Annotated in this window: 56 protein-coding genes, 1 tRNA gene and 2 riboswitches (2 of these 59 cut by a window edge); of the genes, 27 read left to right on the top strand and 30 right to left on the bottom strand. The window is 66.8% G+C overall.

Features of this window, described 5'->3' with window-relative positions; all coding sequences use genetic code 11:
* The 4 genes from OSH10_RS06275 to OSH10_RS06260 all read left to right on the top strand — a co-directional run.
* Nucleotides 1-1375: the 3' portion of a ligase-associated DNA damage response DEXH box helicase gene (locus OSH10_RS06275; protein ID WP_407660680.1), read on the top strand. 1169 nt of this gene lie to the left of the window's left edge; 1375 of the gene's 2544 nt are visible here — the last part of the coding sequence; the start codon falls outside the window, past its left edge; the stop codon is at nt 1373-1375.
* A gap of 173 nt (nt 1376-1548) precedes the next feature.
* Entirely contained in the window at nt 1549-2265 is a 717-nt protein-coding gene (gene pdeM / locus OSH10_RS06270) for a ligase-associated DNA damage response endonuclease PdeM (protein ID WP_266330775.1), read from the top strand.
* A 155-nt stretch (nt 2266-2420) separates the two neighbouring features.
* Entirely contained in the window at nt 2421-2810 is a 390-nt protein-coding gene (locus OSH10_RS06265; protein WP_266330774.1) for a DUF930 domain-containing protein, read from the top strand.
* A 66-nt stretch (nt 2811-2876) separates the two neighbouring features.
* Nucleotides 2877-3554: a spermidine synthase gene (locus OSH10_RS06260; RefSeq protein ID WP_266330773.1), complete on the top strand. Its 678-nt coding sequence runs from the start codon at nt 2877-2879 to the stop codon at nt 3552-3554.
* Here OSH10_RS06260 and OSH10_RS06255 read toward each other — a convergent pair whose 3' ends face one another.
* Nucleotides 3555-5396: a glycosyltransferase family 2 protein gene (locus tag OSH10_RS06255; protein ID WP_266330772.1), complete on the bottom strand. Its 1842-nt coding sequence runs from the start codon at nt 5394-5396 to the stop codon at nt 3555-3557. It abuts the gene before it with no gap.
* 142 nt (nt 5397-5538) lie between these two features.
* Here OSH10_RS06255 and OSH10_RS06250 point away from each other — a divergent pair, with 142 nt between their 5' ends.
* A complete protein-coding gene (locus tag OSH10_RS06250) occupies nt 5539-6417 on the top strand; it encodes a transporter substrate-binding domain-containing protein (protein WP_266330771.1) in 879 nt (292 codons plus the stop codon).
* Nucleotides 6418-6566: 149 nt separating this feature from the next.
* Here OSH10_RS06250 and OSH10_RS06245 read toward each other — a convergent pair whose 3' ends face one another.
* Entirely contained in the window at nt 6567-6992 is a 426-nt protein-coding gene (locus OSH10_RS06245; RefSeq protein ID WP_266330769.1) for a tellurite resistance TerB family protein, read from the bottom strand.
* Between the two features lie 202 nt (nt 6993-7194).
* Between OSH10_RS06245 and OSH10_RS06240 the strand changes: the two genes are divergently transcribed.
* Complete coding sequence (locus tag OSH10_RS06240) at nt 7195-8859, top strand: lysine--tRNA ligase (protein ID WP_266330768.1); 1665 nt, start codon at nt 7195-7197, stop codon at nt 8857-8859.
* 115 nt (nt 8860-8974) lie between these two features.
* On the top strand, nt 8975-9484 hold the full coding sequence (locus OSH10_RS06235; RefSeq protein WP_266330767.1) for a hypothetical protein: 510 nt from the start codon (nt 8975-8977) through the stop codon (nt 9482-9484).
* A gap of 94 nt (nt 9485-9578) precedes the next feature.
* Here the strand turns inward: OSH10_RS06235 and OSH10_RS06230 are convergent, their stop codons facing one another.
* Nucleotides 9579-10481 carry a histone deacetylase family protein gene (locus OSH10_RS06230; RefSeq protein ID WP_266330765.1) on the bottom strand — a complete coding sequence of 301 codons (903 nt, stop codon included), beginning with the start codon at nt 10479-10481 and terminating at the stop codon, nt 9579-9581.
* A 94-nt stretch (nt 10482-10575) separates the two neighbouring features.
* Here OSH10_RS06230 and OSH10_RS06225 point away from each other — a divergent pair, with 94 nt between their 5' ends.
* Nucleotides 10576-11904 (top strand): MATE family efflux transporter, encoded by a 1329-nt coding sequence (locus OSH10_RS06225; protein ID WP_266330763.1) that lies wholly within the window; start codon nt 10576-10578, stop codon nt 11902-11904.
* On the opposite strand, the gene OSH10_RS06220 is transcribed toward OSH10_RS06225, so the two are convergent.
* Both OSH10_RS06220 and OSH10_RS06215 read right to left on the bottom strand, forming a co-directional pair.
* Nucleotides 11899-12615: an anti-sigma factor gene (locus OSH10_RS06220; RefSeq protein WP_266330762.1), complete on the bottom strand. Its 717-nt coding sequence runs from the start codon at nt 12613-12615 to the stop codon at nt 11899-11901. The two genes, OSH10_RS06225 and OSH10_RS06220, sit on opposite strands and share 6 nt — an antisense overlap.
* Nucleotides 12612-13181 carry a sigma-70 family RNA polymerase sigma factor gene (locus OSH10_RS06215; RefSeq protein WP_266330761.1) on the bottom strand — a complete coding sequence of 190 codons (570 nt, stop codon included), beginning with the start codon at nt 13179-13181 and terminating at the stop codon, nt 12612-12614. The genes OSH10_RS06220 and OSH10_RS06215 overlap by 4 nt, the downstream gene beginning before the upstream one ends.
* 133 nt (nt 13182-13314) lie before the next feature.
* Here OSH10_RS06215 and OSH10_RS06210 point away from each other — a divergent pair, with 133 nt between their 5' ends.
* Nucleotides 13315-14118: a DUF4394 domain-containing protein gene (locus tag OSH10_RS06210; protein ID WP_407660679.1), complete on the top strand. Its 804-nt coding sequence runs from the start codon at nt 13315-13317 to the stop codon at nt 14116-14118.
* Nucleotides 14119-14176: 58 nt separating this feature from the next.
* Here the strand turns inward: OSH10_RS06210 and OSH10_RS06205 are convergent, their stop codons facing one another.
* The gene (locus OSH10_RS06205) at nt 14177-15253 is read right to left on the bottom strand and encodes a quinone-dependent dihydroorotate dehydrogenase (RefSeq protein WP_266330760.1); all 1077 of its coding nucleotides are present in this window, start codon (nt 15251-15253) and stop codon (nt 14177-14179) included.
* On the bottom strand, nt 15250-15594 hold the full coding sequence (locus tag OSH10_RS06200; RefSeq protein ID WP_266330759.1) for a DUF952 domain-containing protein: 345 nt from the start codon (nt 15592-15594) through the stop codon (nt 15250-15252). Before OSH10_RS06200 ends, OSH10_RS06205 begins: the two co-directional genes overlap by 4 nt.
* Nucleotides 15595-15803: 209 nt before the next feature.
* On the opposite strand from OSH10_RS06200, the gene OSH10_RS06195 reads away from it, so the two are divergent.
* Both OSH10_RS06195 and OSH10_RS06190 read left to right on the top strand, forming a co-directional pair.
* Complete coding sequence (locus OSH10_RS06195) at nt 15804-16454, top strand: S24 family peptidase (protein ID WP_266330758.1); 651 nt, start codon at nt 15804-15806, stop codon at nt 16452-16454.
* On the top strand, nt 16421-17275 hold the full coding sequence (locus OSH10_RS06190) for a hypothetical protein (protein WP_266330757.1): 855 nt from the start codon (nt 16421-16423) through the stop codon (nt 17273-17275). Before OSH10_RS06195 ends, OSH10_RS06190 begins: the two co-directional genes overlap by 34 nt.
* Before the next feature lie 117 nt (nt 17276-17392).
* Here OSH10_RS06190 and OSH10_RS06185 read toward each other — a convergent pair whose 3' ends face one another.
* Nucleotides 17393-17653: a hypothetical protein gene (locus OSH10_RS06185; protein WP_266330756.1), complete on the bottom strand. Its 261-nt coding sequence runs from the start codon at nt 17651-17653 to the stop codon at nt 17393-17395.
* A 324-nt stretch (nt 17654-17977) separates the two neighbouring features.
* Between OSH10_RS06185 and OSH10_RS06180 the strand changes: the two genes are divergently transcribed.
* The 7 genes from OSH10_RS06180 to OSH10_RS06150 all read left to right on the top strand — a co-directional run bounded on the left by OSH10_RS06180 (nt 17978) and on the right by OSH10_RS06150 (nt 21864).
* Nucleotides 17978-18655: a transaldolase family protein gene (locus tag OSH10_RS06180; RefSeq protein WP_266330755.1), complete on the top strand. Its 678-nt coding sequence runs from the start codon at nt 17978-17980 to the stop codon at nt 18653-18655.
* A 64-nt stretch (nt 18656-18719) separates the two neighbouring features.
* Complete coding sequence (locus tag OSH10_RS06175) at nt 18720-19217, top strand: cytochrome b (RefSeq protein ID WP_266330754.1); 498 nt, start codon at nt 18720-18722, stop codon at nt 19215-19217.
* A 272-nt stretch (nt 19218-19489) separates the two neighbouring features.
* On the top strand, nt 19490-20185 hold the full coding sequence (locus OSH10_RS06170) for an outer membrane protein (RefSeq protein WP_266330753.1): 696 nt from the start codon (nt 19490-19492) through the stop codon (nt 20183-20185).
* Between the two features lie 202 nt (nt 20186-20387).
* Complete coding sequence (locus OSH10_RS06165; RefSeq protein ID WP_266330752.1) at nt 20388-20585, top strand: hypothetical protein; 198 nt, start codon at nt 20388-20390, stop codon at nt 20583-20585.
* An 11-nt stretch (nt 20586-20596) separates the two neighbouring features.
* Entirely contained in the window at nt 20597-21205 is a 609-nt protein-coding gene (locus OSH10_RS06160) for a hypothetical protein (RefSeq protein WP_266330751.1), read from the top strand.
* Between the two features lie 174 nt (nt 21206-21379).
* Nucleotides 21380-21583 (top strand): hypothetical protein, encoded by a 204-nt coding sequence (locus OSH10_RS06155; RefSeq protein ID WP_266330749.1) that lies wholly within the window; start codon nt 21380-21382, stop codon nt 21581-21583.
* Between the two features lie 206 nt (nt 21584-21789).
* A tRNA-Gly gene (locus tag OSH10_RS06150) sits at nt 21790-21864 on the top strand.
* 78 nt (nt 21865-21942) lie between these two features.
* Here the strand turns inward: OSH10_RS06150 and OSH10_RS06145 are convergent.
* On the bottom strand, nt 21943-23481 hold the full coding sequence (locus OSH10_RS06145) for a glycosyltransferase family 39 protein (RefSeq protein ID WP_266330747.1): 1539 nt from the start codon (nt 23479-23481) through the stop codon (nt 21943-21945).
* A 338-nt stretch (nt 23482-23819) separates the two neighbouring features.
* On the opposite strand from OSH10_RS06145, the gene OSH10_RS06140 reads away from it, so the two are divergent.
* Complete coding sequence (locus OSH10_RS06140) at nt 23820-24368, top strand: BA14K family protein (protein ID WP_407660690.1); 549 nt, start codon at nt 23820-23822, stop codon at nt 24366-24368.
* Nucleotides 24369-24448: 80 nt separating this feature from the next.
* On the opposite strand, the gene OSH10_RS06135 is transcribed toward OSH10_RS06140, so the two are convergent.
* The 3 genes from OSH10_RS06135 to OSH10_RS06125 are packed head-to-tail and all read right to left on the bottom strand — an operon-like array spanning nt 24449 to nt 29439.
* Nucleotides 24449-25381, bottom strand: a complete 933-nt coding sequence (locus OSH10_RS06135; RefSeq protein WP_266330745.1) for a lytic transglycosylase domain-containing protein — start codon at nt 25379-25381, stop codon at nt 24449-24451.
* 21 nt (nt 25382-25402) lie between these two features.
* On the bottom strand, nt 25403-27568 hold the full coding sequence (scpA, locus tag OSH10_RS06130; RefSeq protein ID WP_266330744.1) for a methylmalonyl-CoA mutase: 2166 nt from the start codon (nt 27566-27568) through the stop codon (nt 25403-25405).
* Nucleotides 27565-29439, bottom strand: a complete 1875-nt coding sequence (locus tag OSH10_RS06125) for a methylmalonyl-CoA mutase subunit beta (protein WP_266330743.1) — start codon at nt 29437-29439, stop codon at nt 27565-27567. Before OSH10_RS06125 ends, scpA begins: the two co-directional genes overlap by 4 nt.
* A 187-nt stretch (nt 29440-29626) precedes the next feature.
* Here OSH10_RS06125 and OSH10_RS06120 point away from each other — a divergent pair, with 187 nt between their 5' ends.
* On the top strand, nt 29627-30103 hold the full coding sequence (locus OSH10_RS06120) for a BA14K family protein (protein ID WP_266330742.1): 477 nt from the start codon (nt 29627-29629) through the stop codon (nt 30101-30103).
* 73 nt (nt 30104-30176) lie between these two features.
* Here OSH10_RS06120 and dps read toward each other — a convergent pair whose 3' ends face one another.
* A complete protein-coding gene (dps, locus tag OSH10_RS06115) occupies nt 30177-30806 on the bottom strand; it encodes a DNA starvation/stationary phase protection protein Dps (RefSeq protein ID WP_407660678.1) in 630 nt (209 codons plus the stop codon).
* A gap of 67 nt (nt 30807-30873) precedes the next feature.
* Between dps and OSH10_RS06110 the strand changes: the two genes are divergently transcribed.
* Nucleotides 30874-31884, top strand: a complete 1011-nt coding sequence (locus OSH10_RS06110) for a zinc-binding alcohol dehydrogenase family protein (RefSeq protein ID WP_266330741.1) — start codon at nt 30874-30876, stop codon at nt 31882-31884.
* Nucleotides 31885-31989: 105 nt separating this feature from the next.
* Nucleotides 31990-33051, top strand: a complete 1062-nt coding sequence (locus OSH10_RS06105) for an aldo/keto reductase (protein WP_266330740.1) — start codon at nt 31990-31992, stop codon at nt 33049-33051.
* A gap of 283 nt (nt 33052-33334) precedes the next feature.
* Here OSH10_RS06105 and OSH10_RS06100 read toward each other — a convergent pair whose 3' ends face one another.
* The 3 genes from OSH10_RS06100 to OSH10_RS06090 form a co-directional block, all read right to left on the bottom strand.
* Nucleotides 33335-33970, bottom strand: coding sequence for an outer membrane protein (locus OSH10_RS06100; RefSeq protein WP_266330739.1), 636 nt, complete (start codon nt 33968-33970; stop codon nt 33335-33337).
* A 221-nt stretch (nt 33971-34191) separates the two neighbouring features.
* Nucleotides 34192-35457, bottom strand: coding sequence for a glycerate kinase type-2 family protein (locus OSH10_RS06095; protein ID WP_266330738.1), 1266 nt, complete (start codon nt 35455-35457; stop codon nt 34192-34194).
* Nucleotides 35458-35474: 17 nt separating this feature from the next.
* Nucleotides 35475-36260 carry an SDR family oxidoreductase gene (locus OSH10_RS06090; protein ID WP_266330737.1) on the bottom strand — a complete coding sequence of 262 codons (786 nt, stop codon included), beginning with the start codon at nt 36258-36260 and terminating at the stop codon, nt 35475-35477.
* 199 nt (nt 36261-36459) lie between these two features.
* On the opposite strand from OSH10_RS06090, the gene OSH10_RS06085 reads away from it, so the two are divergent.
* Nucleotides 36460-37266, top strand: coding sequence for a 2-keto-4-pentenoate hydratase (locus OSH10_RS06085; RefSeq protein ID WP_266330736.1), 807 nt, complete (start codon nt 36460-36462; stop codon nt 37264-37266).
* Nucleotides 37267-37420: 154 nt separating this feature from the next.
* On the opposite strand, the gene OSH10_RS06080 is transcribed toward OSH10_RS06085, so the two are convergent.
* Nucleotides 37421-38506, bottom strand: coding sequence for a 2'-deoxycytidine 5'-triphosphate deaminase (locus OSH10_RS06080; protein WP_266330734.1), 1086 nt, complete (start codon nt 38504-38506; stop codon nt 37421-37423).
* A gap of 103 nt (nt 38507-38609) precedes the next feature.
* A riboswitch (SAM riboswitch) is annotated at nt 38610-38690 on the top strand.
* Nucleotides 38691-38749: 59 nt separating this feature from the next.
* Here OSH10_RS06080 and OSH10_RS06075 point away from each other — a divergent pair.
* The gene (locus tag OSH10_RS06075) at nt 38750-39946 is read left to right on the top strand and encodes an O-succinylhomoserine sulfhydrylase (protein WP_266330733.1); all 1197 of its coding nucleotides are present in this window, start codon (nt 38750-38752) and stop codon (nt 39944-39946) included.
* Between the two features lie 240 nt (nt 39947-40186).
* The gene (gene hemA / locus OSH10_RS06070) at nt 40187-41476 is read left to right on the top strand and encodes a 5-aminolevulinate synthase (protein ID WP_266330732.1); all 1290 of its coding nucleotides are present in this window, start codon (nt 40187-40189) and stop codon (nt 41474-41476) included.
* A gap of 101 nt (nt 41477-41577) precedes the next feature.
* Here hemA and OSH10_RS06065 read toward each other — a convergent pair whose 3' ends face one another.
* The 4 genes from OSH10_RS06065 to mscL form a co-directional block, all read right to left on the bottom strand.
* On the bottom strand, nt 41578-42336 hold the full coding sequence (locus OSH10_RS06065) for an SDR family oxidoreductase (RefSeq protein ID WP_266330731.1): 759 nt from the start codon (nt 42334-42336) through the stop codon (nt 41578-41580).
* A gap of 223 nt (nt 42337-42559) precedes the next feature.
* Nucleotides 42560-43507: a homoserine O-succinyltransferase gene (locus OSH10_RS06060; protein WP_266330730.1), complete on the bottom strand. Its 948-nt coding sequence runs from the start codon at nt 43505-43507 to the stop codon at nt 42560-42562.
* A gap of 39 nt (nt 43508-43546) precedes the next feature.
* Nucleotides 43547-43654, bottom strand: a riboswitch (SAM-I-IV-variant riboswitch).
* Nucleotides 43655-43832: 178 nt separating this feature from the next.
* A complete protein-coding gene (locus OSH10_RS06055) occupies nt 43833-44981 on the bottom strand; it encodes a pyridoxal phosphate-dependent aminotransferase (RefSeq protein ID WP_266331129.1) in 1149 nt (382 codons plus the stop codon).
* Nucleotides 44982-45155: 174 nt separating this feature from the next.
* Nucleotides 45156-45569: a large conductance mechanosensitive channel protein MscL gene (mscL, locus tag OSH10_RS06050; protein ID WP_266330729.1), complete on the bottom strand. Its 414-nt coding sequence runs from the start codon at nt 45567-45569 to the stop codon at nt 45156-45158.
* A 223-nt stretch (nt 45570-45792) separates the two neighbouring features.
* Between mscL and apaG the strand changes: the two genes are divergently transcribed.
* Complete coding sequence (apaG, locus tag OSH10_RS06045) at nt 45793-46185, top strand: Co2+/Mg2+ efflux protein ApaG (RefSeq protein WP_266330728.1); 393 nt, start codon at nt 45793-45795, stop codon at nt 46183-46185.
* Between the two features lie 244 nt (nt 46186-46429).
* Here the strand turns inward: apaG and OSH10_RS06040 are convergent, their stop codons facing one another.
* The 3 genes from OSH10_RS06040 to OSH10_RS06030 form a co-directional block, all read right to left on the bottom strand.
* The gene (locus OSH10_RS06040) at nt 46430-47413 is read right to left on the bottom strand and encodes an Hsp33 family molecular chaperone (protein WP_266330727.1); all 984 of its coding nucleotides are present in this window, start codon (nt 47411-47413) and stop codon (nt 46430-46432) included.
* On the bottom strand, nt 47413-48279 hold the full coding sequence (argF, locus tag OSH10_RS06035; RefSeq protein WP_407660689.1) for an ornithine carbamoyltransferase: 867 nt from the start codon (nt 48277-48279) through the stop codon (nt 47413-47415). The genes OSH10_RS06040 and argF overlap by 1 nt, the downstream gene beginning before the upstream one ends.
* A gap of 74 nt (nt 48280-48353) precedes the next feature.
* Nucleotides 48354-49586, bottom strand: a complete 1233-nt coding sequence (locus OSH10_RS06030; RefSeq protein WP_266330725.1) for an aspartate aminotransferase family protein — start codon at nt 49584-49586, stop codon at nt 48354-48356.
* 408 nt (nt 49587-49994) lie between these two features.
* Between OSH10_RS06030 and OSH10_RS06025 the strand changes: the two genes are divergently transcribed.
* Nucleotides 49995-50528: a GcrA family cell cycle regulator gene (locus tag OSH10_RS06025; protein WP_266330724.1), complete on the top strand. Its 534-nt coding sequence runs from the start codon at nt 49995-49997 to the stop codon at nt 50526-50528.
* Between the two features lie 213 nt (nt 50529-50741).
* Here OSH10_RS06025 and phoB read toward each other — a convergent pair whose 3' ends face one another.
* The 6 genes from phoB to pstS all read right to left on the bottom strand — a co-directional run.
* Nucleotides 50742-51440, bottom strand: coding sequence for a phosphate regulon transcriptional regulator PhoB (phoB, locus tag OSH10_RS06020; protein ID WP_266330722.1), 699 nt, complete (start codon nt 51438-51440; stop codon nt 50742-50744).
* Between the two features lie 32 nt (nt 51441-51472).
* Entirely contained in the window at nt 51473-52189 is a 717-nt protein-coding gene (gene phoU / locus OSH10_RS06015; RefSeq protein WP_266330721.1) for a phosphate signaling complex protein PhoU, read from the bottom strand.
* Between the two features lie 25 nt (nt 52190-52214).
* Nucleotides 52215-53000 (bottom strand): phosphate ABC transporter ATP-binding protein PstB, encoded by a 786-nt coding sequence (gene pstB / locus OSH10_RS06010; RefSeq protein WP_266330720.1) that lies wholly within the window; start codon nt 52998-53000, stop codon nt 52215-52217.
* Entirely contained in the window at nt 52997-53899 is a 903-nt protein-coding gene (pstA, locus tag OSH10_RS06005; RefSeq protein WP_266330719.1) for a phosphate ABC transporter permease PstA, read from the bottom strand. Before pstA ends, pstB begins: the two co-directional genes overlap by 4 nt.
* Before the next feature lie 11 nt (nt 53900-53910).
* Nucleotides 53911-54903, bottom strand: a complete 993-nt coding sequence (gene pstC / locus OSH10_RS06000) for a phosphate ABC transporter permease subunit PstC (RefSeq protein ID WP_407660677.1) — start codon at nt 54901-54903, stop codon at nt 53911-53913.
* Nucleotides 54904-54987: 84 nt separating this feature from the next.
* Nucleotides 54988-55430, bottom strand: partial view of a phosphate ABC transporter substrate-binding protein PstS gene (gene pstS / locus OSH10_RS05995; RefSeq protein WP_266330718.1) — the 3' portion only. It continues 607 nt past the right edge of the window; 443 of the gene's 1050 nt are visible here — the last part of the coding sequence; its start codon lies off the right edge, out of view; it ends in the stop codon at nt 54988-54990.

Below are 55430 nucleotides of genomic sequence, written 5' to 3'. Positions count from 1 at the left end.
GAGCACGTCCGGGGCGCAGGATACGCCCCGACTGAAGGCGGGTTCGCTGGACGTACTGGCGCAGCATGTGTTGGGCATGGCCTGCGCGGCGCCGTTTTCGGTCGAGGCGCTGCATGACGAGGTCACCTCGGCTGCGCCTTATACCGAACTGCCGCGCGAGATCTTCGAGCAGGTGATCGATTTCGTCGCCACGGGCGGCTATGCGCTGCGCAATTATGAGCGCTTCGCCAAGATCCGGCGCGGTCCGGACGACCTCTGGCGGATTTCAAACCCCGCGGTCGCCCAGCAATACCGGCTGAATGTCGGCACCATCGTTGAATCCCCCATGCTGAAGGTTCGCCTGGCCTCGCGCCGGCGGGGCGGCCCGCTCGGCATGGGCGGCCGGGTGCTCGGAGAGGTCGAGGAGTATTTCGCCGAGGCCCTTTCGCCGGGCGATACCTTCCTGTTCTCCGGCCTGGTGCTGCGCCTGGAAGGCATCCGCGACAATGAGGCGATCGTCAGCCGCACGGTGAACGAGGCGCCCAAGGTGCCATCCTACCAGGGCGGCAAATTTCCGCTCTCCACCTATCTCGCCGATGGCGTGCGCGGCCTGCTCGCCGACGAATCCGCCTGGGGCCGGCTGCCGCACCAGGTTTCGGACTGGCTCGCTTTGCAGCAATGGGCGTCGGTCCTGCCGAAACGGGACGAGCTGCTGGTCGAGACGTTTCCTCGCGGAAATCGCTTCTACATGGTCGCCTATCCGTTCGAGGGGCGGCTGGCGCACCAGACGCTCGGCATGCTGCTGACGCGACGGCTGGAGCGGGCGAAGCTGAAGCCCATGGGCTTCGTCGCCTCGGATTACGCGCTCGCGGTCTGGGGGCTCGGCGACATGGGCGCGGCCTTCGCCAGGCAGAAGCCTTCGGTCGGCGACCTGTTCGACCAGGACATGCTGGGCGACGATCTCGACGCCTGGCTGGCGGAAAGCCATCTGCTCAAGCGCACCTTTCGCAACTGCGCGCTGATCTCCGGGCTGATCGAGCGCCGCCACCCCGGCAAGGAGAAGTCCGGCCGCCAGGTGACGATCTCGACCGACCTGATCTACGACGTGCTGCGCTCGCACGAGCCCGACCACATCCTGCTGCAGGCGACCTGGGCCGATGCCGCCACCGGCCTGCTCGACGTGCGCCGCCTTTCCGACATGCTGGCGCGGGTGAAGGACCATATCCGCCACCAGCCGCTCGACCGCGTCTCGCCGCTCGCGGTGCCGGTCATGCTGGACATCGGCCGGGAGCCCGTCGCCGGCCAGGCCAATGAGGAGATCCTGCGCGAGAATGCGGACGATCTGGTGCGCGAGGCTATGGGCGAGATGACCGAGGCGCCGGCCGAAGTGGAGTGAGGTCTTCGCCTGCCCCTGCCGACAGCGCGCTCGGCGTCATCCCGTGCCTTTGCCATCTCGATCCGCTGCGGCGATCGGAATCAGGGCTTCAGGGTGTTCCCCGCGTGTTCGAATGATAAACTCGACGTTGAATCGGATGCGTCGGGCGAGATTCCCCGGAGGCGAAGGCTGGAATGCAGAGCGAGGCAGTGGCGCGAAACGAGACGGAAACGGCGCAGCCGGGCCTTTCGGTCGCCTCCGTGTCGCTCATCCCGCTCGTCGAGGGCGCTCTCTGGTGGCCGGAGGAGCGGACGCTCGTCGTCGCCGACCTGCATCTCGAAAAAGGTTCGTCCTTCGCCCGTCGCGGCCAGATGCTGCCGCCCTATGACACGATGGCAACGCTGCAGCGGCTGGCCACGATCCTCGCCCGCCTGGCGCCTTCCCGTGTCATCGCGCTTGGCGACAGCTTTCATGACCGGAACGCCGGCGACCGGCTGAACGCGGCAGACCGCGCCTCGCTGCGCGCCATGACCGCCTCGGCCGAATGGATCTGGATCGCCGGCAACCACGACCCCGATCCGCCGCGCGACCTCGGCGGCTGGGCGACGAGCGAACTTTCGATCGGCCCCCTCACCTTCCGCCACGAACCCCGTCCGGGCGCGCAGACGGGCGAGATTGCCGGCCACCTGCACCCCTCCGCCCGGCTTGTCGGTCGCGGCCGTTCGATCCGCCGCCGCTGCTTCGCGGCCGATGGCCGCCGCCTGATCCTGCCGGCCTTTGGCGCGCTGGCCGGCGGCCTCAACGTCCTCGACGCGGCGTTCCGGCCGCTCTTCGATGGCCGCGCCTTCCATGCCTGGATGCTGGGCGACGCCGTGCACGCCATCGCCGGCCATCGCCTGGTCGACGGCTAGCCTTCCCGATCTGCTCCCGAGAGAAAGTCTCACGCCGATACCTTCACGGGGCCGCGCCCTCCACGTTCCTTCCGCGACGGCCCTAGCGCCAGGCGATCCACCGGCATCCCTTGCCGTCCCTGACGCCCCTGAAATACCCCTGAAAGGAAACCGCGATGCGCCGCCTGGCCCTGATCCTGCCTGTCCTGATGGCCGTCCTGCCAGGTTCCGCGCTCGCGGCGGATTCCGGCCTTGCCGCCAGCCTGAAGGAACTCGACGACACGACGCGCCTGATCCAGGTCTGCGACATCGCCGTGATGGACAAGACCTCGAGCCGCAAGGACGGGGCCACGGACCGCGCGTTCATCGACATGCTGCACCGCCCCGAGATCGAGGGCGATGTCGCGGCGGGCGATGGCGGCGCCTTTCGCCGCAAGGGCGAATGGTATGAATTCTCCTATCGCTGCGCCGTCACGCCGGACCATATGAAGGTGACGAAACTGAGCGTGAAGGGCATCCGGCACGTGCCGCATTCCGAATGGGAAGCGAAGAACTTCTATCCCTGACCGGCCAATCCCGCCTGGTCCGTGTATGGTGCCGGCGATTGTCCCCGCAACAATGGAAACGCGCGCTTGATACCCTGGGTCCGGCTCGACACGGCAACCATCCCCGGCGCCAGCGGCGAATTGCGCCTGATGCAGCGCGGCGCCGAGTTCTCGATCATGATCGGCTCGAACGAGCTGATGAACAGCCGGCTGAGCGGCTCGGAAGAGGCGCTCGCCTCCCTGTCGGCCGCGAAGATCGCGGGCCGGCCCGGGGCAAGCGTGCTGATCGGCGGTCTTGGCATGGGCTTCACGCTGCGCGCCGCGCTGGCCGAATTCGCCCCCGATGCGGCGATCACCGTGGCGGAGCTTGTGCCGGCGGTCGTTGCCTGGGCGCGCGGCCCGATGCAGTCCGTGTTCGGCAATTGCCTCGACGATCCCCGCGTCACCATCCACGAAGGCGATGTCGGCCCGCTGATCCTCGCCGGTCGCAAGGGTTTCGACGCGATCCTGCTCGATGTCGACAACGGCCCGGAAGGGCTGACGCGGGAATCGAATGACGGGCTCTACACCATGCGCGGCCTCGGCGCCGCCTTCGCGGCGCTGCGTCCCGGCGGCGTGCTCGCCGTCTGGTCGTCCGGTCCGAACGCCGCCTTCACCCAGCGCCTCGGCAAGGCCGGCTTTACCGTCGAAGAGGTGAAGGTCCGCGCCAATCGCGGTCGCAGCGGCGCCAAGCACGTCATCTGGATCGCTGTCCGGCCGGAATGATCAGGCTTGCCGCAGCCGGGATCGCGGCGCGGCGAGCAGCCTCGGCGGCCGGGGCGGCGGCGCCTGCGGAATTCTGGCGGCGATCGCCTGCCGGCCGGGACGCTCCCGACCGTGATGCCGGGTCTTCTCCCAGCGATGCGGCGCGACGATCAGCTGGAAGAAGGCGCGATAGCAGGCGAGCGACAGCAACAGCCAATAGCCGGGCAGGAAAGGCAGCACGCCCGGCTGCCGCTTCTTGCGCCGGAGCCGCAGCGTGGCGCGTGACAGCAGCCCGAAGACGACATAGCCGGCGACGAAATTGAACACGTTGAGGAAGATCATCGCCGCGTCGAGCGGACTGTCGGCCCGCCAGATGATCGTCGGGTCGATCACCATGGCGAAGGCGGTGACGATATAGACCGGGTGGATCGCCGCCGCGACGAGGGTGCCGAAGCCGGTCAACAGGAAGCCGAGCGTCCGCCGCGAGCCGATGGCCCGCCACAGCTGGACCGGATGGCGCGTATGCACCAGGAAGGTCTGCATCCATCCCTTCAGCCAGCGCGTCCGCTGCTTGAGCCAGAGCCGCATCGTGCGCGGCGCTTCCTCATAGGTCGGCCTCGTGATGGTGCCGGAACGATAGCCGCAGCGGACGAGCCGTATGCCCAGATCGGCGTCTTCCGTCACGTTGTACGGATCCCACCCACCGACGGCGCGCAGCGCCTCGATGCGGAAATGGTTCGACGTGCCGCCCAGCGGCAAGGGCATGTCGAGCGCCGCCAGGGTGGGCAGCACGCCGTCGAACTGCATCGAATATTCCATGGCGAAGAAGGCGGTCAGGCCATTGACGTCGTCATTGTCGATCAGCAGCGGCGCCTGGATGCAGGCAAGCCGCTCGTCGCCGGCCTTGAAGGCGAGGTAGGCCTCCAGCAACTGGCCGCGATCGGGCCGGTCCTCGGCGTCATAGACGGTGACGAAGCGTCCGCGCGCCAGCGGCAGGGCGAAATCGAGCGCCTTCGGCTTGGTGCGCGGGGCGCAGTCCGGCACCACCAGGATCTCGACATGCGGGCCGAGATCGAGCCGGTCGAGCGCGCGCTTCGTCGAGCGGTCGCGCGCCTCGACAATGAACTTGATGTCGAGCCGGTCCTTCGGCCAATCGAGCCGGTCGAGCGCCCGGGCCAGGTCGGCCACCATATGCGCCTCGTCATAGAGCGGCACGAGGACGCTGTAGACCGGCAGGCGCGACCGGTCCACCTCGATCGAGGGCGGCGGGCGGAAGGTGCGCTCGAGCGCGACGCTGATGGAGAGCAGGCGCAGCATGACCAGCGCCAGGAACAGCAGGCCCGCGGCGATGTTGAAGATCTGCACGACCAGCCAGCCCGTCTGCCACAGTGCCAGCGCCACCAGAGCCAGGAACACCAGTCCCGCCAGCGACTGGGCCGGCGTCAGCAGGCGCCGGGCCGACCAGTCCGGATGGCTTCGAGTCAGTCCCGACACCGCCTCCTCGACCAGTTGCGGCGCAGCCGCCTCTGTGAGGCAGCGCCGGATCGCCGCGGGCGTGGTGACCGTCAGCCGCCCCGCCAGTTCGGGCTTGCGGGCGAGCGCCTCCGCCAGCCTGTCCGCATCCTGCGGACGGGGCGCGATCACTAGGCGGCGCGACCCGCCATCGTCGAGCATGGCGACACGGCCGGCGCGAATGCCCGCCGCGAGGCGTTGCACGTCGCCCGCGCCGTCATGCGGCACCACGGCTTCAAAGGTCTTTCTTGGCGCGAGATCAAACGGAAGCCCAAGGCGCGCGGCCAGAACCGCATAGCGAAGCGGCTCGTCCGGCGGCTCCCCGCCCGGCGGATTCCACCCATAGCCCATTGGCTCCCCCGCCGCTGGCCCGGGCAACGCGATTGCCCGGCTTCGTGCCCATCGACAATTCGTCTATAGTCCCGCACGCGCCATTCTCATGGCTTACGTAACGGCAACCAGAACGCAGAGTGATACAGGCATGCGGCGGCATTTGGCAAGCATCGCAATCTGGGCGAGCATCGCGATGCTGACGGGCATGATGGCGACCGTCGGCGCGGCGAAGGCCCAGGATGTGGCGGCGACGCCAGCAGCCAGCGCCGCGCCTGCCGTCACCATACCCAACCTGTGGGACCCCAACCGCCGTCTCGACCGGCCCGCCACGACGGCACTGACCGGGATCCGCTTCACCACGACCGACGATTTCCCGCCCTTCAACTTCACGGGACCGGACGGCAAGCTGACGGGGTTCAATGTCGATCTCGCCCGCGCCATCTGCCGCGAACTGAGCGTGCCCTGCACGATCCAGGCGCGGCCCTGGGACGGGCTGGTCGAGACGATTGCCGCCGGACGTGTCGACGCCGCGCTGGCCGGGATCGCGATCACGCCGGAAAACCGGGCGAAGCTGGATTTTTCCGACGTCTATCTCCGTCCCGTCGCCCGCTTCGCCGGCCGCAAGGGCGAAACCGCCGCGCGGCTCAACGCCGAGGGGCTGGCCGGCCGCAAGATCGCCGTCACCAAGGGCAGTTCGCACGAAGCCTATCTCGCCGCCTTCTTCCCGGCCAGCACGCGGGTCGCGGTCGACACGCCGGGCGCGGCCGAGGAAGCGCTGAAGGCGGGAAGCGTCGACCTCGTCTTCGGCGACGGCGTGCAACTGGCCTTCTGGCTGCAGTCGGAACCGGCTGCGGGCTGCTGCGATTTTGTCGGCGGCGCCTATGTCGAGCCGCATTTCTTCGGCCAGGGCCTGGCGATCGCGTTGCCGCCCAACCGCAACGACCTGCGCCTGGCGGTCAACTGGGCGCTCGACAGCCTCTACGACAAGGGCGTCTTCGCCGAGCTCTATCTGCGCTATTTCCCGGTCGGATATTTTTGAGGGCGGGCGACCGGGGGGCGCCTAGCAAGCAAGTCCCTCACCCACCCCTCTCCCGCGAGCGGGTTGGGGTGAGGGCCTTCTCCGGTGAGGGCGTAAACCCTCACCCGGACCTACGCTCCGACCTCTCCCTCAGGGAGAGGTGAAGAATGTCAGAGCGTGCGATGGCGGGCGCGGGCGCCGCGTTCAATGGCGGCGGCGGTCAGCGAATCCACGTCGAGCACGTCGCGCAGCAGTTCGAGGAAGCGCAGTTCCTCCTGCTCGACATGCAGGTCGGCCGCCGCGACCTCGACGGCGAGCGCATAGGCCGTCTCATGCAGCTTCTTGGGCAGCGAGGTGGCGATCGTCGCCAGCACCGCATGCAGGCCGTCCTCTTCCTGGGTGATCGCGGCGCAGTCCTCGGCGATCTTGATCAGCCGGTCGGTATCGAAGCCCCCGAAGATCGGCAGCGTGTTGACGACATCGCCGATCTTGCGCAGTTCGCGATCGGTCATCTGCTTGTCGACGGCCGAGAGCGTCACCATCGCATAGATCAGAGCCTCCTGCGGGGAGACCGTGCTGCCGGTGGGCTTGTCCATGTCGAAACGCTCCTAAGGCGGACGGTTGCCGTCCAGAATTGACGGTCCTTAGGGTAGGATCTCTTGCGCCGCCATTCAACAGGCTGGCCTGCCCCCTTCGTGCCCGATTGCGCGGGCGGACCATTGACGCGGCGCGGGCCGCTGCCTAGGGTCCGCGCCCACGCGCGCCGTCTCGCGCGCGTTTCCCCAGAAGAGGTTTTCGATGTCGACCGGTACGCTCCCTGTTCTCGATCTTGCGCCCGAACTCGTTCAGGCCGCGCAGGTTTCGAAAGCGTGGCCGTTCGAGGAAGCGCGCCGGATCGTCGAGCGGCTGAAGCGGCAGGGCCGCCCGGACGGCCCGGTGCTATTCGAGACCGGATACGGCCCCTCGGGCCTGCCGCATATCGGCACGTTCGGCGAGGTCGCCCGCACCACCATGGTGCGCAACGCCTTCCGCCTCCTGACCGAAGACAAGATCCCGACCCGGCTGCTCTGCTTCTCGGACGATCTGGACGGCCTGCGCAAGGTGCCGACCAACGTGCCGAACCAGGAGATGATGCAGGCCCATATCGGCAAGCCGCTGACCCGCGTGCCGGACCCGTTCTCGAACGAATACCCGTCCTTCGGCGCGGCCAACAATGCGCGCCTGCGCGCTTTCCTGGATGGCTTCGGCTTCGCCTACGAGTTCGCCAGCGCGACCGACTATTACACCTCCGGCCGCTTCGACAAGGCGCTGCTGCGCATGCTCGAAGTGTACGATCAGGTGATGGAAATCATCCTGCCGACGCTCGGCCCGGATCGTCGCGCCACCTATTCGCCCTTCCTGCCGATCTCGCCCACCACCGGCGTCGTGCTGCAGGTGCCGATGGTCGATCGCAACGTCGAGAAGGGCACGATCACTTATGTCGACCCCGACACGAACGAGCGCGTCGAGGTGCCGGTCACCGGCGGCGCGGTGAAGTGCCAGTGGAAGGCCGACTGGGCGATGCGCTGGTTCGCGCTCGGCGTCGACTATGAAATGAGCGGCAAGGACCTGATCGACAGCGTCAAGCTCTCGACCCGGATCTGCCGCGCGCTGGGCGGCGAGCCGCCGGAAAGCTTCACCTACGAGCATTTCCTGGCCGAGAACGGCGAGAAGATCTCGAAGTCGAAGGGCAACGGCCTGACGATCGAGCAGTGGCTGACCTACGCCGACAATGACAGCCTGGCGCTCTACATGTATTCGAAGCCGAAGACGGCGAAGCGCCTCTCCTTCGAGGTGATCCCGCGCACGGTCGACGAATATTTCGGCTTCGTCGACGCCTATCCGCGCCAGCCGGTCGAGCAGCAACTGGGCAATCCCGCCTGGCATATTCATTCCGGCCACCCGCCGGCGGAAGCCTCGCCGATCCCCTTCGCCATGCTGCTGAACCTCGTCAGCGTCTCGGACGCCACCGACAAGGGCGTGCTGTGGGCCTATATCTCGCGCTACATGCCGCATCTGACCGCGGCGACGCATGAGAAGCTCGACCGCCTCGCCGGCTATGCGATCCGCTACTTCAACGACGTGCTGAAGTCCGGCAAGCACTATGTCGTACCGGAAGGCGCCATCCGCGAGGCGCTCATCGCGCTCGACGCGGCGCTGGCCGAACTGCCGGCGGGCTCCACCGCCGACGAGATCCAGACCATCGTCTTCGACATCGGCCGACAGTATTTCCCCGATCCGAACAAGAAGGGTCCGGACGGCAACCCGCCCGGCGTTTCGCTCGACTGGTTCCGCGGTCTCTACCAGGTGCTGCTTGGCCAGGACCAGGGCCCGCGCTTCGGCTCGTTCGTGGCGATCTACGGCATTCCCGAGACGCGCGACCGCATCGCCAGGGCGCTCAAGGGCGAGCTGGCGGCTAGCTGAAACATGGAGATCGCCGATCGCGATCCGGTTCTTTTGAACAGATCGTGATCGGTTGTGCGTCGCCACCGACGCAACGGTTGCCATAGTCAGCCGTTGCCGTTCGGGAGCGACTGCCATGACCTACTTGAGAAGCCTCTTCCTCGCGGTCCTGTTCAGCCCGACGGGCCTCGCCTTCGCGGACGAACAGGGCTTTCTGAACCGCTTCACCGGCGACTGGTCGGGTAGCGGCGCGGTTCGGCGCAATGCGGAATCGCCCGTCTTCAACGCCCGGTGCACCGTCGCCGGCGACCATGCCGCCAACCGCATGTCGATCGGCGGGGTCTGCCGGGGCGCTATCATCGTCTCGCGCGATATCAGCGCCAATGTCCGCTACAACGCCGCCACGGGCCGCTATACGGGGACCTATGTCGGCGCGCGCGCCGGGCCGGCGGCGATTTCGGGCAAGCGCAATGGCGACCGCGTCAACTTCACCATGGTATGGCCGAAGCCGGTCAATGGCAGCACCAGGGCGCGGATGACGATCGTCAATGACGGCAAGGGCCTGCTGCGCATCCGGGTCGTCAGCCAGCCCGATCCGAAAGGGCCTACCACCACTTTGTCGGACCTGACGTTTCGAAAGAATTGATCAGGCGGAAGCTTTGGCTTTGAATCCGCAGACCTTATTTTCACCTCTCCCTGAGGGAGAGGTGAGAAGCAGCGCAGATGTCTCCACCCTTCCCCTACCCCGCAAAGGACGCCGCCGCGCGATGCAGCAGTGCGTGGCGGCGCGCGATCGGCTCGACGTCGGCGCCATAGCCGCCGCCGATCACGCCGGCCAGCGGAATGCCCCGGCTGCGCACCGCCTCGATCACCCGCCGGTCGCGCGCCGCCAACCCCGCATCGGACAGCGACAGGCGGCCGAGCCTGTCCGCCTCATGCGGGTCGACGCCGGCATTGTAGAAGACGATGTCCGGGTGGGTGCGGTCCAGCAGCGGCGCCAGAATGCCGTCGAGCGCGGCGAGATAAGCGCGGTCGTCGGTCCCGTCGGCAAGGCCGATGTCGATCGTCGACTGGCGCTTGCGGACCGGATAGTTCTTCTCGCCATGCAGCGACAGCGTCGTCACGGTGGCGTCGGCGGCGAAGATCTCGGCGGTGCCGTCGCCCTGGTGCACGTCGCAATCCACCACCAGCGCCGTGCCAATCATCCCCTCCGCCATCAGCACGCGGATCGCCACGGCGACGTCGTTGAAGGTGCAAAAGCCGGCGCCCTGGTCGCTGCGGGCATGATGGCTGCCGCCGGCCGTGTTGCAGGCGAGCCCGTGCGCCAGAGCGAGCCTCGCCGCCAGGATGGTGCCGCCCGTGGCGGCGGCGGCGCGTCGTACCACCGTCTCGTTCATCGGCAGGCCGATCTCGCGCTCGACCGCCGGCGGCAGGGCAAGCGCCAGCACCGCGTCGACATAAGACCGGTCATGCGCCAGCGACAATTGCGCCGCCGTCGCCGGCTCCGGCACGACGAAGCCCGCCGGCGCGAGCCCGTCGGCGGCCACGATCTCCGCCAGGCGGCGGTATTTCTGCATGGGAAAGCGATGATCGGCCGGGATCTCGGCGGTGTAGGCGGGATGGTGGACGATGGGCGGCAGCATGCGCCGAACATAGGGCCTCGCAACGAGCGCGTCGACGCCGGACGGGGAAGCCGCTATCGCTCTTGGGGCACCACCACAACCGCACCCCGAGTCCATGATTCCCATCCGCCCCTTCGAAGTCACGCATCGCGGCATCCTGTCGATCGCCGTGCCGATGACGCTCGCCTATCTCTCGACGCCGCTGCTTGGCCTTGTCGGCATGGGCGTGATCGGCCGGCTGGGCGACGCCGCGCTGCTCGGCGCCGTGGCGCTGGGCGCGGTCATCTTCGACTTCGTCTTCGCCACGTTCAATTTCCTGCGCAGCGGCACGACGGGACTGGTCGCCCAGGCGCTGGGCGCCGATGACCGCACCGAGATCCAGGCGACCTTCTTCCGTGCGCTGATCGTCGCCTTCGGCATCGGCCTGGTCGTGATTGTCCTGTCCGGGCCGATCCTGGCGGTCGCGCTGGCCGCGCTCGGCGGCAGTCCGGCTGTGCAGGCCGCGACGTCGGAATACTACTCCATCCGCGTGTTCTCGACGCCCTTCGCCCTGGCCAACTACGTCATGCTGGGCTGGCTGATCGGCCTCGGCCGCTCGACCCTCGGCCTGTTCCTGCAGACCTTCCTGAACGGCCTCAACATCGTGCTCAACATCGCCTTCGTGCTGGGCCTTGGCTGGGGCATCGCCGGCTCCGCCTGGGGCACGACGCTGGGCGAGGCGGTGACCGCCATTCTGGGCCTCGCCATCGTGATGCGACGGCTCGACCGCGCGCACCGGCCTTCGATGGCGCGGATCCTCGACCGGACGCAGATCCTGCGCATGGTCGCGGTCAATCGCGACATCATGATCCGCTCCTTCGCGCTGCTGTTCGCCTTCGGCTTCTTCGCCTCGCGCGGCGCCAAGATGGGCGACGTCGTCCTCGCCGCGAACGCGATCCTGATGAACTTCTTCCTGGTCGGCGGCTATTTCCTCGACGGCTTCGCGGCAGCGGCCGAGCAATATGCCGGCCGGGCCATCGGCGCGCGCTACAAGCCCGCCTTCCTGCGCTCGATGAAGCTGACGCTCGGCTGGGGCTATGTGCTGGCGACGATCGCCGCGCTCTGCTTCTGGTTCGGCGGCCCGTATCTGATCGACGCCATGACGGTGAACCCCGAGGTGCGCGAAACGGCGCGGCACTACCTGTTCTGGACGGCGCTGACGCCGCTTGCCGGCGTGCTCGCCTTCGAGATGGACGGCGTGTTCATCGGCGCCACCTGGTCGGACGACATGCGCAACATGATGCTGCTGTCGCTCCTGCTCTATCTCGCCGTGTGGGCCGTGGCGGAGCCGCTCTGGGGCGCGCATGGCCTGTGGCTGGCCATGCTCGTCTTCCTGTCGGCGCGTGGCTTCACCCTGCTCTGGCGATGCCGGGTCCGCACGCGGGTCGCCTTTGCCGGATCATGACGGCGAGAAGCGGGCATAGCCCTTGACGAGGATCGGTCCGGTCGGCTTGCCCGTCGGCGAGCCGGGGCTCGGCTCCAGCGTGATCTCGTAGAGCTGTCCCTCATGCGGCAGCGGCAGGTCCGGCCCCTGCAGGCGCGTCGTCGCCTGCCGCGGCAGCGTGCCGAGCGAGACAGGCCCCGTCTCGCGGTCGGGCAGCGTCCAGACCTGCAGGATCTTGCCTTCCGGCACGGCGAAGGCCCGCAGCGGCCGCAGCGTGACGCTGTCATCGGCATAGGCCTGCACGATCGCGCCGGGCATGGAATCCGTCTCGTTGAGCAGCACCGCGACGGCGACCGGCTCGCGCGGTGCGCCGAGGCGCGTGCCCGCAAGGTACCCCACGCCTAAAGCCAGGACGAGGCTGGCGGCAAGAGCCGCCGGCAGCCAGCGCCGCCGCGCCCGCGCCGCTTCCAGGCTGACGACCGTCCCGGCGCGGACCGGGCCAAGCTGCGCCATGCCGGCGGTGCGCGCCTCGATCGCCTTCCACATGCCGGGCGGGATGGCGCCGGGCGTCACCGTGTCGTCCAGCGCCTGCATCGATTGCGCCAGACGGTCGACCCTCGACGCCAGTTCGGCATCGGCCTGCATCGCCACTTCGAAATCGTCGCGCTCGCGGCCTTCCATCTGCCCGAGCACATAGCGCCCGGCGCGGGCCATCTGGTCCTGGCGGCTCATGACAGGCACTCCTGCAAGGCGACGACGCCGCGCCGGATCCAGGATTTCACCGTGCCGAGCGGCGCCTTCATCGTCGCGGCCACCTCGCCATGGTCGAGCCCGGTGACGTAGCAGAGCAGGATCGCCTGGCGTTTCGGCTCGTCCAGCGCGCCGAGGCAGGATTTAAGCGCGTCGCGGTCGGAAAGCTGGTTCAGCGCCGCCATGGCGTCGGCGGCGCGGTCCCCAATGGCGGCGACATCCTCCGCGTCGTGGAATTCGAGGCGGGCGTCGTTGCGGATCAGGTTGAGGGCGCGGTTGCGCACGATCGTCGTCAGCCAGGCGCGGGCCGAACCGCGCTGCGGATCGAAGCGAGCCGCCGACTGCCAGGCCGAAACGAAGCCCTCCTGGACCGCCTCCTCCGCCAGATCCTGCCGCCGGACGATGCGGCGCGCGATGGCGATCAGCCGGCCTGCCTCCGCCTCGAACAGCGCGGCGAAGGCGGCGCGGTCGCCGCGCGCCATGGCGAGCATCCATCCGTCCGGTGTCTGATCCAGCATCGGCTCCTGCGGCATGGCGTGGGCGGTCATTCCCTTCATACACATGGCGGCGGCATCGCGATGCAGGCTCGAGAATTATTTTCTTCCGCTGCATCCAGCGGCCGGGCTGGTGGGTAACGAACCTGCAGGGCTGCGACCCGCAGTCGTTCCAAAGGAGATGATCGTGCCCAAGAACCAGACCGCCATCCACCAGACCGCCATCCGCCTCGCCGCCACCGCCTTCGTCAGCGTCGCCGGCCTCTCCGCCGCCTCGGCCGCCCCCGCCATCGGCCTCTCCGGCGACAGGACGCTGGTGATGTTCGATACCGAGACGCGCAAGGTCACCGGCACTGTGGACGTCGCCGGCGTCGACAAGCTGCATGGCATCGACGTGCGCCCGGCCAACCAGATGCTTTATAGCGTCGCCTCGGACGGCCGTATCGTCACGATCGACCCGGCCTCCGGCAAGGCGACCGACAAGAGCAAGCTTTCGCAGATGCTGCCCGATGGCGTCGCGGCCATCGTCGATTTCAATCCCGCCGCCGACCGCCTGCGCCTGATGGGCACGGACGGCACCAATCTCCGCGTCAATGTCGATGACGGCAAGGTGACGGTCGACGGCTCGCTCGCCTATGAGGCCGGCGACATGCATGAAGGCGAGAAGCCGGCCATCGTTGCCGCCGCCTACACCAATTCGGTCGGCAAGCCGGAAAAGACGGCAATGTTCGACATCGACGCCACCATCGTCGCGCTGATCCAGCAGACCAAGCCGAATGACGGCACGCTGAAGGCGATCGGCAAGCTGAAGATCGACGGAGCGCCGGGCTACGCCTTCGACATCCATTCGACTGGGGATCTGGTCAATACGGCTTATCTGGTCGCCGGCGACACGCTCTACACGGTCGATCTCGCCAGCGGCGAAGCCAAGGCGTCGGGCAAGCTGGAAGGCCTGACGGGCACGCTGCGCGACATCGCCATCCTGCCGTAAGCGGCGCCGGACAGGGCAAGGGCTCGGGCGAGCCTTTGCCAACCGGGCGGCGGAACGGTCAGGCCGTTTCGCTCGCCCACTTTTCCGTGTCGATGCCGACGGCCTCGGCGATCGAGGGGATGCCCCGGCGGTCGAGGATGCGCGACAGCCCGGCCAGCATGGCGGCGGGCAGGCCGGGGCCGCCATAGACGAAGCCGGAATAGAGCTGCACCAGGTCGGCGCCAGCCGCGATCTTGGCGAAGGCGGTCTCCGCCGACTCGATGCCGCCGACGCCGATCAGCGGCAGATCCGGGCCGACCCGCTTGCGGAAACGGGCGAGTTGGATCGTCGATAGGCGGAACAGCGGCCGGCCGGAGAGGCCGCCGGCTTCCTTCGCCGTCGCGGCGTCGATCAGCTTCGGCCTCGAGATCGTCGTGTTCGAGATGATGACGCCGTCAATCCCGCGCGCCAGCGCCACCTCCGCCACGTCGGCAAGGCCGGCCTCATCCATGTCGGGCGCGATCTTCAACAGCACCGGCACGCGCCGCGACTGGGCGTCGCGCGCCGCGAGCACGCGCGACAGCAATTCGTCGAGCGCGCCGCGCGCCTGCAGGTCGCGCAGGCCGGGCGTATTGGGCGACGAGACGTTGACGGTGAAATAGGAGGCGAGATCGGAGAAGGTCTCGATGCCCGCGACATAGTCGGCGATGCGATCCGTGGCATCCTTGTTGGCGCCGATATTGACGCCGACGATGCCGCCCTTGCCGCGCCGCGCCTCGAGCCGGCGCCGCGCCGCCGCATGGCCTTCATTGTTGAAGCCGAGGCGGTTGATCACGCCATGGTCCTCGACGAGGCGAAACATGCGCGGCTTGGGATTGCCGGGCTGGGCCAGCGGCGTGACGGTGCCGATCTCGACGAAGCCGAAGCCCATCGCCAGCAGCGGATCCGGCACCTCGGCATTCTTGTCGAGGCCTGCCGCGATGCCCACGGGATTGGGAAAATCCAGCCCGAACAGTTTTCGCGCCAGGCGCGGATCGCGGTCCGGGCGGACCGACGGGTGCAGCCCCGACGACAGCACCTTGATCGAAAGGCCATGCGCCTTTTCCGGATCGATCCGGAACAGCAGCGGCCGGACGAGGCTGCCGAAGGCGCTCATGCGGCGAGCTCGGGGAAAATGTGGCTGCCATCCGTGCCGACCGGCAGCGCCTTGGTCCAGAGCACGGCGGAGAAATCGAGCGGGCCGTAGAGATGCGGGAACAGCGCGCCGCCGCGCGAGGGTTCCCATTTCAGCTTGTCGCCGAGCTTCTCGCCATCGACCGCGACCAGCAGCAGGTTGGTCTGGCCGTGGAAATATTTGTCGGCCGTCTCGCGCGCCTGCTCGGCGGTCGAGAAGTGGATGTAGCCATCGGCGTGGTCGATCGGCGCGCCGGTGAAGACGCCCGCGTCCTTAGCCTCGCTCCAAAGGGTGTCTGGCGCGATCTTGAAGATGATGGTCATGTGGGATCCTTGACAAGCTGGCCGCAAACTAGTCACGCCGCCACGCCGGAACAAGGGTCGCCTTGCCGCAAGCGTCAAAATGCCGGGCCGGCGGCTGGACAGGTCCGGCGCACGGGGATAAAAGCTGGTGGAAAGGGATATATTCCTTTCCGCAGCTTTCCAGGCGCGGGACGACGCGGGCGTGACCCGCATTCCCGGAGGTGTCCGCCATGTTGTCGCACGAGCGGATCTGGGCGGCGATCGATCGGCTGGCCGCCCGCAACGCCCTGACGACCTCGGGGCTGGCCCGCAAGGCCGGGCTCGACCCGACCACCTTCAACCGTTCCAAGCGGATCGCCGGCGACGGCCGGTTGCGCTGGCCCTCGACCGAAAGCATCTCCAAGATCCTCGACGCCACCGGCGAACCGCTCGACGGCTTCATGGAACTGATCGCGGCCAGGCGAACCACGCCGCCGGAGCAGGCCGGTCCCTTCCGCCATGTGCCGCTGCTGGGCTTTGCCCAGGCCGGCGCCGGCGGCTATTTCGACGATGGCGGTTTCCCGGTCGGACAGGGCTGGGACGAAGTGGCGATTCCCCAGACCAGCGCGACCGAAGGCGTCTATGCGCTCGAGGTCTCGGGCGAATCGATGATGCCGCTCTATCGCGCCGGCGACATCATCATCGTTTCGCCGACGGCCACCTGCCGCCCGGGCGACCGCGTCGTCGTGCGCACCCAGGGCGGCGAGGTCATGGCCAAGGTGCTGGCGCGCCGGACGGCCAAGAGCGTGGAACTGCTCTCGATCAATCCGGAACATCCAAGCCGCGAGATCGCCGCGCGCGAGATCGAGTGGATGGCCCGGATCATCTGGGCGAGCCAGTGAGGACGGCGCTCGCCGCATTCTGCCTCGCCGCGATGCTCGCCCTCGCCTTCATCATCACTTCCCAGATCGGCGGCCTCGACCGGGACGAACTCGCGGGGCTGATGGGTCCGCCCGCTTCCGGATCGGACCCGGCCGAGACGGACGCCGATCCTTTCGATGGCCAGCCTGTCAATCGCGACGATCCCGCCGGCGCCGTGCCGCCCGCTCCGCCGTCGTCCGGGGCCTTGCCGCCCCAGCCCGGAACGGTCGCGGAGACCACGCCGGGACTGCCACTACCCGCGCCTGCCGAGCCTGTCGCGCGCGCGACCCGAAATGTCACCGCGCCGGGCATGACCCCCGCCCCTTCGGGCAGCGGCCCGCTCGAACGCGAGGCGCTGCCGAAGAAGGCGCCGACGCCACCGCGCTGGAAAGCCTATGCGCCGGTGGTGGTGGAGGAAGCCGGGCTGCTCGATATCGGCCCGCGCAAGGTGCGGCTCGCCGGGATCAACACGCCCGCCGCCGACCGGCTCTGCAGCCCGCCCGCCAGCGATGGTACTGAGGCCAGGGTGGCCTGCTCTCATCTGGCGCTGGTGGCGCTCCGCCGGCGGATTCGCGCGTTTGGCGTCGAATGCCGGATTTCCGCCAACGAGACAGCCGATCCGGTCGTTGCGCCTTGCCGCATCGGCCCGACCGACCTTGCGCTCTGGCTGGTCGAACAGGGCTGGGCGCAGGCGGCGAAGCAAGCGCCCGAGGGCTATGTCGCCGCCGAGAAGGAAGCGCGCTGCGCCAGGCGTGGTGTGTGGCGGGAAGTCGAGACGCCGCCCGATTGCCTACAGAACTAGCGAGGCTTGCGGCTGCGAAAGCCGGTTACATAAGGCTTGGCAGGGGCGTTGATGCTGGAGATCCGATGCCGTTCCGGCCCTCAGCACCGGAAGCCGGAAATGCAGCTTGAATCAGACTCAGACCGTACGGGCCGGCTTGGCCAGGGTCTGCTTGCCGTCGGAGGGCTGCAGGCATTCCGGGGCGATATAGGGCCAGGACTGGATCTCGCAGCCCTTGCGACCGCCCACCGAAGCCTTGTCGAACAGCGTCAGCGCGGTCGGATCCTTGGCGCCGCTCGTGCGGCTGATGGCTTGTCCGCCATAGACCGTGACGCCGAACGCGACGAGCGCCGCGGTGGTGATCAGACTGATGGTAGTGCGCGTGGTGACTGCTGTCATTTTCGATCTGCGTCGCGTTAGACGCCCCCTGTTTCCCGTTGCAGGCCCAACGCCCGCTGTCGTGAGTTCGTTCCACCATGACGAAAGGGAAGAGTCAGTGATGGCCATCACAAACACCGGCATGGCGACCCATTCCCGCAGGGCATGCGACGGGGCGGCACGCTTCGGCCGCCGGATCGCAGGGCGGGATCGCGGGCGCAAACCGGCGCTCCTCGACCAGCCATCCGGCCGCTTTCAGCACAGTGCAGCAATTGGAATTGGCGCTTCCGCATCGCGGGGCCACCCCATAGTATGCCGGCCCAATCGAACCACCGGCAGGCCCTGATGCACGACCAGACCCAGACGATCCGCCCGCGCCTCTTTCTCGACAGCGCCGACAGGGCCGACTGGGACGAATGGCTGCCGACCGGCCTTTTCCAAGGCATCACCACCAACCCGACCCTTCTCGCCAATGCCGGCGTCGCCAACACGCTGGCCGAATTGAGCCGCCTTTCGCATGTCGCCTTCGAGGCCGACGTCGCCGAATTCCAGGCCCAGACCTGGGGCCGCAGCAGCGAAGCCCTGATCGCCAATGGCCGCATCCTCGCCGCGCTCGATCCGCGCATGGTGGTGAAGGTGCCGATCACCCGCGAAGGCGCCATCGCGGCCGCGACGCTGAAGGCCGAGGGCGTCCGCATCACCATGACGGCGGTCTACGCCGCGCACCAGGCGCTGAGCGCCGCCGCTCTCGGCGCCGATTACGTCGCCCCCTATCTCGGCCGCATGAACGATGCCGGCCGCGACGGCTTTGGCGAGATCGCCGCCATGCAGGAGATCCTGCGCGCTTCCGGCAGCGAAACCCGCGTGCTCGTCGCCAGCCTGCGCGCCGCCGACGACCTCGTCCGTCTCGGCCGGCTCGGCCTCGATACCTTCACCTTCTCGCCCGCAGTCGCCACGTCACTCTTCGCCGAAGACCTCACCGAGGCCGCAGCCGAAGCGTTCGAGACCGCTGCCGAGGGCTGACGCTTGCGCCAGCATCGATTTTGTTTAGAATTATTCTAAAGAAATCAACGCCAGCGAGGCATGAATGTCGCGACCCGCCCCCCGAGGCTATTCGGCCAGCCAGATCGCCCTGCACTGGGTGATCGTCGTGATGGTGCTCTTCCAGCTCATCTTCGGCGAGAGCATGTCGCACAGCGTCCGGGCCGCCCGGCGCGGCACGGCGCTTGACCCGTCCGACGCGACACTCGCGACCTTGCACATCTGGGTCGGCTTCGCCATCCTGGCCGCCGTCGCCATCCGCCTGGCGCTGCGGCTGCGCTTCGGCGCGCCGCCCCTGCCCCCCGGCTCTGCCCTGCTGGGGACGCTGGCCCGCCTCACCCATATCGCCTTCTATGTCCTGCTGGTGGCCGTGCCGGTGACCGGCATTCTGGCCTATTGGTTCATCCCGTCGCTGGGCGACGTGCACGAACTGGGCAAGCCCGCCTTCATCGTGCTGATCGCGCTGCATGCGGTGGCGGCGCTGTGGCATCAGTTCTGGCTGCGCGACGGCCTGCTGCTGCGCATGCTCAGGCCCGGAAGCTGACGGGTATCCTCATCCGCTCCGTCTCTACGATTGCTTCGGGACCCCCTTGGGCCGCTCCGCGCGCCAAGGGGGTGCTGCAGATATGCCCGCCGGCATAGCATCCTCAAGTTGCATAACTATGCCAATACACGACAACCCGAAGTATTCGACTGACGTATTCTCTACTCTCGTCGAATTCTCCCTCGACAAAGGTGCAAAACGGCAACAGCATCCCGTTGGGTAATATGTATATTGGGCTTACAGAATTACCTTCTCGCACAACTGGGAATGTCATGAAGCTCCTGCGTATCCTTTCGGCTACCACCGTCATCGCCTCTGGCATCGTTGCAGCCCAGGCGGCCGATCTCACCTACGAGCCCGCTCCCGCGGTCGTGGAAATCGCCCCGGTCGGCAACTGGACCGGCTTCTATGTCGGCGGCAGCATCGGTTATGCCTGGGGCAAGACCGACCAGACCGATGGCTTTGATGGCCTGATCACCGAGAATTCGGGCGACCTGAAGCCGGATGGCTTCATCGCCGGCCTGCAGATCGGCGGCGACTACCAGTTCCCGAGCAATGTCGTCATCGGCGCTCTGGTCGACGTGTACTATTCGAACGCCAAGGACACGTTCAACTTCGACGATGGCCTCGATAGCTACTCGACGGAATCCAAGCTCCAGTATTTCGGCACGGGCCGCGTCCGCGCCGGTTACGCAATGGACAAGTTCCTGCCCTACGTCACCGGCGGCTTTGCCTGGGCGCACAACAAGATCGACGACACGATTTATGGCACGGACAGCCAGATCCATTTCGGCTGGACCCTCGGCGCCGGCGTGGAATATGCCTTCACGCAGAATTGGACGCTCAAGGCCGAATACCTCTACACGGACTTCGGCTCCAAGACCTACACGTTCCCGGACGACAACGGTTCCTATGACGTCGGCCTGAAGTCGCAGACCGCCACCGTCGGCGTGAACTACCGCTTCTGATCGAAGCCCCGGATTTCTCGACACAGAGACCCCGCCGAGACGATCGGCGGGGTCTTTTTTGTTCCCCCGGCGGCCCGCCCAGGCGAGCGGCGCCGCGACGCCCTCCCTGTCGCCCGGGATTGGCGTGGATAGGGGACAGGGCCGCATTGACTCCTGCCAGGATGAGAACAAAATAGGAACATAGCTTTTTGGAGTTCCGCTGATGGCCGAAGCCGCCTACCCGATCGATCCGGCGCAGAGTGCCCTGGACCAGCGCGTCGACAGCCTGATGGCGGCGCACCAGGGCGATGCGCGGGCCGTGATCGAAACCCTGCTCCTGGCCATTGACGCGCGGGCCGCGCGAATCTCCTTCGGCTTCGTCCGGGGCCGGCTCCCGGGACCCGACAGCGGCGAAATCTGAGCGCGCCGACAATGGTTTTGCCGCGGCGAAAAGGAACGGGTTTTGCCGAGGCGAAAGGGAACGACGCCCGGTTGGCGGCGTTGACGATCCGGTGGCGGGCATCGTGCAATGTGGAGGGCCAGCAAATGGCGACGTCGACGGAACTGAAGGACAGCCTGCAGAAGATTTCTGCGCTCATGGGCCTGCTCCGCTCCGACTTCCTCGAATTGTCGGAAGCCAAGGGTCCCCTGCAGCGCGGCCCCGTCGTCGAGCATGTCCAGTGGATCGCCGACCAGTTGGACGCGTTGCGGGACCAGCTGGTCCCCGACAAGCCGGACGCCTCCCATGTCCGTGGCGAGCACCCGGCACATGGCGGGAACCTGCATTCGCCGGAAGCCGGGGAGCCCTCGAGACCCATGCCGCCCCACGATACGCGGCATCGGAGCGGGATGCATGAAACTCCGCCGGTCCCCGATGATCCGAAACGACCGGATGATGGTTCGCAGGATGCGCACCCTCAGCAGGGCCGGCCGGCGCCAGCGATGGACAAGGGCCACGCCGCAACGCCCCGGCATGAAGGGGCGTCCGTGCCGCCGCCGCCCGACGTGCCGAAGCCGTCCGAGGATGAGAAGCATCACTGACCTCCGACCATGACGGGCCCGGCGTGCCTTCGCGGGCCCTGCGGACCGGTTCTCCCAGCGCGTCGCATGGCGGCGCGCCCGCCCTCCATCCCGCCCTCCATGACGAGATGGACATCCATATCGACGCCAGCCGGGGCGGGCCCGGCCGCCTGCATCGTGAGCAGCCTTTCAGAAATGACGACGACGCTGCTGATGTCCGAATTGATCATTTGCGAAGTGCTGACCGCTTTGGAGCAGCACGAACCGGTGGATCTTCGCGCCTCCGCCCGCCGTTGCAAGGAGCGCCTGCCGGCACATGACGAGACGGAGGCCGAGCTGGGCCGGCGTCTGGAAAGACTGGCCATGGAATATGGCGCCGCCATCGTCATCGAGGGATAGCCGCTTCGGCCGGACTTCCTGCCCTCGCGGCCCGGCAGATCGGGCGGTCGAATGCGGCGTTTCCCCGCCTACCACCGCAAGAAATCCCGGGGCTGCGCGACACGTGCCTTGATCCTGGCGGGAGGAACCGGCTACAAACGATCCAGCCTCTTCGACGCATCGGATAGGCGGTTCATCCTGCCGTCCTCCATGGGTCGGGCGGATATGCGGGCGTAGTTCAGAGGTAGAACGTCAGCTTCCCAAGCTGAATGTCGTGGGTTCAATTCCCATCGCCCGCTCCATTCTTTCGAAGTTCCTCCGGTACAGGTTGGCCACCCGCTCGAAGGCCGCCTCCACGATGTTCGACGACCGTCATGCGTCTAAGCCGAAGGTACGCAAACTTTCGGATTGGCCAGATTGTCACGGAGCCTGAGGGGAAGGCTCGACAGGTCTCGCGCCACCATGACCACTTTCATCTTGCCGAAGTACCAGGAGCACGAAGCCGCCCCTGGCGGAAGCCGAGGCGGTGTCTCCGGCTCGGTCGTGAGTACGAACCAGACATTCGGCAAGCCTGAATCGGATTGCGAAGGCGTCTCCATCGGCATCCCTGTATCGGGCAGCCGAAGCACCGTGAGTTCGTCGGCACTGTCGACGTAGTACTTCAACTCCTTTTCAGCATGCGGAAAATTGGAATGTATGACGGCGCCCCGAACACCGGCATCATGCAGAAAGTTCGCGATGGGACGCCAATCATATTTGCGTTGCGACCCCAGCGTATCCGTAGCCTGCAAGACAACGCCGACGGTGAACAGCGCAATCAGGGGGACAGCAAGCCAACGGCTGCGCCTATCCGAGACAAGCGCGACGGCTCCCGACGATGCGAGAAGAACGACAGCAGGCATCATGCCAATCAGGTAGCGGCTTGTGACAGCCGTGACGGCTGAAATGCCGATGAAGACCAGAAAGGTCCCAATGGCGAGTCCCGCCAGATAGCGGTGCACCGTCGATCGCCGATTCACGATGAGCCCGGCAAACAGGAGAGCGAAGAGGATCCACATCAACATCGCTTCGAACGGCTGCGGCCAATACCGGTCTATGTCCTCGGGGACCCTGAAGCCATAGGTCCCATGAAGGATCTCCTTGGCCCTGCCCGTGACCGAAGCGCCCTTCTGCCACTTCATCAGTCCCTGGGGCTTGTTTGCCTGGACCCAGATGGATGGAATCAGAAAGGCGAAGGCCGCGATCCCTCCGATCCACGTTACCAGAATGTGCCGGATCCAAATCGGCCGCTCTGAATGTCCCCGGCGCGCGACACCAAGGAACAGCAGGCTGAGGTGTTGGATGGCGACGATGACCACGCTCGCCGGAATAGTCCAAACCGCGCCGAGCGTGCCGATCGTCGCGAGGGTTGCATGGCGCCGCGGGTCATCGGAACCCGCCAACAGCGCGATCTGTCCGAACATCGCCAGCGTCACAAAGAAGAGCTGAAGCGCATAGGGCCGCGCCTCCTGCCCATAGAGGATCAGGATCGGAAAGGCTGCATAGAGCAGAGTGGCAGGGACGACGGTGCTCCATCCTCCAACCCGGCGCGCGATAAGCGCGACCACCCCCCCAGCCGCCGCATCCAGGATCGCCGACGGCAATCGCAGCGCGAAGTCCGAACTACCCGCAAGACCAAGGGCCTTGAGCATGGCGAAGTAGGTGACGAAATGGCCCTGCGACAGCCTCTCGCGGGCCATGCGGCCCCATGTTCTCCCGATAGAATCGGCTGTGACCACCTCGTCAAACCAGAGCGGCAGATCGCCCAGAGTCGACAGGCGGACCATGAGACATAGGGCAAAGCCGACAAGGAACAGAAGAATGTCGGATCGTCGGTCCGCAGCATGACGATCGATGGACGTGCCGTTTTTCGAATACATCGAATTTTTGCCCCCGCGCCTCGTTCGATATGGCTGCAAATCGGCAAGGAACACAACTCGGCCCATGCTCTCTGGATGAAGAGCCTCATATCCTCGGATATCTGACGATCGCGGCGAGCAACCCACGAGACATCGGCGCCGGGAACCAAACGCCGGGGATCCCCGTTGGGTGCGTCGATGGGCAACTCTGTCTGCGCGACTGATGATCAGCTAGACAAGCTCAAAGCGTTTCATCTATCCGTGGTTTCTAGGGTTTTGGGTCTAGGTATCGACTGAGGCTTGTTCTTTGCGACTGCGGACCCCCGCTTCACAAGGCGTTTCAGGTCATTCGGGAAGGAATACACATGGGTTTGAGCAAATTCAGTTCGGCAGCCATGGCGCTGGTTTTCGCCGTATCGGCCATGCCGGTTCAGGCGGCACCGCTCATGCGGATCGATCCGGGTGCGAACACCGCGTCTGACGTCATCCAGGTCCAGGGCAGGCGCTGCCCGCCGCAGGGTTGCCGGCCCGGCGATCGCCCCGGTCGCCCTGGCCATGGCGGTCCCGGCTGGAATGGTCCCGGCCACGGCCCCGGACATGGCGGCCCCAACTGGAATCGCCCCAACAACCGTCCCGGCTACTGGAATGGTCACCATGGCTATCATGGTCCGCGCAACGGCTATCGCCGCCATAGCGACGGCTACTGGTATCCGCTGGCAGCGTTCGGTGTCGGCGCGCTGATCGGTGGCGCCATCGCCAACCAGGGCGGCCGCGAAGTCGCGCCGCCGAGCCTGTCGCGGGACCACCTGCGCTGGTGCGAGAACCGCTATCGCTCGTTCCGCGCGTCGGACAACACCTTCCAGCCCTATGAGGGTCCGCGCCAGGCTTGCGTCTCGCCCTACTATTGATCGATCGGCAACATGCCGGAAGAAGCCCGCCGCTTTGGCGGGCTTTTTTTGTCCGCAAGAGCTCGAACACGCCGACCGCGTCAGTTCCGCAGCACGACGCATGGGCCGCCCAGCTTCCGCAGCGCGTTGCAGAGCTGGTTCGCCCTGGCCAGCGTGTCGGCCGGCAGGCGCACCCGATAGAATGCACGCCGCCCCCGCCCGGCGAGGCGCGAGCCCAGGATCAGGGTCGGCTTGCCTTCCAGCAGCGAGGGATAGCGCGCCACCTGGCGGTGATAGGAGGCGATGGCCCGGCTCTTGGAGAAATTGCCGGAAAGCTGGACGCCGAATGGCGCATAGGCGCCCTCGATCAGCGACGGGCGATAGGCGCGAATCGCCGCCACCAGCGTGACGCAATCCCTCGTCTTCGGCTCGGCCCTGGCGGCCAAGGATTTCTGCTTAGCCGGATTCGGACCGGCGGATCTCGCCTCGGCCGGCCGCGGATCGGATGGTCGGGGCTCGACGCCCCCCGGCGGGTCCAGCACCTCGATCTCGCCGGCCTTCCAGTCCTGCACGCTGCGGCCGGTGACGAAGGCGACGTAATCCTCCGTCTCGGCCGGCAGGTACCCGCCGCGCTCGATCCAGCGCGCAAACCGGGTCGGGCCGGCATTGTAGGCTGCCGCGGCAAGACCGAGATTCCCAAACCGATCCTTCAGGCCTTTCAGATATTTAGCCGAGGCGGGAATCGCGAATTCCGGATCGAACGGATCGTCGAGCCCCTGCTCCTCGGCCGTGCCCGGCATGAACTGGGCGATGCCCTGCGCGCCGGCGCTGCTGGTCACATGCGCACGAAAACTGCTCTCGCGCCAGATCAGCCGGGTGAAATAATCGCGGGGCAGGCCCTGCGCGTCCGCCGCCGTCTCGATCAGCCGGCAGATCGTCTGCACCGTCGATTCCTCCGCCGCCCGCGCCGCAACGGGAAGAAGCGTGACACCGAGGAGGACCAGCCCGGCCAGAGCGGAGAGGCGAAGGACCATCAGGCCGCCCTCCCCGCCCGGTCAGACATAGGCGGACGGATGTTTCTGCGCGAAACCGAGATGGCCGCGCAGTTTCTCGAGCAGATCGGCGGCGGCTTCCGTGACCGGCGTGCCGGGCGGGAAGATCGCCGCGGCGCCCGCTTGCCGGAGCGCCTCGAAGTCGCCCGGCGGAATGACGCCGCCGACGACGATCATGATGTCCGGCCGTCCCTGCCGCGCCAGTTCGGCCTTCAGCTCCGGCACGAGGGTGAGATGGCCAGCGGCGAGCGAAGAGACGCCGACGACATGCACTTTTTCCGCGATCGCATGCGCCGCCACTTCCTGGGGCGTTGCAAACAGCGGCCCGATGACGACGTCGAAGCCGATATCGGCGAAGGCGGTGGCGATCACCTTCTGACCGCGATCATGCCCATCCTGGCCCATCTTGGCGACGAGGATGCGCGGCGGCCGGCCTTCGTCCTGGGTGAATTCCGAGACGAGGCCCGACAGACGCTCGATCGGCGCGGGATCCTGCCCGAATCCCTCGCGATAGACGCCGGAATTGACCTGGATGACCGCCTTGTGGCGCTTCCAGGCTTTCTCGAGCGCCGCAGAGATCTCGCCCACCGTCGCCTTGGCGCGGGCAGCCTCGACCGCAAGCGCCAGCAAATTGCCCTCGCCGGAGCGGGCCGAGCCTGACAGCGCCGCGAGCGCAGCTTCCACCGCGGCCGGATCGCGCTCGGCACGCAGCTGGCGCAGCTTCTCGATCTGCTGCGCGCGGACGGAGGAATTGTCGACCTTCAGCACGTCGATCGCGGGCTCGTCGTCGAGGCGGTACTTGTTGACCCCGACCACGGTCTGCTGGCCGGAATCGATGCGCGCCTGCGTCTTCGCCGCCGCCTCCTCGATGCGCAGCTTCGGAATGCCGGCCTCGATCGCCTTGGCCATGCCGCCGAGCTTTTCGACCTCGTCGATATGCGCCATGGCGCGCGCGGCCAGCTGCGCCGTCAGCGCCTCGACGTAATAGGAGCCGCCCCAGGGATCGATGATCCGCGTCGTGCCGCTCTCCTGCTGCAGGAAGAGCTGGGTGTTGCGGGCGATGCGGGCGGAGAAATCGGTCGGCAGCGCCAGAGCCTCGTCGAGCGCGTTGGTATGCAGCGACTGGGTATGGCCCTGCGTCGCGGCCATCGCCTCGATCGTGGTGCGGACGACATTGTTGTAGACGTCCTGCGCCGCCAGCGACCAGCCCGAGGTCTGGCAATGGGTGCGCAGCGCCAGCGACTTTTCGTTCTTCGGCGCGAACTGGCTGACCAGCTTCGCCCAGATCAGGCGCGCGGCGCGCATCTTGGCGACTTCCATGAAGAAGTTCATGCCGATCGCCCAGAAGAATGACAGGCGCGGCGCGAACTGGTCGATGTCGAGCCCCGCCGCCAGACCGGCGCGGATATATTCGACCCCGTCGGCGAGCGTATAGGCGAGCTCGAGGTCCTGCGTCGCGCCGGCTTCCTGCATGTGATAGCCGGAAATCGAGATCGAGTTGAACTTCGGCATGTGCTGCGAGGTATAGGCGAAGATGTCGGAGATGATCCGCATCGACGGTTCCGGCGGGTAGATATAGGTGTTGCGGACCATGAACTCCTTGAGGATGTCGTTCTGGATCGTGCCGGAGAGCTTTTCGGTCGGCACACCCTGCTCCTCGGCGGCGACGATATAGAGCGCCAGGATCGGCAGCACCGCGCCGTTCATCGTCATCGACACGCTCATCCGGTCGAGCGGGATGCCGGAGAAGAGCGTGCGCATGTCATAGATCGAGTCGATCGCCACGCCGGCCATGCCGACATCGCCGGCGACGCGCGGATGATCGCTGTCATAGCCGCGATGGGTGGCGAGATCGAAGGCGACGGAAAGCCCCTTCTGCCCGGCGGCGAGATTGCGCCGGTAGAAGGCGTTCGAATCCTCGGCGGTGGAGAAACCGGCATATTGCCGGATCGTCCAGGGCTGGTTGACATACATGGTCGGATAGGGCCCGCGCAGGAACGGCGCGGCGCCGGGGAAGCTGTCGATCGCCTCCAGTCCCTCGCGGTCGGCGGCGGTGTAGAGAGGCTTCACCGCGATCTCTTCCGGGGTCAGCCAAGGCACGCCCTCGGCCGGCGCCGAAAGCGGCGCGTCGGCGAAGGGAATCGACGAAAAATCCGGAACGCGGGTCATGGCTGGGCCTCGATCCCATCGAGCAGTTTCGCGGGATAATCCGTGATGTCGCAACCGGCGAAGAGGAAGGCCTCGACGCCGGCATGGCGATAGGCCGTCTCGCGATCGCCCGGCCGTCCGGCGAGGGCGACATGGTCGAACCCTGCCTCGACCAGCCGCCGCGCCGCCACCTCGGCCAGCGTCTCGCCCTCATAGGTGGCGTGACCGGTTTCGCTTTCATACACCTCGTCCGAGGCGCAGAGGCAGGCGGCCGCCGTGCCGGAGTCGCGCGCGGCGGCGACCAGCGCGTCGAGCGAGGCGAACCCCTCCTGCATCGGCGCCGCGATGCCCGCCGCCTCGAACACGCCCCTGGCGAAGCCGGCCCGGGCGCTGAACGAGGCCGCCTTGCCGAGCGTCGCCAGAAAGACGGACGGACGCCGGCCGTTCACGTCAGCCAAGGCATCGGCCCGGTCGCGCAACTGCTCGAACGGCTCGGCGGTACGCCGCGATACGAGACACGAGGGATCGTGAGGCACGGACGGCGCCGGCGGTGCGGGCGCCAGGATCGTGACCGGCGCCTCGGCGAGGTTGGGGAATTCGCTGGTGCCGGTGATGGGCGACTTGCGGCGGCGCACGTCGCGCTCGCGCCTTGCCGCGACGGTGCGGATCTCGCCGGCCACCCAGCCGGAGGCAAGGGCCATCGCCATCCCGCCCTGCCGCTCGATCTCCTGGAAAATCGCCCAGCCCTTGTCGCAGAGCGCATCGGTCAGCGCCTCGAAGCCACCGGCGCCAGCCGCGGGATCGACGACATGACCAAGGCCGGATTCTTCCAGCAGGATCGTCTGCGTGTTGCGCGCGATCCGCCTTGCGCCCGCATCCGCAAGGCCGAGCGGCGCGGTGAAGGGCAGCACCGTCACGCTGTCGGCGCCGCCGAGGCCTGCGGAAAATGCTGCGACCGTGCTGCGCAGCATACTCACATGCGGATCGCGCCGTGTGGTCATGCGAAAGCTGGTTTCGGCGTCAAGCCGGATCGGCTTCGGCTCTAGGCCGCAGGCATCCTCGACCCGCGCCCAGAGACGGCGCAGCGCCCGGAACTTGGCGATGGTGAGGAATTCGTCGGCATCGGCGGCCAGCAGGAACGATATCAGGCCCCGCGCCCGGTCGAGCGCGACGCCGCGCGCCTCCAGCCCGCGCAGGCCGGCGACCGCTGCGGCAATCGTCAGCGCCAGTTCCTGCGCTTCGGAAGCGCCCGCATCGTGATAGGGACGCCCGTCCGCCCGCAGCAGACGGGCTCCCGCCTCCGGCCCGAAAAGGCCGGCCAGTTCCACCGCGCCATCCAGCGCGGCATCGATGCCGTCGTCGCCATCGCGCGCCAGCACCGAGAACGGATCGATGCCGAGATCGAGAGAAAGGCTGTCGAGATCGAGGCCCTGGCCGCGCACGAGCGCCAGGACGGAACGGGCCGCCTCGACGCCCGATGGACCCGCCTCCAGGCGCAGCGAGACGAGATCCAGCATGACGCCGTCGAGAGCGGCCGCGACTGTCGCCCCATCGGCGGCGACAAGGCCGAAGCCGCGCGCGGAAGCCGCATCGGCGAAGACCAGCGCCAGGCCGCTGGCGCCCTGGTTCAGATCCTCCAGCGCCTGAAGGCTCGCCGCCCCCGCCTCCGGCAGATCGATGCGCTGGACGACGCGCCAGGCGCCAGTCTTGGCGCGGACGGGCCGGGCGCGGCTGCCCTCGGCCTTGGGGTAGAGCGGTTCGATGCGGATATCGTCGGCGGTGTGGGAGACCAGCTTCGCCTCGAAATCGGCCCCCTGGATCGCCTTCAGCGCCCTTTCGCGCCAGGCGGATTCGGCGCTGCGAATCTCGGGTGTCGCCTGTGGCCTGCTCATTGCCGCCTCGATCCTTGCCGGTTCCGTCCTGCCGTTTCGACCATGGATAGGCCGTGGCGCGCTTGGGTTCAACGGGCGAACCCGTCGCGCCCGGGCAAGCCGATGGAACAAAGTCGCCACCTATGAATTGATGCTTCGATAAGCCGATCGGTTCTATTGGGAAATTGTTCGAAAGGATGATCGTACCGTGACCCGTCTCATCACAAAGATCTGCGCCGGCACGCTCGCCGCCGCCTTCCTGTTCTCGGTGCCATTGCCGGCCATGGCCTTGCCGGCCGTCGCCGATCCCGGCATCCGCCCGGACGCCGCCTCCAACGTGCTCGATGTGCAGTATCGTCACCGCGGTCGCGACTACTATCCGCGCCATCGCCCGGGCTATCGGCCCGGCTACCGCCCTGGCTATCGGCCGGGCTACTGGAATGGCCATTACGGCTATCGTTACCAGCGGCCGGGCTATCGCTACTACAATGGCTGGTGGTACCCGCTGGCGGCCTTCGGCGTCGGCGCGGCGGTCGGATCCGCCATCGCCCAGCCGACCTATCGCGGCGGTTATTCCAGCGCCCATTACCAGTGGTGCGAAAATCGCTACCGTTCGTACAGGGCTTCGGACAACACGTTCCAGCCCTATAATGGTCCGCGCCAGCAATGCGTCTCGCCCTACTGAGGCGAAGCACCCTCTGAATGACAAAGCCCGCCAAATGGCGGGCTTTGTTTTGTGCGCGATTGGCAGCGAGCCCTTACACTTCGCGGTGCGATTCCAGGAACCAGAGCGACTTGTCGAGGCTGCGCGAGAAGGCGGTCAGGATATCGGCGCTGTCGGCATCCCCGATATCCGCAGCCTTGTCGATGCCCTTGCGGACCTCGTTCGCGACCTGCGCATAATGCTCGATCAACTGCGCCAGATGATCCTTGATCGCCGAGATATCGGTCGGATAGGGCTTGAGCCTGGTGGCGCCCGAGACCGACTGGATCGTCCCGAGCGCAAAACCGCCCAGCTGCGCAACCCGCTCGGCCACGGTGTCGACATGGCCGTCCAGATCGGCGCGGAACGTGTCGAGCATCTCGTGAATGGCGATGAACTGCGGGCCCTTCAGGTTCCAGTGCGCCTGCTTGGTGACCAGCGAGAGATCGATGCCGTCCGCCAATACGGCGTTCATCAGCTCGATCGCGGCGGTCTTCGTGTTGGACTTCAGATCAATCGAGGATTTCAGGGGCGCCATCGCTTTTTCCTTCTGCAGATTGACAAAACCGTCTTCCGATAATGCTCGCACGGCGATATCGATCCCTCGTGCCGCCCGGCCAGACCCGTTGTAGACAATAGCCAGGGACAACGCATGCGCGAAGTCCGACGCATGCAACCCGGACATTCGTCTGGCCGCAACGCCTAGGCTGCGCTAGGACGGTCGCCACAGGGACGATGTCGAAGAGGACAACATGAAAAGCGTGATCTGCGTGGAACCGGGCCGGCTGGAGTTCGTCGAGCGTCCCGACCCGGAAGCGCCCGAGGCGGGCTATGCCGTCGTCGACATCAAGCATGTCGGCATTTGCGGCACCGATTACCACATCTTCGAGGGCAAGCACCCCTTCCTCGAATACCCGCGCGTCATGGGCCATGAGCTTTCCGGCGTTGTCTCGGCGGTCGGACCGGGCGGCACGCTCAAGGTCGGCACGCCGGTCGTGATCAATCCCTATATCGCCTGCGGCCATTGCGTCGCCTGCCGCAAGGGCAAGCCGAACTGCTGCACCTCGATCCGGGTGCTCGGCGTCCATACCGATGGCGGCATGGCCGAGAAGATCACGATGCCGGAAGGCAATCTCTATCCGGCCGAGGGCCTGTCGTTGCGCGACGCGGCCATGGTCGAGTTCCTGGCGATTGGCGCGCATGCCGTCCGCCGCTCGCAGCCGGAAGGCGGCCGCGCCCTCGTCGTCGGCGTCGGACCGATCGGTATCGGCGTGGCGATCTTCGCCCGCATCGCCGGGCTCGAGGTGACGCTGCTCGATTCGAGCGAGGAGCGGCTCGCCTTCGCCCGCGACACGCTCGGCTTCGCGAACACCGCCCTGACCGGCCCCGACGCGCAGGCGACGCTGATGGAACAGACCCAGGGCGACGGCTTCGACGTCGTCTACGACGCGACCGGCAATGCGCAGGCGATCGAGGCCGGCTTCGCCCTGGTCGCGCATGGCGGCGCCTATGTGCTGGTATCGATCGTCAAGGACAGGATCAGCTTCTCCGATCCCGAATTCCACAAGCGCGAGATGATGCTGATCGGCAGCCGCAACGCCACCAAGGCCGATTTCGACCATGTCGTCGCCTCGATCAAGGCCGGCCTGGTGCCGCTCGACGCGCTCGCCACCCACAGCACGACGCTGGACAGGCTCACCACCGACATGCCGGTCTGGAGCCATGACAAGCGCGGCCTTATCAAGGCGATCATCGCCGTCTGACGCGCCGCTTCCCGGCAAAATCCCGCTTTGACAGCGCTGTCCGAATGCAGGACGGTGCTGTCCCAATTTTATCCGGAATCAACCGCAACGGCATAGGAGCGGACGATGGAATATCGGCAACTCGGCAATTCGGGCCTGAAGGTCTCGGTGCTGACCATGGGCACCATGACCTTCGGCGCCAAGGGCGATTTCGCCAAGGTCGGCAACATCACCGATGTCGGCGAAGCCCGGCGCCAGATCGAGATGGTGATCGACGCCGGCGTCAACCTGCTCGACACGGCGAACGTCTACTCGGCCGGCGATTGCGAGGCGATCATTGGCGACGCGCTGGGCGGCAAGCGCAAGAACGACGTACTGATCGCCACCAAGGCGCGCTTCCCCATGGGCGACGGCCCGAACAATCGCGGCCTGTCGCGCTATCACCTGATCCGCGAATGCGAGGCCAGCCTCAAGCGGCTGAAGACCGACGTCATCGATCTCTACCAGGTGCACCAGTGGGACGGCGTGACGCCGCTGGAAGAGACGCTGGAAGCGCTCGACAGCCTCGTGCGCCAGGGCAAGGTCCGCTATATCGGCTGCTCCAACTATTCCGGCTGGCACCTCATGAAGGCGATGGAGATCGCCCGCCGCGACAACCGCATCCCCTTCATCTCGCAGCAGATCCACTACACGCTGCAGGCGCGCGAGGCGGAGCAGGAACTGGTGCCGATCAGCATCGACCAGAAGCTCGGCATCCTGGTCTGGAGCCCGATCGCCGGCGGCTTGCTCTCGGGCAAGCATCGCCGCGACAAGGAAACCCCGAAGGGCAGCCGCCTGTCGCAGGGCTGGACCGAGCCGCCAATCCACGACTGGGACCGTCTCTGGGACATCGTCGACGAGCTGGTTTCGATCGCCGACGCGCGCGGCGTTTCCGGCGCGCAGGTGGCGCTCGCCTGGCTGCTCGGCCGTCCCGGCGTCACCTCGGTGATCATCGGCGGCCGCACGGAGGCGCACTTCAAGGACAACCTCGCCGCCGCCGAGCTGAAGCTCACGGCCGAGGAGCGCGCCCGCCTCGACAAGGTCAGCCAGAAGCCGCTGGATTACCCCTACTGGCACCAGGTCGCCGCCGCCAAGGACCGCCTCGGCGCGGCCGACCTCGCCTTCCTGCAGCCCTATGTGAACGGCTGAGGCGGGTGACTTCGAACTGAGAAAAGGCCCGGCATGACCGGGCCTTTTTTCCACCGCAAGACCCACGCTCCGGTGTCAGAACGCCCCCACCTCTGGCGTCATCGGCGCGAAAGCGAGATCCATGCAGCTGGGGATTCGGGGGCTGGCGGGCCACGCGCACGGCGGAATGGATCCCGGGTCGAGCCCGGGATGACGGCGAGGGCATGGCAATCGGAGGGCAACCGTCCGCTGTGAAAACCACCCGGTCCCAACGGCCGCCGCAGCCGCCAACCGCGGCAAGACCCTAGAACTTGTAGTTCAGGCCCGCCTTGACCGCGTTGGTGGTCACGCCGGCTTCGGACTGCGCCCCGGTGCCTTCGAAGATCGTCTTCTTGCCGAGATCGACATAGTCATATTCGAGCCGGCCGGTGAGGTTCTTGGTGAAGCCATATTCGACGCCCGCGCCGGCCGTCCAGCCGATCGCCCACTGGCTGTCCGAGCCGAGCCCGGCCTGCTTGGCCTCGATGTCGCCATAGGCGATGCCGCCCTTGCCGTAGAACAGCCACTTGTCATAGGTGAAGCCGATGCGGCCGGTGGTCGAGCCGATCCAGTTCAGATCGAGCGCCGCGCTGCCTGCCGTGTCGCTGAGCCCGCTATAGGCGATGTCCGTCTCGAAGCCGACCAGCCAGGGATCGGCCTGGTAGTTGTAGCCGGCCTGCACGCCAAACAAGCCGCCGCTCAGGCTGTCGAGGAAATCGGCGTCCTTGGTGCCGCCACCCCAGCCATAGCCGCCATGCACGCCGGCATAGAAACCGTTCCAGTCGAAACCGGCCGGGGCCGCGGGAGCCACCGGGGCCGGAGATTCATACGCGATGTCCGCGGCGGAAGCCGCGCCCGAAAGCGCCAGCAGGGCAACGCCCGCCAAGATCCATTGCTTCATCACGTACCCTCTCGACCGGAAACGCCGTCGATACCCGCCGCCCGGATCCAAAATGTCGCCCAAAAAAGGCGTCACGGTGGCTCATCCAGCCCAGAAATCGGTATCCACGGCCCTCCCGTCAAGACAAGCGGGCGTGAGCCTGACGAAGAGTCATGCAGCGAAGCATCCTTGCAACAGGCATTCGACGGAATCCCGAAACAATCCGCAGCGGGCGACGCCCCTCAGCGGACGAGGATCGCCCTGAAGTCATTGACGTTTGTCAGCGTCGGTCCCGTGACGACCAGGCGTCCGAGCGCCTCGAAGAAGCCGTAGCCGTCATTATCGGCCAGACGTGCCACCGGGTCGATGCCCCTCGCCCGTGCCGCGTCCAGGATGCGGGCGTCGATCCATGCGCCGGCATTGTCCTCGGAGCCGTCAATGCCGTCCGTATCGCAGGCGATCGCGGCGATCCCCTTGTGGCCGCCGAGCGCGACGGCCAGCGCCAGCAGGAACTCGGCATTGCGCCCGCCCCGGCCCTTTCCCCGCACCGTCACGGTGGTTTCGCCGCCCGAGAGGATCACGCAGGGCTTCGCCGCCGGCTGGTCATGCGCCGCCGCGTAGGTGCCGATCGCCGCCAGCACGCGCGCCACGTCGCGCGCCTCGCCCTCCAGCGCGTCGCCCAGCACCAGGGGCGCCAGCCCGATGGCGCGTGCGGCCTCGGCCGCCGCGTCCAGCGCCATTTTCGGCGTGGCCAGCATTTCGATCGTCCCGCCCTCGCCCGCCGTAACCGCATTGGCGCGGATCGCCTGCTCGATGCGCGGCTCGATCGCGATGCCGTATTCGGCCAGGATTGCCAGCGCCCCCTCGGGATCGGAGGCTTCCGGAATGGTCGGTCCGGAGCCGATCGCGCCGGGATCGTCGCCCGGCACGTCGGAGATCAGATAGGTCACCCGCCGCGCCTTCGCGGCGGCAGCGTCGAGGCGGCCGCCCTTGATCGCCGAGAGCGCCTTGCGCACGCGGTTCATGGCGCCAATCGGCGCGCCGCTCTTCAGCAGCGCCCGGTTCAGCGCCTGCTTGTCTTCCAGGCTCACGCCCGGCGCCGGCAGCGCCAGCAGCGACGAGGCGCCGCCCGACATCAGGAAGACGACGAGATCGTCCGGCCCGGCCGTGCCGGCATAATCGAGAATGCGCTGCGCCGCCGCCATGCCGGCCGCGTCGGGAACCGGATGCGACGCCTCCACCACCTCGACGAAGCGGGTCGGCGTGCCATGGCCATAGCGGGTGACGGCGAGGCCTTCGGGAGCCGGGTTGCCGGCCGCCTCCCAGGCGTCCTCGAACGCCCGCACCATGCGCGCCGCGCCCTTGCCGGCGCCGAGCACGATGGTCCGCCCCTTCGGCGCCTCCGGCAGCCGGCCCGCGAACCGGCCATCCGGCAGTGAGGCCGCCAGCGCCGCGTCGAACAGCGCGCGAAGAATGGCCTCGTCGGCCGAATTCGTATCGATTGTCATGTCTGTTGTCTTCTGGCTCAGTCGCGCACGCCGACGACATAGTCCTGGATCTGGTCGACGATGGCGCCCGTCATCGGGATGGCGGCGTCGCTCATCAGGAACAGCGCCAGGCGGGCGACGTCCTCCGGCTTGATCAGCCGGCCCCAGGGCATCATCGCCTCGGCCTCTTCCAGCCAGCCTTCGCCCTTGCCGAGCTTGACCGCCTGCATCTCGCGCTCGCCCGGCGTGTCGGCCCAGCCGAGATTGATGCCGTTGACGCTGATCCGGTCGAAACGGTGCGAATGGGCGGCGTTCTTGGTCAGGATCGACAGCGCCGCCTTGGACGAGGCATAGACGCCGAGTTCCGGGGTACCGCCATAGGCGTTGACCGAGAGGATGTTCACGATGGTGCCCGGCGCGCCGCGCGACTTCAGATGCTGGATGACGCCCTGCATCAAGAACATCGGCGTGCGCACATTGGTGGCGAACACCTTGTCGAAGAAGTCGATATCGGCGTCGGCGATCGAGCCGCGATCCGTGCTGGCGGCGGCGTTGACGAGGCCGTCGACATGGTCGAACCGGTCGAGCGTCGCGTCCATGACGATTTCGGCCGCGTCGGAATCGGCGAGATCGACCGAGACGAAGCCGCCACCGACGCCGAGCGCCTCCAGTTCGGCCACGACATCCGCGCCGCGCTGCGGATTGCGCCCGACCAGCATCACGCCTTCCGCGCCCGAATGCGCCGCCTCCAGCGCCACGGCCCGGCCCACGCCCTGCGTGCCGCCGGTCACCAGAAGGATCTTGCCGTCCACACGCGCTTCCATCGTCGCTTCCCTGCCCGTTTCGCTGTTCGCCAGCGGATCTGATTGTTCGCTCTTGCCCCCGGCGCGCCGTCGCGGCACGCTGGCTCGACGGGCGGAGACATGATCCGTGAGCGATCCTAGCCGGGCTCGTTCCGGCGATGCAACTCGTGCGCGCCCCGCTTCGAGCCGAAAGCCGTCAGGCGCCAAACCGGAATCGCCCATGCCTCAGCCTCCCAGACCGCCGAAGGATGCCGCCGCCGCGCGCATCGCGGAGGCCCGCATCGCCCTGGCCGCGCTCGAACGGCTGCCCGAGGCGATCCGGCCTGCGGACGAGGCGAGCGCCTATGCCGTGCAGGCCGCCGTGCACCAGCGCCTGGCGACGAGCCGCTATGGCCGGCGGATCGGCTGGAAGATCGGCTGCACCACGAAGGTGATGCATGCCTATCTCGGCATCCCGAACCCTTGCGCCGCTGGCCTGTTCGAGGGCACGCGGCATGCTTCCGGCGTGGCGATCTCGGCGGCTGGGTTCCGCCATGTCGGCATCGAATGCGAGATCGCGGTCCAGCTCGCGCGCGACCTGCCGGCGACCGGCGCGCCGTTCACGGCGGAGCGTGTCGCGGATGCGGTCGGCAGCGTGATGGCGGCGATCGAGCTGGTCGACGACCGCTATGCCGACTGGCGCCAGACCGACACGCCGACGCTGATCGCCGACGATTTCTTCGCGGCCGGCTGCGTGCTGGGCGAGCCATTGTCGCTGGCCGACGCGCCGGATCTCGCCGCCGTCGTCGGCGTGACGCTGATCAACGATGTCGAGGTCGGCCGCGGCGTCGGCGCCGACGTGCTCGGCCATCCGTTCCAGGCGCTCGCCTGGCTCGCCAGCAGCCTCGCGGCACGAGGCGAAAGGCTGCGGGCGGGAGACATCGTGCTGACCGGCAGCCTGGTCGAAACCCGCTGGCTCAATGCCGGCGACCGGGTGGAGATCGAAATCGCGGGGCTTGGCGGGGTTTCGCTGACGGTTTCCGAGTAGGCGCTGAAAGCAAGCCCCTCACCCCACCCTCTCCCGCAAGCGGGCGAGGGCTTTTCCGCCGGCGGCCTTTATTCAGAACGAGCCCAGACGGCCGCGATCGCCCCCTCTCCCGCCACGCGGGAGAGGGCTGGGGTGAGGGTCTTGTCCGGCAACCCTACCGAAAATGCTTCGAGAGCTTCAGGCCCTGGGCCTGGTAGTTGGAGCCGAGGTCGCTGCCGTAGAGCTTTTTCGGACGTTCCGACATCGTCTCGTAGACGAGGCGGCCGACCGTCTGGCCATGTTCGAGGATGAACGGCACCTCATGGCTGCGCACCTCGAGCACGGCGCGGCTGCCGGCGCCGCCGGCTGCCTGATGGCCAAAGCCCGGATCGAAGAAGCCGGCATAGTGGACGCGGAATTCGCCGACCAGCGGGTCGAAGGCGACCATTTCGGCGGCATAATCCGGCGGCACATGCACGGCTTCGCGCGAGACCAGGATGTAGAACTGGTCGGGATCCAGGATCAGCTCGGCCTTGCCGCGCACCGGGATCGGCTCCCAGTAGTCGAGCACGTCGCAGGCGGCGCGCTTGTCGACGTCGACGACGCCGGTATGGCGCTTGGCGCGATAGCCGATGATGCCGTTCGAGCCCTCGAGATCGATCGAAAGCAGCAGCCCGCCGGAAGCGCGGAACGCGCCATCGACCAGCGGCTCGCGCGCGTTGAGGGCAGCCAGTTCGGTATCATTCAGATGGGTGTCGCCGCGGCGGAACCGGATCTGCGACAGGCGCGAGCCGGTGCGCGCGACGATCGGGAAGGTGCGCGGGGAAACCTCGAGGTAGAGCGGGCCCTGATAGCCGGCGGGAATCGTGTCGAAGGACTGCGCCCGGTCGGTGATGACGCGGGTGAAGATGTCGAGCCGGCCGGTCGAGGATTTCGGGTTGGCCGAAGCCTGGATATCGGCCGGCAGCGCCAGCCCTTCGAGCAGCGGCACGATGTAGACGCAGCCGGTCTCCAGCACCGATCCGGCGGAGAGGTCGATCTCGTGCAGCGTGAGTTCGGCGAGGCGGTCCTTCACCAGCACGTTCGGGCCCGGCAGGAAGCTGGCGCGGACGCGATAGGCGACGGCGCCAAGGCGCAGGTCGAGGCTCGCCGGCTGCACCTGGTCGGCATCCAGCGGCCGGTCGATGACGATTTCGCCCAGGGCGAGGCTCGCCCGGATCTGCTCGGCCGAGAGAATTCCGATTGCTGCTTCGCTTGACATGCCCGCTCCGTGACCCATGCCACTGCATAGGCGAGCAGATGCACTGCGGCAAGTCGTTACCAGACTCCCGTTGACGCCAGGCCACCACGGGCATATCAGGAAACGCATCACCCGTGGTCTATTTGAGCCGACCGGCTTGCCGCCACGTTAAACAATGTCGCTAAAAGGTCGGTTGCCGGAAATCCGACATCCGATTTTTGCCCGACCTCGCGTCGGGTTTTTCTTGATCGGGATCAGAGCCAAATGTCCGAAGACAAAGCCAAGCGCCCTCGCCGCCCCGCCACCCAGCTCGTGCATGGCGGCACCCTCCGTTCGCAGTTCGGCGAAATCTCGGAAGCGATGTTCCTGACCCAGGGCTTCGCCTATGACACGGCCGAAGCCGCCGAGGCGCGCTTCAAGGGCGAGGACCCCGGCTTCATCTATTCGCGCTTCTCCAACCCGACCACCTTCATGTTCGAGGAGCGCATCCGCCTGCTCGAGGGCGCCGCCGCCGCGCGCTCGACCGCCAGCGGCATGGCCGCCGTCACCGCCGCGCTGATGTGCATGCTGAAGGCGGGCGACCACGTCGTCGCCGCCAAGGCGCTGTTCTCGTCCTGTCTCTATGTCGTCGAAGACCTGCTGCCGCGCTTCGGCGTGCAGTCGACGCTGGTCGACGGCACCGACCTCAACCAGTGGCGCGACGCCGTGCGGCCGAACACCAGGGCGTTCTTCCTGGAAAGCCCGACCAATCCGACGCTCGAAGTGATCGACATCGCGGAGGTCGCCAAGATCGCGCATGAGGCCGGCGCGCTGCTGATCGTCGACAATGTGTTCGCCACCCCGATCTGGCAGCAGCCGATCAAGCTCGGCGCCGACGTCGTCGTGTATTCCGGCACCAAGCATATCGATGGCCAGGGCCGGGTCCTGGGCGGCATCATCCTTTCGGCCGATGAAGCCTATGTCACCGACCACCTGCACAATTTCCTGCGACAGACCGGCCCGACACTGTCGGCCTTCAACGCCTGGGTTCTGCTGAAGGGGCTGGAGACGCTGGATATCCGCGTCCGCCGCCAGACCGAGAGCGCGGCCAGGATCGCCGACGCGATGGCCAGGCACCCGAAGGTGGCGAAGCTGATCTATCCCGGACGCGCCGACCATCCGCAGGCCGATGTCGTCAGGAAGCAGATGGGCGCCGGCTCGACGCTGATCGCCTTCGAGGTCGAGGGCGGCAAGGAAGCGGCCTTCCGCGTCGCCAGCGCCATGGAGGTCGTCACGATCTCCAACAATCTCGGCGACGCCAAGAGCCTGATCACCCATCCCTCCACGACGACGCACCAGCGGCTCTCGGAAGAGGCGCGGCTCGGCTTCGGCATCACGCCGGGCATGCTGCGCCTGTCGATCGGCCTCGAAGACGCCGACGACCTCATCGAGGACATCACCCTGGCGCTCGACCAGGCCTGATCCCCCGACAGGAAGAAAGCCGCCGGAGGCGCCCGCCCCGGCGGCTTTTTCGCATCCCGACGCCCGGTCAACGTGTTGCTGGAATAAGAAAAGTTGCAAGATGCGCTAAATTGCGCAGTGGCGGCGCAGGCGCGGCCATGATTATTGACGGCAAGTTGACTGCCGCCAAAGCCAAACGTCGTTGGACTCGCTGTGATTCCCGCGCTAGTTTGGAACCCATCCAAAAAGCGGGCGCTGCTGATGGACTATCAATCTTTCTTCGTGGACGCGATCGACGCCCTCCATTCCGAGAAGCGTTATCGGGTCTTCGCCGATCTCGAGCGGATCGTGGGCCGCTTCCCGCACGCGATCTGGCGCTCCGAGCGCGGTCCGCGCGAGATCACCGTCTGGTGCTCGAACGATTATCTCGGCATGGGCCAGCATCCGGACGTCGTCCGCGCCATGGTCGAGACGGCACAGGGCATGGGCACCGGCGCCGGCGGCACGCGCAACATCTCCGGCAACAACCACCCGCTGGTCGAGCTGGAGCATGAGCTCGCCGACCTGCATGGCAAGGAAGCCGGCCTTGTCTTCTCCTCGGGCTTCGTCTCCAACGACGCGGCGCTGTCGACGCTCGGCAAGCTGCTGCCCGACTGCCTGATCCTGTCGGACGAGCTGAACCACGCCTCGATGATCGAGGGCATCCGCCGCTCCGGCGCGCAGAAGCGCATCTTCCGCCACAACGACCTCGAGCATCTCGAAGAGCTGCTCAAGGAGGCCGGCCCCGGCCGCGCCAAGCTGATCGCGTTCGAGAGCGTCTACTCGATGGATGGCGACATCGCGCCGATCGCCGGCATCTGCGATCTCGCCGAGAAGTATGGCGCGATGACCTATCTCGATGAAGTGCACGCCGTCGGCATGTATGGCCCGCGCGGCGCCGGCATCGCCGAGCGCGAGGGCGTCATGCACCGCGTCGACGTCATCGAGGGCACGCTGGCCAAGGCATTCGGCACGTTCGGCGGCTACATCACCGCCAGCCGCGCCGTGGTCGACGCCGTTCGCTCCTATGCACCGGGTTTCATCTTCACCACCGCTTTGCCGCCGTCGATCGCCGCCGCCACCACCGCCTCCATCCGCCACCTGAAGGCTTCGCAGGTCGAGCGCGACCTGCAGCAGCATCACGCGCAGCGGACCAAGGAAGTGCTGATCGCCGCCGGCCTGCCGGTGATGCCGTCCGAGACGCATATCGTGCCGCTGTTCGTCGGCAATCCGGACCTTTGCAAGAAGGCCTCGGACATGCTTCTCGACGAGCATGGCATCTACATCCAGCCGATCAACTACCCGACGGTGCCGCGCGGCACGGAGCGGCTGCGCATCACGCCGACGCCCTGCCATGACGAGACGCTGATCCTCGGCCTGCGCGATGCGCTGGTCGATGTCTGGCACCGCCTCTGGCTGCCGCTCGGCCGCACCGCCCCGGCCAAGACGGCTCGCCTCGTCGCCAATGGCGGCAGCTCGCATTTCGACGTCTTCCCGCCCGCCGGCGGCTGATCCGGGCCCGGTTCCGAATTCAAAGAGGCCCGCCGGTCGTCCCGGCGGGCCTTTTTTTGCGTGTGGATCGCAGCCGACGGCTCCTTGCCCGGGCCGGAGGGTCAGATCAAGCGGACGGACATGCCGCCATCCGCGATCATCGGGCTTCCCGTCATGAAACTCGACCGATCGGAGAGCAGGAACAGCGCCGCCTGGGCGATTTCCTTCGCGCTCGCCATCCGCTTCATCGGATGCAGCGTCGCGATGTACTCCATGAAGTCCGGATTGTCTTCGCCACCGGCGGGCGTGACCGTCCCGCCGGGCAGGAGCGCGTTGACGCGAATACCTTCCGCCGCATGGTCCGACGCGAGCGACTGCGTCAAGCCGATCAGTCCTGCCTTGGAGGCGGCATAGGCCCCCATCCCCGGCAGGCCGCCATTGCTGAAGCCGACGAAGGACGACGTGAACACGATCGAGCCGCCGCCCCGCGCCCGCATGGCCGGGATCTGCGCCTTGGCCGCCAGGAACGCTGCCGTCAGATTGACCGAGATCACGTCGTTCCAGCGCCCGAGCCCCATGTCGGGAACCGGGACCAGTTCCCCGACGATGCCGGCATTGTTGAATGCGGCGTCCAGCCCGCCGAACGCCGTGGTGGCGAGATCGACCAGAGCCTCGGCATAACGCTCGTCCCGGACGTCACCGGCCAGGTACACGGCCCTGCCGGTGCCCTGGTTGATCGTCTCCGCGAGGGTTTCGAGTTCTGCCGACCGGCGCGCGCCGAGAACCACGTCGGCACCTTCGGCCGCGAACAGCAGCGCCGCTGCCCTGCCGATGCCACTGCTCGCGCCGGTGATCAGAATCGACTTGTTTTCCAGCTCCATGACGTCCTTTTCCTGTCCTGTTTTCCGCCTTCGGGCGGGTTCCAGCGACACGGTGTCATGGCCCGGTCGCGTCCCGCGATCCGTTTCCTGCGCTTGAATTAGCGGGATGGCTCCACGGCGGCCATCGCCTGTCATCGAGCGGGCGATGCCGCAGCGGGCACGGTCGAACGGCCTCCCCCGCGTGCGGGAGAAGCTGGGCCGAGGGTCTTGCACGATCCGCCCGCTACGCCGCGACCTCGGCCGCCTCGGCCTCACCGATCTTCGAAATGTCGAACGGCACCGTCTGGTAGATCTCGTTGATCCAGTTGCCGAACAGCAGATGCGCATTGCCGCGCCAGCTGTTGATCGGCGGGCGGGTCGGGTCGTTCTTCTGGAAGTAATCGACCGGCAGGGCGACATCGATCCTGGCGTTGATATCGCGGAAATACTCGTCGCCGAGCGAGTGCGTGTCATATTCGAGATGGTTGAACATATGCAGGGCACGGTGGCGCGTGTCGTCGAGCAGGCAGAGGCCCGTCTCCTCGCTTTCGGCCAGCACGACCACGCCGCTGTCGGGCGGGATCTCGCTCTTGCGCACTTCCGACCAGCGCGACACCGGGACGGCGAACTCGTCGGCCAGCCCGCGCAGATAGGGCGATGTCGCGGCGGGGGCCGGGATCTGGTGGCGGAAGATGCCGAACGCCTTGCCGGGCAGGTCGTATTTCTGCATGCCGTGGAAATGGTGCACGGCCGCCTGCGCCGCCCAGCAGATGTTCAGCGAGCGATGCACATGCGTCTGCGTCCAGTCGAAGATCCGGCGCAGCTCGTCCCAATAGGTGACCTGCTCGAACGGCATGCGCTCGACCGGCGCGCCGGTCACGATGAAGCCGTCGAAGCGTTCTCCCTTCACCTCCTCCCAGGGGCGATAGAAGGAGAGCATGTGCTCGGCCGGCGTGTTGCGCGGCGCGTGGTCGGTGATCTGCACCAGCGACAGCTCGATCTGCAGCGGCGTCGCGCCGAGCAGGCGGGCGATCTGCGTTTCGGTCGAGATCTTGTTGGGCATCAGGTTGAGCAGGCCGATCCGGAGCGGACGGATATCCTGGCGTACCGCATCCGCCGCGCGCATGACCATGACGCCTTCGGCTTCGAGCTTGCGGCGGGCTGGCAGGTCGTCGGGGATCTTGATCGGCATCGGGCATCGTCCTGTCCTGGAAGAGCCGACGTTGTGTGACTGGGTCCGTATTCTTGCCGGATCGGCCACATCCTCCCTTGCAGGAGTGCCACCTTGCCCGGATAGGCAGGTTGGCGTCGGGCGTCGGCCCAACTCTTGATGTATGCGCCTGATTTAGCCGAGCCAAGGCCGCTTGGCAACAGAATCTGCGGGGGCGGGCCAGACCCTCACCCCAGCCCTCTCCCGCGCGCGGGAGAGGGGGCGCGCCGCGTCTGGTGCGAGATCGACATGGCGCCGGCAAAAAGGCCCTCGCCCGCTTGCGGGAGAGGGTTGGGTGAGGGTCTTGCTACTTCGCCAGCCACTCGGCCAGCCGGCGGGTGGCCTCGCGGATCTGGTCGAGGTTGCGCAGATAGCAAAGGCGCATGAAACCAGCCCCGCCTGCGCCAAAGGCGTCGCCCGGCGCCAGGCCGACATTGGCCTCGTCGACCAGCCGCAGCGCCAGCCGGCGCGTGTCGGGCTCGCCGTCGACGGCGAAGAAGGCATAAAACGCGCCGGCCGGGCGCACGAGCCGGATGCGACCGGTCTTCTCCAGGCCGGAACAGACGATCTCGCGCGCTTCCACGGCGCGCTGGCGCTGGAAGTCGATGAAGGCGTCGCCCTGCTCCAGCGCCGCGACCGCGCCGCGCTGCAGGAACTTTGGCGTGCCCGAGCTCGAATATTGCACCAGGTTCTCGATCACCTGGCCAAAGGCCGGGGGCGCCGACAGCCAGCCGACGCGCCAGCCGGTCATCGCCCAGTTCTTCGACATGGTGTTGACGTAGAGGATTCGATCGTCCGGCTCGGCGATGTCGTAGAAGGAGGGCGAACGCTCGCCCTCGTAGAAGAAGCGCGTGTAGACCTCGTCGGAGATGATCCAGAGCCCCCTGGCGCGGGCAAAGTCGAGAATGGCCTGGAGTTCGTCGCGCGTCGCCGTCCAACCGGTCGGGTTGCAGGGCGAATTCAGGAACAGCGCCCTGGTGCGCGGCGTCACCGCCTCGAAATAGCGGTCGAGGTCGAGCGTCCAGCCGGCATTGCCATAGGTGAGCGGCACCTCGACCACCTTGGCGGCGCCGACCTCCGCGGCGGCCGAGAAATTCGGCCAGGCCGGGGTCGGCACGACCACCTCGTCGCCATGGCCGGCGACCATGCGCAGGGCGATCTGGATCGCCGGCATGCCACCGGAGGTGACGAAGAAACGCTCGGGATCGAACGGGCGGCCATAGAGGCGCGCATGATAGGCCGCCAGCGCCTGCCGGAGTTCGGGAATGCCGCGCTGGTGGGTATAGAAGGTCTCGCCCGCCGTCAGCCCCGCCTGGGCCGCCTCGCTGATGAAGCCCGGCGTCGGCAGGTCGCCCTCGCCGACCCAGAGCGGGATCAGCCCCTCGCGGTCACGGCCGTAATTGAAGACCTCGACGATGCCGCTTTCGGGAGCCTGGCCCGCTTCGGGGCGCAACATATTCAATGCGGGATGGACGGACACGCACGTTTCCAATGTCTGCAGGCGCCATGTCCACGGGCGGGCGACGCCATTACGGATGATGTAGCGGATTTTAATGACCAACCAAGACAAAACGGCGGCCAGGAAGCCGCCGTTTCATGGTTCGCTGGCGCGGCCGCAAGGCCGGCCGGATTACTTCTTGGCCAGCAGGTCGCGGATCTCGCGCAGCAGGGCAACGTCTTCCGGCGTCGCGGCCGGGGCTGCCGCCGCGGCGGCCTTCTCGCGCTTCAGGCGATTCATGCCCTTGACGATCAGGAACAGGATCCAGGCGACAATGATGAAGTTGATCAGCAAGGTCAGAAAATTGCCGTAGGCGACGGTAGCTCCGGCCTTGCGGGCGGCGTCAAGGGTCGGCTGCGGTTCCCCGGCGAGCTGAATATACTTGTTGGTGAAGTCGATACCGCCCGTAATGACGCCGATGATCGGCATGATGATGTCATTGACGATCGAATTGACCAGGCCGCTGAAGGCGGCGCCGATGATGATACCGATGGCCAGATCGACCACGTTGCCCTTCAGGGCAAACTCCCGGAATTCCTTCAGCATTCAATATTCCCTTTTCGCCCGGCTCTTCGCGAACCCACTCTTCACAACCCACGCGACTATAGCGCAGCGGTTTCGCAGGCGAAACGTGCCCGCAGCAACTGTCGCACGGTGTTGCCACGCTGCACTGGGCGGCGGCGAACCGACCCGATGCGGCGCAGCGCGCGATTGACGCCCTGCCTCCCTTGGCGTTATGAGCCACGGATCATTTTCGAAAAGAGCGCCGATGTATCGAACCGTCACGCGATCGATCCAGGTGACCGTGCGGCCCAGCTTCGTCGAGGACGATTCCTCGCCGGGCGAGAACCGCTACGTCTGGGCCTACACGATCGAGATCGTCAATCTCGGGCTTGAGAACGTCCAGCTGCGTTCGCGCTTCTGGCGGATCACCGATGGCAAGGGCCGCACGGAAGAAGTGCGCGGCGTCGGCGTCGTCGGCAAGGAGCCGTCGCTGAAGCCGGGCGAGAGTTTCGAATATACCAGCGGCTGCCCGCTCTCGACGCCCTCGGGCATCATGGCCGGCACCTATCAGATGCAGACCGAGAGCGGCGAGATGTTCTCCGTCGAGATCCCCGCCTTCTCCCTCGACGTCCCCAACGCGCCCCGGGTGCTGCATTAGGATCTGGGACGGCACACGCCTTCTCGAAGGCGCGTAGCCCCCCCACCTCCGCCGTCACCCTCACCCAGGCCAGGCCCCAAGCAGCAGGGTTTTGGGGCGTCGGCGGTTCAAGCGGATCGAGCGGTGCTTGGGAACTCCCAAGTCATCGGCTGAGTGGATCCTCGCCTGCGCGAGGATGACGCCGTGGGGGCGGCTGCGGGCGCGGGGCTTGCCTACGCGCCGCCCTCAACGCCGTCAGAACACCTCAGACCAGGAATTCCTGCGGGTCGAAACCGTATTTCTGGCCGCAGAACTCGCAGGTCACGGAAATCTCGCCATCCTCGATGCTCGACGTGATTTCCTCGGCCGAGAAGCTGCCGAGCACGCCGCGGATGCGTTCACGCGAGCAGGAGCACTGCTCGCGAACAGCCAGCGAGTCATAGACGCGCACGCCGCGCTCGTGGAACAGGCGATAGAGCAGCCGTTCGGCCGGGACGTCGGGATCGATCAGTTCGTGATCCTCGACGGTCGAGACCAGCGAGGTCGCCTCCGCCCAGGCATCCTCCTCCTCGGCGTGGTGCTCCATGCCTTCCGGCGCGTCGCCGCCCGGCAGGTCGCGCCGGACGCCGATCGAGGCTTCCGGCAGGTACTGCACCAGCAGGCCGCCGGCGCGCCAGCTATGCGAAGCGCCGCCATCCTCGCGCGTCATCATCTCGGCCACCGCCAGGCGGACGAGGGTCGGGATCTGTTCCGACTGCGAGAAGTAGAGATGCGCCACTTCCTCGAGGCTGACGCCGTCGAGCTGGACGATGCCCTGGTAGCGGCTGGTGAACTCGCCCTGGTCGATGGTCATCGCCAGGATGCCCTTGCCAAGCAGAAGTTCGGGCTTGGAGAGGCCGTCGACGTCCATCTCGGCCACCCGCTCCTTGTTGAAGCGGGCATAGGCGCGGATGTCGCCCGAGGTGCGATAATCGACGACCAGCATGTCGACCGGGCCGTCCGTCTGCGTCTGTAACAGGAACTGGCCCTCGAACTTCAGCGACGAGCCGAGCAGCACGGCGAGCACGACGGCCTCGCCCAGCAGCTTCGATACCGGCAGCGGATAATCGTGGCGCGCCAGAAGGGCCGACAGCGCCGGCCCCATCTGGATGGCGCGACCGCGCACGTCGAGACCGTTGACCTCGAAAGGCAGCACGGCGTCATCGCCCGCCGGATCGATCGATCCGGGGCCGAACGGGATTTCTTCCATCAAAGTGCCTCCGGGCCGCCCAGGCACCAGGCCAGGATGCCCTTCTGTGCGTGCAGCCGGTTTTCGGCCTCGTCGAAGACGACCGATTGCGGTCCATCCATGACTTCGGCCGTCACCTCCTCGCCGCGATGGGCGGGCAGGCAATGCATGAACAGCGCATCCTTCTTGGCGCACGACATCAGGCGGGCGTTGACCTGGTAGGGCTTCAGCAGGTTGTGGCGGCGCTCCGCCTCGCTGTCGCCCATCGACACCCAGGTGTCGGTGACGATGCAGTCGGAATCGGCCGCCGCGTCGTCCGCGTCCTCGCCGGCGATCACCTCGCCGCCATTGGTGCGCGCCCAGTCGAGCAGCTTGTGCGACGGCGCAAGCTCCTCCGGCGTCGCGATCTTCAGGCGGAAGTTGAAGCGCGCGGCGGCGTGGACCCACGACGCCATGACATTGTTGCTGTCGCCCAGCCATGACACCGTCTTGCCCTCGATCGGGCCGCGATGCTCCTCATAGGTGAGGATATCGGCCATGATCTGGCAGGGATGCGAGCGGCGCGTCAGCCCGTTGATCACGGGTACGGTGGCGTTGGCCGCCAGTTCCTTCAGCGAGTCGTGGTCGAGAATGCGGATCATGATGCCGTCGACATAGCGCGACATGACGCGCGCCGTGTCGGCGATGGTCTCGCCGCGGCCGAGCTGCATCTCGGCGCCTGTCAGCATCAGCGTCTGGCCGCCGAGCTCGCGCATGCCGACATCGAAGGAGACGCGCGTGCGGGTCGAGGGCTGCTCGAACACCAGCGCCAACACCTTGCCGGCCAGCGGGCCGACGCCGTCGCGCGCGCCATTGCGCACCGACTTGATGCGCTTGGCGCCTTCCATGATCTGTCTGAGGGTGGCGGAATCGAAATCCGTCAGGTCGAGAAAATGCCGAACCATAGGTCTGTCCTGTCCGCTCAGGCGGATTGCCGTGCCGCTTGCGCAGCCTCGGCTTCGATTGCGGAAAAGGCGGCGTCGAGCTTGTCGATCGCCGCGTCGACTTCTGCCTTGCCGATGTTGAGCGGCGGCAGCAATCGCAGGACATTGTCGCCCGCGCCGGCGGCTAGCATTTTCTGCTCGCGCAGCGCCGCCACCACTTCGGGAACCGGCTTCAGCGCGTGCAGGCCGATCAGCAGGCCCTCGCCGCGAATGTCGTCGATCACGCCGGGATGGCTGTCCATCAGCCCGCCAAGGCGCTGGGTCAGATAGCGCGCGGTCTCGCGCACATGCTCCAGGAAGCCATCGCCGAGCACGACGTCGAGCACGGCATTGCCGACCGCCATCGCCAGCGGATTGCCGCCGAAGGTCGTGCCATGCGTGCCGGGGGTCATGCCCTTCGCCGCCTCGTTGGTGGCGAGGCAGGCGCCGAGCGGGAAGCCGCCGCCAATTCCCTTGGCCGCGGTCAGGATATCGGGGGTGATGCCGGTCCATTCATAGGCGAACAGCTTGCCGGTGCGGCCGATGCCGGTCTGGACCTCGTCCATGATCAGCAGCATGCCCTCGGCGTCGCAAAGCGCCCGGAGCTCGCGCAGGAAGGCGTTCGGGAAGGCGCGCACGCCGCCCTCGCCCTGGATCGGCTCGATCATGATGGCGGCGGTCGCCGGCGTCACCGCGGCCTTGATCGCCGCCATGTCGCCGAACGGCACCTGGTCGAAGCCGTCCGCCTTGGGGCCGAAGCCGTCGAGATATTTCTGCTGCCCGCCAGCGGCGAGCGTCGCCAGGGTCCGGCCGTGGAACGCGCCCTCGATGGTCAGGATGCGGTACCGGTCGGGCTGGCCATTGACGTAATGATAGCGCCGGGCCGTCTTGATGGCGGCCTCGTTGGCCTCGGCGCCCGAATTGGCGAAGAAGACCCGGTCGGCGAAGGTATTGGCGACCAGCGTGTCGGCCAGCTTCTCCTGGCCCGGGATCCGGAACAGGTTCGATGTGTGCCAGAGCTTGCCGGCCTGTTCGGTCAGCGCCTGCACCAGGATCGGATTGGCATGGCCGAGCGTGTTCACCGCGATGCCGGCGGAGAAATCGAGATAAGCGTCGCCCTCTCGCGTAAAGACCCAGGCCCCCTCACCTCGCTCGAACTCGAGCGGCGCACGCGAAAAGGTGTCGTAGAGGCTGGACGAGGTCTTTTTAACGCTTGTATCGGGGGCGCTCATATCCCCTCCTTCGGATGAAACCACGGAAATGGGTGCTTAAAAATCAAAGGTGCCGCCCGAGGCCAACGCGCCGGGCAGCACCTTTATGCGTTGCCCTTATATCACGGCGGTGACGATTTGTGTCAATGAAATCGCCGCTCGCGGGCGGCCATGACGGCTAACCGATTGACGGGACTCACGGATCGGAAATCCGTCGCTAGTTGGGGAAAACGGCCAGATCGGCCTCCAGCCATCCCTCCGACTCTTGTCACCGAGTCACGCCATATAGTATCTTAATTTTCGTTAAGACACGAAATATCGAGCAGGTACCTCCCCCTGACCCTTGTATGGCGTCCGCAGTCGTCCGGCATCCCGGCTGAACGACCGCGACAGGATTCCGGGTATCGCTCCGACCGACAAGGACACGCTATGACTTGGACGGACGAACGGGTTGAGTTGCTGAAAAAACTCTGGACCGACGGCTTGAGCGCAAGCCAGATCGCTTCGGAACTCGGCGGCGTAACGCGCAATGCGGTCATCGGCAAGGTACACCGGCTGAGCCTCTCGGGCCGCGCCAAGCCGGCAACGGCGCCCGTTGCCCGCGCCCGCAAGCCCGCGGCTGCCACCAACGGACGCTCGGTCACGACAGGGCGCCCCAATCCCGTCAGGCCACTCGTCGCCGGCAACACGGCCCTCAAGCCGATGAGCCAGCTCGCGCCCGAGCCGCGGCGCATGCCCCGGGCGGTTGGTTCGGACGACGTCGTCGTGCCGATCAGCCTGCACGCGACGATCCTCACCCTGACCGAGCAGACCTGCAAGTGGCCGATCGGCGATCCGAGCACCGAGGACTTCCACTTCTGCGGCCAGCGCTCGAATTCCGGCATTCCCTATTGCGAATATCATTCGCGGGTCGCCTACCAGCCCGTGCATGATCGTCGCCAGAAGAAGGCTGTCGGCGCCTGATCGCGCCGCGCCGCGGCGGACGGCGCCCTCCCACTGTCCGCCTGCGATGCCAGTCTGGCCGTGCCGCCTCCCCCGAGGCGCACGGCCTTTTTTTGTCCCTCTGCATGTCACGTCAAAAAAAGCCGCGCGGACGACGCCACGCGGCTTTTTTGTAGGGCTCGATCTTTGGAAGACTGCCCCGCCCCTCCCGTCTGAGAGAGGCAAGGCAACCCGTCACGCCATCGCGAACTGGTCGTCGAAGGAATAGCCGGAGCCGCGCACGGTGCGGATCGGGTCCTTGACGCGGCCGCGATTGACCGCCTTGCGCAGCCGGCCGATATGCACATCGACCGTGCGTTCGTCGACATAGACGTCGCGGCCCCAGACGCCGTCGAGCAGCTGCTCGCGCGAGAACACGCGGCCCGGGCTCTTCATCAGATATTCGAGCAGGCGGAACTCGGTCGGACCGAGATGCAGCTCGCGCCCCGAGCGGCGGACGCGATGCGTCTCGCGGTCGAGCTCGATGTCGCCGGCACGCAGCAGCGAGGCGATCACCTCCGGCTTCGAGCGGCGCAGGATGGCGCGGACGCGGGCCATCAGTTCCGGCACCGAGAACGGCTTGACGACATAGTCGTCGGCGCCGGTGGCGAGGCCCCGGATGCGTTCCTGTTCCTCGCCGCGCGCCGTCAGCATGATCACCGGCAGGGTGCGGGTGGCGTCGCGCGCCCGCAGGCGGCGGCACAGCTCGATGCCGGAGATGCCCGGCAGCATCCAGTCGAGCAGCAGCAGGTCGGGCACGGTCTCGAGCAGGCGCATCTCGGCGTCGTCGCCGCGCGGCACCACCTCGACGGCATAGCCCTCGGCTTCGAGGTTGTAGCGGAGGAGGAGGCTCAGCGCCTCCTCGTCCTCAACGATCATAACGCGTGGCGTCATTCACGGATATCCCAGTAAACCTGACGCAGGCGTCAGTTCTTCTCATACGCGACGGCGGTCGTGCTGGATTCATCCTGCTTGGGACGATCCTCGGCCAGGACCTGGCCGGTGACGACATAATAGACCGTTTCGGCGATGTTGGTCGCATGGTCGCCGATGCGCTCGATGTTCTTGGCGCAGAACAGGAGATGCGTGCAGAAGGTGATGTTGCGCGGATCTTCCATCATGTAGGTCAGCAGCTCGCGGAAGAGCGACGTGTACATGGCGTCGATTTCTTCGTCGCGCTTCCACACTTGGTAGGCCTGGTCGACGTCGCGGGTCGCGTAGGAGTCCAGCACGTCCTTGAGCTGCGCCAGCGAAAGCTGCGCCATGTGCTCGACGCCGGTGTTGAAGCGCTTGGACTGGATGTGGCCGTCCAGCGCGATGACGCGCTTGGCGATGTTCTTGGCCAGGTCGCCGATGCGCTCGAGATCGCTGGCGATGCGCTGCGCGGCGATGACTTCGCGCAGGTCCATCGCCATGGGCTGGCGCCGGGCGATGATCATGATGGCGCGCTCTTCGCACTCCCGCTGCAGCACGTCGAGCTTCTTGTCGTCCGCGATGACGGTGCGGGCGGTCTCGGCATCGACGCGCATCAGCGCGCTGACCGCCACGTCGACGAGACGCTCGGCCATGCCGCCCATCTCGGCGATGCGGCGGGCGACGTCGTTCAGTTCTTCGTCGTACTTGGAAACGATGTGTTCGGACATGTCGTGCTCCTACCCGTGGCCCGGCTTAGCCGAAGCGACCGGTGATGTAGTCCTGGGTGCGCTTGTCGCTCGGGGCGGTGAAGATCTTCGTCGTCTCGTCGAACTCGATCAGCTCGCCGAGATACATGAAGGCCGTGTAGTCCGAGACGCGGGCCGCCTGCTGCATGTTGTGGGTGACGATGGCGATCGTGTAGTCGGTCGTCAGTTCGTCGATCAGTTCCTCGATCTTGGCGGTCGAGATCGGATCGAGCGCCGAGCAGGGCTCGTCGAACAGCACGACTTCCGGCCGCACCGCGATGGTGCGGGCGATGCACAGGCGCTGCTGCTGGCCGCCCGAAAGGCTGAGGCCGCTGGTGTGCAGCTTGTCCTTGACCTCGTTCCAGAGCGCGCCGCGCGTCAGCGCCGCCTCGACCCGGCCGTCCATCTCGGAGCGCGAGATGTTCTCATACAGGCGGATGCCGAAGGCGATGTTGTCGTAGATCGACATCGGGAACGGCGTCGGCTTCTGGAACACCATGCCGACGCGGGCGCGCAGCATGTTTCGGTCCTGGTCGGGGTCGAGCACGTTCTTGCCGTCGAAGATCACCTCGCCCTCGGCCCGCTGGCGCGGATAGAGGTCGTACATCCGGTTCAGCACGCGCAGCAGGGTCGACTTGCCGCAACCCGACGGGCCGATGAAAGCGGTGACCTTCTTCTCGAACAGCGGCAGGTTGATGGTCTTCAGCGCGAGGTTGTCGCCGTAGAAGAACTTCAGATTGCGGATCGAGATCTTCTCGGCCATGCCGGCCGTGTTCATCGCGGTCTGGGTCATTTTTGAGCCTTGGGGCTGAGGAAGGCGCGAGCGACGATGTTGAGCGCCAGCACGGTAAAGGTGATGAGCAGGGCGCCGGTCCAGGCGAGCTTCTGCCAATCCGGATAGGGCGACAGGGCGAACTGGAAGATCGTCACCGGCAGCGACGACATCGGCGCGTTCAGGTTGGTGCTCCAGAACTGGTTGTTCAGCGCGGTGAAGAGCAGCGGGGCGGTCTCGCCGCTGACGCGGGCGATCGCCAGCAGTACGCCGGTGACGATGCCCGACATCGCGGCCTTGTAGGCGACGTGGCGGATCATGATCGAGCGCGGCAGGCCGAGCGAGGCGGCGGCCTCGCGAAGCTGGTTCGGCACCAGGTTGAGCATGTCCTCCGTGGTGCGGACGACGACCGGGATCACCAGGATGGCGAGGGCCGCCATGCCGGCGAAGGCCGAGAAGTGTCCCATCCGGACCACGACCACCTCATAGACGAACAGGCCGATGACGATCGAAGGCGCCGCCAGCAGGATGTCGTTGATGAAGCGCACGACCATCGTCAGCTTGTTGTTGCGGCCGTATTCCGACATGTAGGTGCCGGCCAGGATGCCGATCGGCGTTCCTATGATCACGCCGCCGAAGGTCATGACCAGGCTGCCCATGATGGCGTTCAGAAGGCCGCCGGCCGAGCCCGGCGGCGGCGTCATTTCGGTGAAGACCGCCAGCGAGAGACCGCTGAAGCCCTGATAGAGCAGCGCGCCGAGGATCAGCACCAGCCAGGCCAGGCCGAAGATGGTGGCGCCGACGGAGAGCGTCAGCAGGATCTTGTTGCCGCGACGACGGCGGCGGTAGATCGCCTGGGCCGCGGGCGTCGAGGCGGCGGAAAGGCCGCCGGAGCCGATTGTGCCGAGATTGCTTGCCATGATCGGGCGCCTCAATTGCCGGCTTTGACGTTCATGCGCATCAGCAGCAGACGCGCCGCGGCGAGAACGATGAAGGTGATGACGAAGAGGATCAGGCCAAGCGCGATCAGCGACGAGGTGTAGAGATCGCCGACCGCTTCCGTGAATTCGTTGGCGATCGAGGCCGAGATGGTCGTGCCGGGCGACAGGATCGAGGCGGAGATCTTGTGGGCGTTGCCGATGACGAAGGTGACGGCCATGGTTTCGCCGAGCGCGCGGCCGAGGCCCAGCATGACGCCGCCGATGACGCCGACGCGGGTATAGGGCAGCACCACCTTGGTCACGACTTCCGAGGTCGTGCAGCCGAGGCCGTAGGTCGCTTCCTTCAGCACCGGCGGGACGGTGTCGAACACGTCGCGGGTGATCGAGGTGATGAAGGGCAGCACCATGATGGCCAGGATAAAGCCGGCGGTCAGGATGCCGATGCCGTAGGGCGGGCCGGCGAAGAGGCTGTTCAGCACCGGGATCGGCGCGAAGATGTCGATCAGGAAGGGCTGGATCGTCGTCTGGAAGAACGGGGCGAAAACGAACAGGCCCCAGATGCCGTAGATGATCGAGGGAATGCCGGCGAGCAGTTCGATGGCGACGCCGATCGGACGCTTCAGCCAGGGCGGGCAGAGCTCGGTCAGGAAGATGGCGATGCCGATGCCGACGGGAACGGCGATCAGGAGCGCGATGAAGGAGGTGATGACCGTACCGTAGATGGGCGCCAGCGCGCCGAACTTCTCGGTGACGGGATTCCAGGACTGGCTCGTGATGAAGCCGAAGCCGAAGGTCGAGAGCGCCGGGATCGAACCATGCACCAGCGAGATGATCACGCCGCCCAGCAGCACCAGAACCATCAGCGCCGCGCTCAGGGTCAACGCCCGGAAGGTGGCATCCCCGGCCTTGAACCGTCTCATGCGTTTCAGCTTGGCACTATCCATGCCGGCGCTGATCGCGCCTGTCATCGCAGCATCGACCATGTTGTTTTCCCGGTTCCGCATTGGGAGCCAATTTTGTGAAGGAAGAAAGAGGGGCAGTGCGCCCCTCTTTCCATCTGATCGAGCCTAGTTGGCAGCGAGGACCGGCTTGCCGTCGGCGCCAAGGATATCCTTGGCCCAAGTCGCCTTGATGTCAGCGACGACCGAGTCGGGCAGCGGGATGTAGTGCAGCTCTTCGGCTGCAGCGTCGCCCTTGTCGTAGGCCCAGCTGAAGAACTTCAGGGCTTCGGCGACGTCGGCGGCGTTGTCCGGCTTGGCGTGGACCAGGATGAAGGTCGCGGCGGTGATCGGCCACGAGGTCGCGCCGGGCTCGTTCGTCAGGATGACGTAGTAGCCGGGAGCCTTGGCCCAATCGACGTTGGCGGCGGCGGCGGCGAAGTTGGCCGCTTCCGGAGCCACGGTCTGGCCGTCCTTGTTGACGAGCTTGGTGTAGGACATGCCGTTCTGGGCGGCGAAGGCATACTCGACATAGCCGATCGAACCCTGGGTCTGGCCGACATTGGCGGCGA

Source organism: Kaistia defluvii, from assembly GCF_026343955.1.
Taxonomy (GTDB): Bacteria; Pseudomonadota; Alphaproteobacteria; order Rhizobiales; family Kaistiaceae; genus Kaistia; species Kaistia defluvii.
The sequence above is the reverse complement of the archived record's forward strand: the minus strand, read 5'-3'. Positions and strand labels throughout refer to the sequence as shown.

Coding starts and splice junctions, on each gene's coding strand:
- pdeM (WP_266330775.1), top strand. CDS start 1,549: ATGCAGAGCGAGGCAGTGGCGCGAAACGAGACGGAAACGGCGCAGCCG.
- OSH10_RS06265 (WP_266330774.1), top strand. CDS start 2,421: ATGCGCCGCCTGGCCCTGATCCTGCCTGTCCTGATGGCCGTCCTGCCA.
- OSH10_RS06255 (WP_266330772.1), bottom strand. CDS start 5,396: ATGGGCTATGGGTGGAATCCGCCGGGCGGGGAGCCGCCGGACGAGCCG.
- OSH10_RS06245 (WP_266330769.1), bottom strand. CDS start 6,992: ATGGACAAGCCCACCGGCAGCACGGTCTCCCCGCAGGAGGCTCTGATC.
- OSH10_RS06240 (WP_266330768.1), top strand. CDS start 7,195: ATGTCGACCGGTACGCTCCCTGTTCTCGATCTTGCGCCCGAACTCGTT.
- OSH10_RS06235 (WP_266330767.1), top strand. CDS start 8,975: ATGACCTACTTGAGAAGCCTCTTCCTCGCGGTCCTGTTCAGCCCGACG.
- OSH10_RS06230 (WP_266330765.1), bottom strand. CDS start 10,481: ATGCTGCCGCCCATCGTCCACCATCCCGCCTACACCGCCGAGATCCCG.
- OSH10_RS06225 (WP_266330763.1), top strand. CDS start 10,576: ATGATTCCCATCCGCCCCTTCGAAGTCACGCATCGCGGCATCCTGTCG.
- OSH10_RS06220 (WP_266330762.1), bottom strand. CDS start 12,615: ATGAGCCGCCAGGACCAGATGGCCCGCGCCGGGCGCTATGTGCTCGGG.
- OSH10_RS06215 (WP_266330761.1), bottom strand. CDS start 13,181: ATGACCGCCCACGCCATGCCGCAGGAGCCGATGCTGGATCAGACACCG.
- OSH10_RS06205 (WP_266330760.1), bottom strand. CDS start 15,253: ATGAGCGCCTTCGGCAGCCTCGTCCGGCCGCTGCTGTTCCGGATCGAT.
- OSH10_RS06200 (WP_266330759.1), bottom strand. CDS start 15,594: ATGACCATCATCTTCAAGATCGCGCCAGACACCCTTTGGAGCGAGGCT.
- OSH10_RS06195 (WP_266330758.1), top strand. CDS start 15,804: ATGTTGTCGCACGAGCGGATCTGGGCGGCGATCGATCGGCTGGCCGCC.
- OSH10_RS06185 (WP_266330756.1), bottom strand. CDS start 17,653: ATGACAGCAGTCACCACGCGCACTACCATCAGTCTGATCACCACCGCG.
- OSH10_RS06180 (WP_266330755.1), top strand. CDS start 17,978: ATGCACGACCAGACCCAGACGATCCGCCCGCGCCTCTTTCTCGACAGC.
- OSH10_RS06175 (WP_266330754.1), top strand. CDS start 18,720: ATGTCGCGACCCGCCCCCCGAGGCTATTCGGCCAGCCAGATCGCCCTG.
- OSH10_RS06170 (WP_266330753.1), top strand. CDS start 19,490: ATGAAGCTCCTGCGTATCCTTTCGGCTACCACCGTCATCGCCTCTGGC.
- OSH10_RS06165 (WP_266330752.1), top strand. CDS start 20,388: ATGGCCGAAGCCGCCTACCCGATCGATCCGGCGCAGAGTGCCCTGGAC.
- OSH10_RS06160 (WP_266330751.1), top strand. CDS start 20,597: ATGGTTTTGCCGCGGCGAAAAGGAACGGGTTTTGCCGAGGCGAAAGGG.
- OSH10_RS06155 (WP_266330749.1), top strand. CDS start 21,380: ATGACGACGACGCTGCTGATGTCCGAATTGATCATTTGCGAAGTGCTG.
- OSH10_RS06145 (WP_266330747.1), bottom strand. CDS start 23,481: ATGTATTCGAAAAACGGCACGTCCATCGATCGTCATGCTGCGGACCGA.
- OSH10_RS06135 (WP_266330745.1), bottom strand. CDS start 25,381: ATGGTCCTTCGCCTCTCCGCTCTGGCCGGGCTGGTCCTCCTCGGTGTC.
- scpA (WP_266330744.1), bottom strand. CDS start 27,568: ATGACCCGCGTTCCGGATTTTTCGTCGATTCCCTTCGCCGACGCGCCG.
- OSH10_RS06125 (WP_266330743.1), bottom strand. CDS start 29,439: ATGAGCAGGCCACAGGCGACACCCGAGATTCGCAGCGCCGAATCCGCC.
- dps (WP_407660678.1), bottom strand. CDS start 30,806: ATGTCCGGGTTGCATGCGTCGGACTTCGCGCATGCGTTGTCCCTGGCT.
- OSH10_RS06110 (WP_266330741.1), top strand. CDS start 30,874: ATGAAAAGCGTGATCTGCGTGGAACCGGGCCGGCTGGAGTTCGTCGAG.
- OSH10_RS06105 (WP_266330740.1), top strand. CDS start 31,990: ATGGAATATCGGCAACTCGGCAATTCGGGCCTGAAGGTCTCGGTGCTG.
- OSH10_RS06100 (WP_266330739.1), bottom strand. CDS start 33,970: ATGAAGCAATGGATCTTGGCGGGCGTTGCCCTGCTGGCGCTTTCGGGC.
- OSH10_RS06095 (WP_266330738.1), bottom strand. CDS start 35,457: ATGACAATCGATACGAATTCGGCCGACGAGGCCATTCTTCGCGCGCTG.
- OSH10_RS06090 (WP_266330737.1), bottom strand. CDS start 36,260: ATGGAAGCGCGTGTGGACGGCAAGATCCTTCTGGTGACCGGCGGCACG.
- OSH10_RS06085 (WP_266330736.1), top strand. CDS start 36,460: ATGCCTCAGCCTCCCAGACCGCCGAAGGATGCCGCCGCCGCGCGCATC.
- OSH10_RS06080 (WP_266330734.1), bottom strand. CDS start 38,506: ATGTCAAGCGAAGCAGCAATCGGAATTCTCTCGGCCGAGCAGATCCGG.
- OSH10_RS06075 (WP_266330733.1), top strand. CDS start 38,750: ATGTCCGAAGACAAAGCCAAGCGCCCTCGCCGCCCCGCCACCCAGCTC.
- hemA (WP_266330732.1), top strand. CDS start 40,187: ATGGACTATCAATCTTTCTTCGTGGACGCGATCGACGCCCTCCATTCC.
- OSH10_RS06065 (WP_266330731.1), bottom strand. CDS start 42,336: ATGGAGCTGGAAAACAAGTCGATTCTGATCACCGGCGCGAGCAGTGGC.
- OSH10_RS06060 (WP_266330730.1), bottom strand. CDS start 43,507: ATGCCGATCAAGATCCCCGACGACCTGCCAGCCCGCCGCAAGCTCGAA.
- OSH10_RS06055 (WP_266331129.1), bottom strand. CDS start 44,981: ATGTTGCGCCCCGAAGCGGGCCAGGCTCCCGAAAGCGGCATCGTCGAG.
- mscL (WP_266330729.1), bottom strand. CDS start 45,569: ATGCTGAAGGAATTCCGGGAGTTTGCCCTGAAGGGCAACGTGGTCGAT.
- apaG (WP_266330728.1), top strand. CDS start 45,793: ATGTATCGAACCGTCACGCGATCGATCCAGGTGACCGTGCGGCCCAGC.
- OSH10_RS06040 (WP_266330727.1), bottom strand. CDS start 47,413: ATGGAAGAAATCCCGTTCGGCCCCGGATCGATCGATCCGGCGGGCGAT.
- argF (WP_407660689.1), bottom strand. CDS start 48,279: ATGGAAGGCGCCAAGCGCATCAAGTCGGTGCGCAATGGCGCGCGCGAC.
- OSH10_RS06030 (WP_266330725.1), bottom strand. CDS start 49,586: ATGAGCGCCCCCGATACAAGCGTTAAAAAGACCTCGTCCAGCCTCTAC.
- OSH10_RS06025 (WP_266330724.1), top strand. CDS start 49,995: ATGACTTGGACGGACGAACGGGTTGAGTTGCTGAAAAAACTCTGGACC.
- phoB (WP_266330722.1), bottom strand. CDS start 51,440: ATGACGCCACGCGTTATGATCGTTGAGGACGAGGAGGCGCTGAGCCTC.
- phoU (WP_266330721.1), bottom strand. CDS start 52,189: ATGTCCGAACACATCGTTTCCAAGTACGACGAAGAACTGAACGACGTC.
- pstB (WP_266330720.1), bottom strand. CDS start 53,000: ATGACCCAGACCGCGATGAACACGGCCGGCATGGCCGAGAAGATCTCG.
- pstA (WP_266330719.1), bottom strand. CDS start 53,899: ATGGCAAGCAATCTCGGCACAATCGGCTCCGGCGGCCTTTCCGCCGCC.
- pstC (WP_407660677.1), bottom strand. CDS start 54,903: ATGGTCGATGCTGCGATGACAGGCGCGATCAGCGCCGGCATGGATAGT.